The following is a 57,671-nucleotide window of genomic DNA, read 5'->3' on the forward strand; positions in this document are numbered from 1 at the left end:
TCTGGAAACGGTGAAGGGGGAAATCGAACAGGCGGGAAGCGATTTTGGAAAAGTCCAGGAACTGTACAACCGCCAAGAAGAGCTGGAAGCCGGTTTGGAACAGGCAATGGAACGATGGGAAGAATTGTCGATTTTAGTGGAAGAAATCGATCAGCAATAACCGGTACGCTTTCCGAGGGCAGGGCCGCCTTTGTAGAAGCAAAAAAAACGCTTCTTCAGGTGAGAGGCCACTGAAAAACTGAAGTTGTTTGAAAAGTAGAATTTAAAAAAGCGGTCTGTATGGAATTTAATTTCCATACAGATCGCTTTTATCTAATTTCAATGATTTGTGCCCCAAACGGGCATCAGGATCTTGAGACTCTTGTAATTCCAGTTGGTCATCTGTAATCGTCTCTTTCAGTAAGTTCAGAGGTTCTTTGATTTTGGGGATAAAAACGAGCTTTGGTTCCTTTTCAATGACTTCGACAAGACGTTCTGAATAGTCCAGCTCAGCTTCAAGCGTATCTTCGGTTGGTTTCAGGAAATTTTTTTCTTCATGGATTCATCGAGAGAATAAATCATTTTACGGACGTTCTTGGAACGGCTACGCAATACTTCTTGAGGGGATGTTTGATTGTATCGAGCCTTTGTGTGTGTCGCATCAAGGATGAGAGACTTCGATTGGATCACGCCTTTCTCAAGCGCGACCTCTACGGTTTTTCCAATCAGGAAATCTAAAAGGTTTGGATCTTTCAGACGTTTACGACGGAAGTAAGCTAATAAGCTGGGATCAATGACGTCATCTTCCGGTGCCATTTACCCTCTGTTGATTCCACGATGAGCGTGCGGTGGTGACGCCTGCGGGAACAGCGCGAGCCGAAGATCCACTTGCTTAAGTGATCTTCTTGACCAAGTTAGCTGAGGCCGTGCCCGCGGCAAGCATCCACCGATAAGCGGTTGGTGAGAATCAACAACAAACTTTAAAATCTCTTCTGAATTAGAAAGGACTTTTTCTGTGGCCTCCTTCAGGCAGGCTTTGCTTTTTTGTTATCTCTGCAGGACAAAGCATACGTCGAAAGGGAAGAATTAGCTTTTACTATCTGTATCAATCCCAAAGGAACAAGGCCGGGAATAATAAGAAAATTTTGTTAGTTTTCGTATTTTGTGAAATAATAGAGAAGTAAAGAAAACAGACTGACAGGTCGATTTTGGAGGGAAAAGTATGGCAGAGTTAAAAAACTTGGAAAAATATGCCGAGCTGGCATTGAAAACGGGTGTCAACCTGCAAAAAAACCAGACGTTGATGATTAATGCGCCAATAGAAGGAGCAGATTTTACCCGGATCGTCGTCCGGAAGGCTTACGAGCTTGGAGCCAAGAATGTACATATCAATTGGTCGGATGACGAAATCTCTTTGCTTAAATATGAAAATGCACCAGAAGAGGTGTTGACGGATGTTCCTCAATGGCACGTAGATAAGTTTGTGTCATTTGCCAAAGAGGGAGCGGCGGTGTTATCCATCCGTTCGACGAACCCGGATCTTTTAAAGGATATCGATGCCGGCAAAGTAGCAAGAGCTTCCAAAGCAAATGCAGAAGCGATGAAGGAATTCCGTCAGTACACAATGAATGATCGCATTCCTTGGACGATCATTTCGATTCCTACTGGTGATTGGGCCCAAAAAATTTTCCCGGATCAATCGAAAGAGGAAGCGATGGAAAGTCTTTGGGAACAAATCTTCAGCATTGTACGAGTGGACAAGGAAGATCCTGTTGCAGCATGGGATAAACACAATGCAACCTTGCGGAAAGCACGTGAGTTTTTAAACAAAAAACAATACAAGAAATTGGTGTACAAAGCACCAGGTACTGATATCGAGCTGGAGCTTCCGGAAGGACACATTTGGAAGGGTGGTTCCGCCAAAACAGAGGACGGAACAGACTTCAATCCGAATATGCCGACGGAAGAAGTCTTCACTTTGCCTCATAAATATGGGGTGAATGGCAAGGTTTCCAGTACAAAACCACTTAACTATGGTGGCAATCTGATCGACAATTTCAGCTTGACCTTCAAGGATGGGAAAGTGGTTGATTTTCAGGCAGAGCAAGGCTACGAAACGCTGAAGCATCTGCTGGATACTGATGAAGGAGCCCGGCGTTTAGGCGAAATCGCATTAGTACCCCACGAGTCTCCGATTTCTCAATCCGGTCTCATATTCTATAACACGCTTTATGATGAGAATGCATCCTGTCATATTGCCTTGGGAAAAGCCTATCCAACCAGTCTTGAAGGTGGCTCGCAAATGGATGACGATCAACTTGATAAGCACGGGGTCAATGACAGTTTGACCCATGTGGATTTCATGATCGGTTCAGCTGAACTGGATATTGACGGCATAACAGCAGACGGCAATAGCGAACCCGTCTTCCGCAAAGGAAGCTGGGCCCTAGATTTCGATGCTTAATCCGTTTTAGTTTGATGCTCGTCATTCGAGGGTAATATCTTGTTAAGATTCGGTGTTTTTCTATAACAACCGGAAGGAGAGTTTACCATGGTAAGACGAAATGAAGGCGAGCTAATCGGTTTTCAGTCAAATGCAAATGAGTTCCATAAATGCTCGAGCTGCGGCAGGCTCTTGTCAAGCAGGCAAGAGGAAGAAGTTAAGCTATGCAAAGATTGCCAGGAACGGCATAATCAAAATACAAATACCGGGATTTGAAAAGTTCCTAACAGAAAAAAGCACGCGGAGAGATTTTTTTCCGCGTGCTTTTCTGTTTCGTGCAGTTTGTGCGTCTTCTATCTGGTTTCGAGACCCTGCCTTCCTAAAGCAAAAGAAGGCTATCGGTTCAGGAGGATGCCATGTTTGATTAGCACCGCTTTGATAGCCGTATAACTGATATCGGATGCTATTGCTTCTTTAATGGGTTTAAGCTTCGGTTCCTCCATGCCCTCTCTGACGGAAAGCACTTCTTGTTCTTCTGTTTTTGAGAAAAGCCTGTCCCAATCAAGTGGATAAGCTTCTGCGTATGCTTTGAATAGATGATTCGCCACTGTCTGTTCGGTAATCTCCCTGGAAGTTGCAATCTCGGTGAGCGAAGAGCCGTCGGAAAATAGCTGATAGCTTACGAGATGGCTCGGTGTTTGATCATCTTGCTCCCGCTTTTCCAATATAGACTGATTCAAGGAGACAGCAGTTTTTTCCGTACGTTTTTTATCTGCTTTATCCGCCCACGGAGCAATCGTTTGAAGAAAGGGTTCACCATATTGGTCGAACTTTTTCTCACCTACTCCTTTCACGCGGAGCATCTCTTCTCTTGTTTGTGGGAAATGACGTGCCATCTCTTTTAATGTTGCATCAGAAAACAAAACATAAGGCGGCACTTTTTCTTCGATGGCAATATGCTTGCGCAGCTGCCGGAGCTCTTCGAATAATGCTTCATGGTAGTCGGCTTTGTCAGTACTTCTGGCGAACCCGGTTTGTACCCATACTTGTTTACGACCTTGCAGCACTTCTTTTGCCTGTTTGGTCAGCTTTAAAATTGGATAACGGTCATCACCAGTAGATAGAATGTTTTCTGCTACAAGAAAGTGAATGAAGTTAGTTAATTCCTTTTCGGTATATTGGGACATCAGTCCGTAAGTTGAAAGCTGATCGAATTGAAATTCCTTAACCTTTTTATCTCTCGAGCCTTTCAGCACCTTGGCCGTTAACCCGGCACCAAATCTTTCCCCCATCCGTTTGACACAGGATAATACCATCTGGGCTTCACGCGTCATGTCTTCCCTATTTTCGCTGTTAAGACAGTTACTGCATTTACCGCAGTCTTTTGCCGCTGAATAATCATTGAAGTAGTGCAGGATATAGGTTTGCAGACAACTATGGGTATGACAATAATTGACCATTGCCTGCAGTTTTTTATATTCTTTCGTTTTCTTGTCTTCATCCATCAGGGATTGCTCGATTAGGAATTTTTGCAGTTGGATGTCCTGCCCGGAGAAAAGCAGAATACAATCACTTGGTTCCCCATCCCTGCCGGCACGGCCCGCTTCCTGGTAGTAGGACTCGATATTCATTGGCAGCGCGTAGTGAACCACATAGCGGACATTCGATTTATCGATTCCCATGCCGAATGCGTTTGTAGCGACAATGATTGTTTTTTCATCCTGAATAAAAGCGTTCTGTGCCTGTTTCCGCTCCTGTTCTGAAAGGCCTGCATGATACTTGGCTGCCGCATATCCTTTACTTTCGAGCAGCTGATGGATGTTATCGGTTTGCTTCCTTGTTGAAGTATAAATGATACCAGACTCTGTTGGCCGTTCTTTCACATAATCAAGCAAAAAATCTCGTTTATCCCTGCCTTTGATAATATGAAAAGACAGGTTATCTCGAGCAAAACCGGTATTTATGACATGGTCGTCTTCAATATGTAACAACCTGCGGATATCGTAATTCACCTCGTCGGTAGCCGTAGCAGTCAATGCTACAATTACCGGTAGATTGGGTAGTTTTGCCAATGCAGGTACAATCGATCGATAACTTGGCCGGAAGTCGTGCCCCCACTGAGAGATACAGTGGGCTTCATCGAAAGCAATCAAGGAAAGGTTGATTGCTTTGATGGATTCGATGAATGCTGGTGATTCAAAGCGTTCTGGCGCTGCATAAACGAATTTGTAGCGGCCAGCTCGCAGCTGCTGCATTCGTTCCTGGAATTCTTCCGTACTAAGGGTACTGTTTATATAAGTGGCAGCAATACCAAGTGAGGTCAAAGCATCCACTTGATCTTTCATTAACGATATCAACGGCGAAACCACAATGGCGGTTCCCTCGAGTGCAAGCCCGGGAATTTGATAACAAAGTGATTTTCCACCTCCGGTAGGCATAATGGCCAGAGCATTTTTTTGACTGGTTACATACTCGATGACTGCTCGCTGGCCGGGTCGGAAGCTTGGAAAACCAAAGTATTCTTCAAGTATTTGTTGGGCTTTTTCCATGATCATGGTGGGTGTTCATCCTTTTCTTTAGGTTCCAAATTCAAAAAATCAATACTACTATCCTATCACGATTCTGCCGAAACGAGAATTGTATCCATTTAAGAAATTGGAATCCGGTATGTTTAATTTTGCCAATATCAGGGGAGAGTTAGGGAAAACCTTTTGAAAAGGATTGAAAGAATAGAATAATCTTACGAACAGGAAAAATACCAGCAATGCGTCAGGAATATCATTCTGAAGGTGAAATTAGAAGGAATTCAAATCCTGACTAAAGCAGGGGATGGAATACTCACCGTTAAGGATAACAAAGGAAGGGCTGTCCTTTAGATGGGCAGCCCTGCTTACACGATAGATGTAGTGAAAATGTTTTAGGAAGGCTGATGCGAAGCCTATCCTGTATCAAATTACTTGGCATAGCCAAGTTTTCTTATTTTTTCCTGACGATCATTTTTAATCTTTACCGGTGGTCGATAAACCCGCCGATAGATGCTCCGATAACTGCAGGGAGCAGCCATCCAAGCCCGACACCGTAAAGTGGCAGCTGTTCGATTATCGGCTGGAGGGCCGTCATTTGCAGGCCGAATTCTGTCAACCCTTGGTAGACGCTGACAATAGCAGTCAACAATATAGCTCCGCGGTACACGCGTTTCGATCCCTCGAACCATTTGTTAAGGAAGGTGAGCAATACTAACACAATGGCAATGGGATAAATAGCGACCAGTACGGGGACAGAGATAGCAATAATCTGATTTAACCCAAGGTTAGCGATCAAAAAGCTGGCACCACTAACCACAGCGGCGATTTGCTTATACGAATAACGGGTAACTCGGCTAAAATACTGTGCGCAAGCCACTGTTAAACCGATGGATGTCGTGAAACAAGCCAACGCTACAATGAGTCCCAGCAGCAGCAGGCCGAAATTTCCATAGACCAATTGGGTGGCACTGGACAATATCTGACCGCCATTTTCAAAGTCACCCTTCACTGCCATTTTGGCCCCGATCCATCCGAGCGATCCGTAGACAAGGGTCAGTGCAGCTCCAGAAACGAGTCCGGCCTTTAAGGTGGAGGATACAAGTGCTGACTTGCTTTGAATTCCGTTTTCCTTAAAGGCAGATATGACAATGATACCGAAGGCCAGAGCAGCAATGGCATCCATGGTTAAATATCCTTCTATAAAGCCGCTGAAAAACGGGGCTGAATGATATTTTTCGCTTGGTGTACTGGAAGGCGCCTGCAGCATAAAAAAACTGCCGATACAAAGCGCTGCTACAGCGACCAATAAAGCAGGAGTAAGCCATTGACCGATCCGATCGACCAGCTTGGATGGATTCAGGCTGAACCAATAGACCAAACAGAAGAAAACAATCGTATAGAGGAGAAGTAACAAGGTGTGATCTCCCCCTGCAGATACAAAGGGAAGGACACCCATTTCAAAAGCTACGTTTGCTGCTCTTGGAATACCGAAAAATGGCCCGATTGCCAGGTAAATGACTGACGTGAACACCAAACCGAAAAGAGGGTGTACCTTATTTCCCAGTTGCGCCTCCTGATCACTGATTAAGGCAATGGCGACTATGGCGAGGATAGGCAAGCCGACCCCGGTTAAGATAAAACCGATCATTGCCGGCCAAAAGGAAGTACCTGCCTCCAATCCTAAGGTAGGCGGATAGATTAAGTTTCCTGCCCCGAAAAATAGGGCAAATAGCATAAAACCAATTAAAAAAGTCTGTTTTACCAAGCTAATTCCTCCGTACGCAGGCTCTTACCAAATGAAAAAGCTGTATCATTCATAAAAACGTTGCATTTTTTTGAAATATTAAAAAGCAGAACTATACTATCAACGGCATAGTCATTTGTCAATGATAGTCGAAATTTGAAAATAAAAAGTGGGTGTACCCAATAATATTTTGCTTTTTGATCCATACCCAGCAACGGCGTAGAAAAACAAACCGATTTACATGGAAAACAAGCCGCTTTACACTATGTTATATCTTTTTTCCACACACGATTTTAATGCAGAAAGGGGTAAAAGTGAAATGAGCGATTCCCTTTTATTAGAGATAATGATGATCGGCGCGCTAGGTGTCGGTTCGCAATGGTTTTCCTGGCGTTTTCGTCTGCCTGCCATCGTGGTAATGTCGATCGCCGGGTTAATGGTTGGTCCTGTTTTTGGCTGGATCAATCCTAATGAAGATTTTGGAGACCTTTATCGGCCGATAATATCTGTCGCCGTAGCAATTATTTTGTTTGAAGGCAGTTTGAACCTTCGCTTTCAAGATATCAGAGGATTGGGAAGGCCTGTCTTCCGAATTGTCACGTTTGGTGCCTTTTTAGCTTGGATATTGGGTTCTTTGACAGCACACTATGTTGGCGGTTTCTCCTGGGCTGTATCGTTTGTCATCGGTGGAGTGTTCATTGTCACAGGCCCCACCGTCATACTTCCGTTATTGCGGCAGTCAAAACTGAAACCGAGACCTGCTAAAATTTTGAAATGGGAAGGGATTATCGTCGATCCGATCGGTCCGCTTCTGGCGATCTTAGCTTTGGAGGTCATTCTGGTTCTTACTAATACAGGGCATAGTCTGTTATCGTTACTATTTTTCTTCCTGGCATCGCTGTTTGCCGTCATTCTCGGCTGGGCATTCGGTAGAGGAATCGGTTGGATGTTTGAGACGGGACATGTCCCGGAGTACTTAAAATCTCCTCTCGTTTTTGCTGCTGTCATCGCTTGTTTCACGATTGCCGATGATATAGAGCATGAGACAGGATTGCTCGCTGTCACAGCCATGGGGATGACACTGGCTAACATTCGTATTTCGTCCATCCAGGATATGCGACACTTTAAAGAAAACATCTCGATTTTGTTAATTTCAACCATTTTCATCATGTTGACCGCCTCCCTGACAAGAGAGACGCTCTTACAGATTTTTCGACCAGAAATCATTGGCTATGTGTTATTGATGCTGTTTATTGTCCGGCCGCTTTCCATTTTCTTATCGACGGTTAAGACCGATTTATCAAAATCGGAAAAACTGCTTGTCGGCTGGATAGCACCGAGGGGGATCGTCGCGCTTACGGTTTCTGGTTACTTTGCCTCGATTTTATATGACGAAGGATACGAGGATGCCGCAATGGTAACCTCCCTTACGTTTGCGCTGGTGTTTTCCACCGTTGTCGCTCATGGGTTTTCTATTGGGTGGCTGGCTGGAAAACTAAATCTGTCGGCAGAAGGGCGTCCCGGGACATTGATTGTCGGAAGCAACAGTTTTACCGTTGCCTTGTCCAAAATCCTGAAGGAGATGGATATACCGGTCATTGTGTCTGATTCTTCCTGGCAACGACTTGCCAAAGCAAGAAATACCGGAGTCTCTTTCCATCACGGGGAAATCCTTTCCGAGCAGACTGAATACCGGCTTGACATGACCCCATATGATTATTTGATTTCAGCGACGGAATTCGATTCTTATAATGCTTTGGTTGCCACGACGTTTGTTCCGGCTTTCGGCCGCAATAATGTTTTCAAATTGAGCATTCAAACGGCAAGAGGTGATCACGTAGAAGATTTGGATCCAACCATAGCAGGCCGGGTGTTATTTTCGGGTGAAATATCATTGGCAGGGTTGTGCAACAAGGTAGAAGACGGATATGTGATGAGAAAAACGAACATCACCGATCAGTACACCTATCCTGATTATTTGGAGGATCGCGACCAAGGTACCATTTTGTTGTTTGTCCTGCGGGCGACTGGGAATGTGGAGTACTATACGGATGAAATTAAATTAAAAGCAGAATCAGGAGATGTAGTGGTGAGTCTGACACCTCCGAGCAAAGAAGTCAACAAGATCAAAGCCAGACTCGAACAGCAGCAAGAACAAAATAACCAGTGAGAAGGGGCGGCCACTGCACAGAAGGCTACATCTATTGCAGAGGTTTCCATCTTTCCACCCAAAAAAAAACCCACGGCATCTTGTGCAGCATGCCGTGGTTTTTCGTTTGAATAAGGCGCTGATAATTGCTCGTTTTATTCCATCGCATCAAGTTGCTTATTCAAGTCTGCCAGTTCTTGTTCCATATCGGCCAATTGCCGTTCGGCGTTGGCTGTATTGCCTCCGACTGAGTCGAGTTTTTCCAAATCGGCTTGAATACGCATATAATCTGACTTTAGTTCGCGGATCCGGTTTTCGATTTCTTTCTTTGTCATGGTTACCACTCCCTTGATTAAACTGTATGTCAGCAGAGGGGCTTCGTCAATCAGCATGCTTTCAAAATAAATAGTAGTCTGAACAGGGTTAATCAGTTAAACTACTAGAAAAGATAAAAGGGGGAACCAGGGATGGAAGTTTTGCAAATTGAAGACCCTACAGTGTTTTATCAACAGGCGGCATCCTTGTTGTTAGAAAAAGAGGCCTGTAACAACCTTGGTCTGGGGATACTTAACAGGCTTATAAAGAATGGAAGGGTGCAAAAATCTGCCCCGCCATATTTGGGGATGGTAAAAGAGGCAGGGAAACCAGTATACGTTTTTCTGCAAACACCGCCCCACAATTTGATTTTGCCTGATATCGAAACAAGTAGTACGGATGTAGTTGAACGTATCGCCAAACACCTTTACCAGCAGGGCATCCAAATTCCAGGGGTCGTCGGTCCTGTAGAGGAAGTGCAGGTCTTTGCTGAAAAGTGGGAGAGATTGACTGGAAACGAATCCAGGAAAGAAATGGAACAACTTATCTATCGACTTGACGAGGTGGTTGCGACAGGGGAAGTGAGCGGTCATCTCCTTACTGCTAGTGAAGAAGATGATGAGTTGATTAAAGGATGGCTGATTGGCTATGCAAGAGAGGCAAAGGTATCGATGGATGAAGAGCGGGCTGCAGAAATGGCGCGTGATTTTATCGACTCTGGTTCTGTTTATCTATGGATGGTGAATGACCGCCCTGTTTCGATGGCCAATCAATCAAGAAAGACCGAAAATGGCGTCACGGTCAATGCAGTGTACACACCGGACGATTACAAGCGGAATGGCTATGCCACGGCGCTTGTCGCTGCTCTTTCCCAAAAACTCCTTGATGAGGGTAATCTGTTTTGCAGCTTGTACACGGATCAGGAAAACCCAACTTCCAATAGCATTTATAAAAAAATTGGTTATCGGGTTGTCGGAGAGTCTGTTATGTATAGCTTTAGATAGTCCTTGAGGCCACTGGAAAAACGGAAGCGCTATGATAGGCAGTACTTTAAAAAGCGATCTGTATGGAATTAAATTCTTCTACAGATTGCTTTTCGTTTCTTTTCAAAAAGTTTGTGCCCTCTGTTCCTTTATTTGTTCAACGATCATTTGCAATGAAGAGCCGTATTGGGGATATTCCTATGGGGATCAAGTTGCGTGATTGTCCGCCGCTACAGAAATTTCCTACGCTTTCCGCGGGCGGGTTGGTGAGCTTCCTCGAGCTAAAGCTCTGCGGGACCTCACCGAGGCCTTTCCTCCCGCCGGAGTCTTCGGTTATTTCCTCCGCTAAGTACCGTTTCCTAATTATCAGGGAGGAAACTAGCAACGTTCTCTTGTTTCACATCGTATGGTGAAAAAAATATATTTTTAGAAAAAATAGGGAGAAATCCGAACCTCCTGTTTGTTTCGTAATACGTATAGCCAGGTGGAAGGATATCTATTCTATTCCTAGCACAAGCAGCATACAGCGGGATCAGCACGTGTCCGAAGGCCCTGTAAGAAGCGAAGTATGCTACCGCAGCGGTTGGTTAGCACTTTAGTTTATGCAGAAGGAAAGTAGTTTGAGGTTGCTGTCTGTATCTTTCGTAAACAGCCTTTTCGTTTCGTCTTTGGAGGCAGCCGGTACACGGTGCTATGTCTGGAGTCCTATCTTCTCCATGCTCTATGCCATTTTCCTACGTTCTGACTTTTTGCCGCCAGTCTCTCATTTTCTGTAAGTTAGAATATAAAAGCATTTACTATCTTAATCTAGCAAATATAAACATCTTAGAGATATAACCGGGTCATTTAGTTATACGCCACTCGATTCTATTTTTTCAGAATATTCGCTGATTGAAGAACATAAATATTAGGTATAAAGTTATATATATGCCTGTAGGCACTCCAAGCAATTCTCCGAATTTATGCTCCATTTTTCTTTTATCCGCAGTGGAGGTGGTTCTGCTCACGTGGTATTCAGCTGAAGGTAAAAACCGCAGGATAACAGTACTTCATACTTATTAATGAGCATCTGCTTAAGTGCACAGCAAATGCTTTTTTACTCAAGAAACTCAGGGAGGTTTAATTAGTTAATGAAAAAATACTTATCAGGTTTAGTGCTAGGGATCGTATTGATTTTTACACTGGCGGCATGCGGCTCAAGTGATAGCGATGCAAGTGGCGACGGAGGAAAATTGGCCGAGCTTAAGGAAGCAGGGAAAGTGACCATCGGTTTTGCTAATGAAAAACCTTATGCCTATGAGGAAGATGGAGAATTGAAAGGGGAAGCTGTAGCCATTGCTAAAGAGGTATTTAAAAACCTCGGTATCGAAGAAGTAGAAGGACAGCTTGCGGATTTCAGTCAATTGATTCCAGGTTTGCAGGCAGGTAAGTTCGATGTAGCGACTGCAGGGATGGCAATCACGCCAGAGCGTTGCGAAAACGCGGATTTCGGTGAGCCGGAAATCAAATACGGGGAAGGTCTTATCGTTGAAAAAGGCAATCCGCACAATATTAACAGCTACAAAGACATAGCTGACAATCCAGACATCACGGTTTCTGTTATGTCGGGTGCTACGGAAATTGACTTCCTGCAGCAGGAAGGGGTAAGCGAGGATCAGATTTCTGAGGCTCCGGACATCCCGGCAACTTTCTCAGCTGTAGAGTCTGGACGTGCTCAGGCAACAACTGGTACGGAAATGACCATCAAAATGGCGCTGGAATCCTCCGACACGGATGCGCTTGAATTTGTTGAGGGCTTCGAACAGCCTGATATCGAAGGTGTACCTAGCTATGGTGCAGCAGTCTTTCATCCCGACAATGATGATTTAAGAGAAGCTTACAACGAAGAATTACAAAAATTAAAAGATAATGGTGAAATCGCCGGCTTGATTGAACCATTTGGTTTTTCTGAGGAAAGCAATGTCATCACAGAAGACATTACGACCGAAGATCTTTGCCAAGGATAAAAGGGGATAAAATAATGAAAAGCAGGCCCCCTCATGTCAGGGGGCCTGCTTTTCCCGGTAAAGAAAGGGTGAATCCGTATTAGTGATCTTACTGAAATATTTTCCGTCTTAATAAAAGGGATCAACATAACGATAACTGTATTGATCGCTTCGGCGATTCTATCATACTTAATCGCCTTTATTGCTGGATTTGGAAGATTATCAAATAACATCTTTTTAAGGAAATTCACCGGTTTCTATGTAGAAATTTTTCGGGGGACATCCTTGATTGTCCAGTTGTTTTGGTTTTATTATGCCTTGCCAGGATTGTTCGATATTCATCTGGCCACCGACTTTTGGGCGGCAGTGATCGCTATCTCAATGAATTACGGGGCTTACATGTCCGAAATAGTCCGAGGTTCCATTCTTGCTGTTGCGAAAGGGCAGAGAGAAGCTGCTACGGCCTTGAATATGTCCCGGTTTCAGCGGATGCGGCTTGTCATTTTGCCGCAGGCGGTCCGGATGATGCTTCCTGAATTCGGTAACTATTTGATACAGATGTTAAAAGCCACTTCTTTGGTATCTCTGGTTGGGTTGACAGATATTCTTTATCACGGCGATATATTCAGGAGTACGAACCTGTCATTGGCTCCTACAGTATATATCATGATATTGATTTTTTACTTCATTTTAGCGCTTCCTTTGATTTGGCTTACTCGTTGGGCAGAAAAACAATCATCGAAGGGAGTGGCTACTGAATGACTTGGAATTGGGATTATGTAGTGGAATCATTTCCGGCTATCTTTCAGGGGATGTGGATTACGCTTGGATTAACCATTGCCTGTTATCTGTTTGCCATGCTGTTTGGATTTGTTTGGACGTTCGTGCGAAGAATCCCCTTACGGCCGCTCCAGGTGACAATAGCATTTATCATGGAGTTCATTCGTTCAACACCGCCGCTCGTCCAATTATTTTTCCTTTACTATGCGTGGCCGGTGGTTCCGTATGTCGGCTTGACTTTGGACCCGATTACCGTGGCGATCGTCGGTCTAGGTGTTCACTTCAGTACGTATATAGCGGAGATATACCGCTCCGGAATCGAGTCCATCGACAAGGGGCAATGGGAAGCAGCTACGGCGTTAAACTTGTCTTTAAAGGATAAATGGACAAAAATCATTTTACCTCAAGCGATACCGCCAACCATCCCGATGCTTGGTAATTACTTGATCATCATGTTCAAAGAGGTTCCGCTGACTTCAACGATCGGTGTTGCCGGAATGCTTCATATGGCAAACAACTTTGGCTCGAAAAACTTTGCCTATTTAGAACCATTAACCTTAGTGGCGGCATTCTTCCTGTTAATGAGTTATCCGACAGCGGTGCTTTTCCGCAAGCTTGAACAGAGGATGAATCGCCGATTTGATAAGCGGAATCCGACAGGCAAAATAGATAAAGGAGTTGTCACGTGATGGTACAACCCATTGCAGTATACAATGATGTCCACAAATCGTTTGGTGATGTGGAAGTTTTAAAAGGTATTGATTTAGAAATTGCTCCGGCAGAAAAGGTAGCTTTAATCGGACCGAGTGGTTCCGGGAAAACCACCATCATCCGTATGCTGATGACATTGGAACAGCCCACATCTGGCACAATCCTTGTGGATGGTCAGCACTTGTGGCATATGGAAAAGCATGGGGAGCTTGTTCCAGCCAACGAAAAGCATCTACGACAGGTTCGTGGAGATATCGGTATGGTTTTTCAACATTTCAATCTGTTTCCACACATGACCATCCTGGAAAACTGCATGGTCGCTCCAGTAAATGTGAAAGGGATCCCTAAGAAAGAAGCCAGGCAGCGCTCCGTGGAAATGTTGGAAAAAGTAGGACTCGGAGACAAGCTTGATGTTTATCCGAGCCAGCTTTCCGGTGGTCAGAAACAGCGGGTGGCAATGGCACGTGCCTTGGTAATGCGTCCGAAAATCATGCTGTTTGACGAGGTGACATCTGCACTCGATCCGGAGCTTGTAGGCGAAGTACTGGAAGTGATTCGTGATATCGCTGTGGAAGGCGAAATGGCCATGGTACTTGTAACACATGAGATGGACTTTGCGCGTGATATTGCCGACCGGGTTGTGTTTCTGGATGAAGGCAGAATCGCTGAGCAGGGGACACCTGAGCAAGTATTGGAAAATTCGACGAGTGAACGGTTAAATTCTTTTCTCAGTCGTTTCCGCTCCTGATAAAAAAGGCATGGTTCCGATCAACTGTCGGAACCATGCCCTTTTTTGTTGGAATTAATTGTTTACATCTTTGGTTTTCGCTGGTCGTTACAGCAATCCGTGAGATAAAAACCGAAATCATCGATCGTTAAGTCACGGGTTATGTTTAGAGTTTCGATTACCTTCCAAGAAGGGAAGGCGAGTTCCACTTAAAAAATTTTCTGGTCTTCCTCAGGCTGTCTTTTCAGCCACTCATGATAAAAGTGGGAAATGATTGTTTTTACAACCGCATAGGCAGGGATGACGAACAATAGCCCAACGAAGCCGGCAATGCTTCCTGCTGCCAAAATCAACGTAATGATCGTCAACGGATGAAGCGATAGTACTTTGCCCATGACGTTCGGTGAAATCAGGTTACTTTCAATTTGCTGCGCAATCACCATAACTAGTATGGCCCAGACAGCCATCATCGGGTCTTGGAAAAAGGCAACCAGTACGGCAGGGACAGCTGACAGAAACGGACCTACAAACGGAATGAAATTCATAACCAGGCCAAACAACGCCAGTGTCAGCGAATATGGCAGGTTGATGATTAAATATCCGATATAGAGCATGATCCCGACGCAAATACTGACGATGAATTGTCCCTGGATGAAAGAGGCCAGCGTATGGTTGATGTTGTCGGCCAACCTGCGGAAGCTATCAGCTTTGCTTTTGCTTAAAAATTGTGAAATGAACGGTACAAACTTATGACCGTCTTTCAGCATAAAAAACAGGAAAAACGGAATTAGTACAAAAGCGAAAAGAAAACCGAATAACTGCCCGATAAAGTCTATCAGGAATCCTACCACGTTTTGGGCATAATCGTTTAAATTATTGGTGATATTTTCAATCGTACTGTCCATTTGGCTCGGAATCATATCTTGATTATCACGCCAATTATCTATTAACTTCTCACCGCTATCTACCATTTTCGGAATATTGTCAGTCAGTCTGGTAAATTGTTCCTGAACAATCGGCGCAATAAAGTTGGAGGTGAAGTAAATGATGCCGATAATGAGAAGGAAAACAATGATAATCGACAGGATTCTATTGATCCGCATTTGCTCAAGCCTGCGTACTAATGGCATCGTAATGTAGTAAAGCAGACCAGCGCCGATAATCGGCACAGCAATCGAGAGCAAATACGCTCCGACCGGTGCAAAAATAAATTTTGTGATAGAAATCAAGTAGACAAGCATGAAAATCAGGATAGCTACAATTAAACCTTGAACCCATTTCTTCTGAAAAATTGACAAGTGCGACCACAACCTTAACAATAAAGTGTTTTCTCTATTATATAATAAATGGTTGGAAGAAGAGAGGAAACTACAAAACTTTACTAGACTTATTTAAAAAGTCTGCAAGGGAAGATAGATCCTTCCTGCCCATTATTTAACAGGTTTTCCAGAAGAAAGAGTGAATAAACCTCCTGGAAACAGGGTATGTATTTTCCGTAGATAAATAGAGGAATTCTAGGTTTTATGGTAAGCTTTCTTATAGTATAGGAACTATCGAACATTCTGGATGTTGAATGAGGGGATACCATTCCAGGTCCGGTTTTGTTAATTATTTGGTAATGTAACCTTGAAGGAGGATGTTTTATGTCTTGGAAAACTACATATAAGAAATGGTCTGATTTTCCTGAGCTTGATCCGGCTTTGAAAGAACAACTGGAGGAAATGCAGGGTTCAGACAAAGAGCTGGAGGATGCTTTTTATAAGGAGTTAACCTTTGGAACTGGCGGCATGCGTGGAATGCTGGGACCAGGTACGAACCGGATGAATATTTATACGATTCGCAAGGCTGTGGAAGGGCTGGCCAACTATATAAAACACAATGTGAAGGATTATGCGGAACGCGGGGTGGCCGTGGCTTATGATTCACGCTACAAGTCGAAGGATTTTGCGGTCGAATCTGCCAGGGTACTTGGCGCGCATGGCATTAAAGCACACGTATATGAATCATTGCGTCCAACTCCAGTATTATCCTTTGCTGTCCGGCATTTACAGGCAGCAGCTGGTATCATGATTACCGCCAGCCACAATCCGCCAGAATATAACGGCTTTAAAGTGTACAACGAAGACGGAGGACAGATGCCTCCGGCAGAAGCAGCGGAAGTAATCGCCAATGTACAGAAAGTCGACAACGAGCTTGAAATCCCAGTAGCGAGTCAGGAGGAGATCGAGCAGCAGGGATTATTGAACTGGATTGGCGAAGAGGTAGATGCTGCATATCTGAAACAGTTGAAATCTATCTCACGCGTCGAGAAAGAGGAACTTCACGGCGAGGAGCCGTTGAAAATCGTGTTTACGCCGCTTCATGGAACAGCCCATGATATGGTGCTGAACGGCTTCCGACAATTGGGCTTTGATGAGATCCAAGTTGTAGAAAAACAGGCGAAGCCCGATCCGGAATTTTCCACTGTTGATTCGCCAAACCCAGAAGAACACCAGGCGTTCACATTAGCTATTCAGCAAGGGAAACAGTGGGATGCCGACATCCTTGTCGGTACTGATCCGGATGCCGACAGACTTGGCGTAGCCGTCAAAGATGGGAATGGCTCTTATCAAGTGCTCACCGGAAACCAGCTGGGTACCTTGATGCTTGATTACCTGCTTTCCCATACAAGCGAAGCGGACAAGCAAAATGGCAAACTGATTAAAACGATTGTTACCACAGAGCTCGGCAGGACGGTTGCCAAGCATTATGGAGTAGAAACGATCGATACATTGACAGGTTTCAAATATATTGGCGAAAAAATAAAGGAATTCGAATCGACGGATGAATCCTTTTTGTTCGGCTATGAAGAAAGCTATGGCTACTTGATCGGCGATTTCGTTCGCGACAAAGACGCAGTGCAATCGACGATGATGGCCTGCGAGATGGCCAGCTATTGGAAACAACAAGGGAAAACCTTGTTGGAGGCGCTAGAGGGACTGTATGAGCAGCACGGTTTCTATTTTGAGGATATGTCCTCATTGACGCTGAAAGGTAAGGATGGCGCAGAACAAATTGCAAAGATTATGGAAGATATCAGAGAAAACCCGATGTCGGAAATCGGAGGATTGAGCGTCGTAGCGACGGAAGACTATCAAATATCGGAAAGGCGTTATGTCAAAACAGATGAAACCGAACAGATCGACCTGCCGGTTGAGAATGTCGTGAAGTACTTGCTGGATAAAGACGGCTGGGTATGTCTTCGTCCTTCCGGAACCGAACCGAAAATCAAATGCTACTTCGGTGTTTCCAGTTCAAGCAGGGAGGAAAGTGAACAGCTCCTGGAGAAGCTGAAACAGCAAATGAGAGAACGAATCGACTCGGTAATACAGGCTTGATTATATGTATAAGGCCTGCAATTCCAGGCAACGATAAACGTGTGTCCTGGGGATCGTTTCGTCATAGTCTGCCAATTTAGTGATAAATCGGTTGACTTTGTGGGTGGGAATGTTTATGATATAACCATCTAAAGGGGAGTAGCTGCACAATTTAAGTCGTCATTTCGAGAGACAATCTCCGGCTTAATTGGCAACCAACGTTGTTAGCGAGACCTTTACCACCAGGGTAAAGGTCTCTTTTTATGGTCTTTACCGGGACACGGTGGAGGCCGTTTTTTATTTGGCCAATAAGCAAACATAGGAGGAGCTGTTTTAACATTGGATATTCAATTATTGATTGAATATGGTTGGGTACTTATTGTATTAGTAGGATTGGAAGGTATTTTAGCAGCAGATAATGCGCTTGTCCTGGCCATCATGGTCCGGCATTTGCCGGAGGAGCAACGGAAAAAGGCGTTGTTTTACGGTTTGGCCGGCGCTTTCGTCCTTCGCTTTGGTTCACTGTTTATCATTTCGTTCCTGGTAGACGTATGGCAAGTACAAGCGATCGGCGCTGCTTACTTGTTATTTATTTCCATCAAGCATTTATATGATAAGTTATCAAAGCGGGGAAACGAAGAGGAGGAAGTGGAAGCAGAGACCAAAGGAAGCGGTTTTTGGACTACCGTTCTAAAGGTGGAAATCGCCGATCTGGCTTTCGCAGTAGACTCGATTCTGGCAGCGGTGGCATTAGCTGTAGCACTGCCTTCTACCGGACTGCCTAATATCGGAAGTCTGGATGGAGCTCAGTTTGCGGTCGTATTCGCTGGTGGAATGATTGGATTGATTATCATGCGGTTTGCCGCTAATTTATTTGTCAAACTCCTACATGACCGTCCAGGTTTGGAAATCGCCGCATTTGTGATTGTCGGTTGGGTGGGTGTAAAGCTGTTGGTTACTGTGCTTGCGCATGAAGCTATCCACATCCTGCCACATGACTTTGCCCACTCTACAGCCTGGAAATTGATATTTTATGGCGTGCTTGTAGTCATTGCTTTGGCTGGCTGGTTTTTATCCAGCAACAAGAATACTGAAAAGCAGGCATAAACAAGGTAGGAAAGACAGTTGTTTCTTGAAAGGACAGCTGTCTTTTTGATTTGGATTTTTAACCTTTTCCGGGTGGATGCTATGCTATTTCGCAGGCATTTTATTTCCACTCCTTGTGTGCGGCGCATTACAATAAGGAAAGACTTAACGATAGAAAGGAAGATGGTTATGGCAAAGCACTCTTTTCACTTGAAGGCGGACTGGCCGGGAGGAAGAAACACAGTCGGCCGTATTGAAGCGGGGAACCTGAAAACAGAGATATCGATTCCGCCCGAAATGGACGGCCCAGGAGTGGGCACCAACCCGGATGAAATGCTGCTGGGTGCTGCAGCGACTTGTTACATTATTACTCTTGGTGCTATGTTCGAGCGTGCAAGCCTGCCGGTCGAGAGCATGGACTTACATTCAGAAGGAATCGTTGACGTGACAAACGGGGTATTTACTTATCAAAAGATCATCCATCGTCCTACCGTTGTCCTGAAGGAGGGCAGCTCGGAAACTGACTTAGCCAAAGCCAAAAAATTAGTGGAGAAAGCGGAGCAGTCTTGTATGATTTCCCGAGCCGTCATGGGAAACGTGGAACTGTCACTGGAACCGGATGTGTCCATCATTGCTTAATGTTACAAAATAAAAAAGGTTCGTTGAATGGCTGTTCAAGCTTCTATGGGCTTGGACAGTTTTTTGGTCATTTTTTTATACGTGCTACCCATGTCCTGCTTTATTCGTTCCAAATCGGGTCAAAACGACTTTTTTATTTATGGAATGGAATAGCCTGTTGCGATATTTGCAAAAGTTACGGGTTTAAAACGAAATCATTCTTATTTACAAAACGTAATCGTTACGATATAATTCTTCCTGGTATCATTTCACTTTTGGGAGGGGAGTAAGACGATGAAGAAAAAAATCATATACGGCATGTTGTTTTTCGTTCTGCTTCTGACAGGCTGTGGAACTTCTTCTGTTCAGCAGGAGGAAGATGGACAGGATAAACTGACGATTTACACAACGCTATACCCACTGCAGGACTTTACCGAAAAAATTGGCGGGGAATACGTGGAAGTAGAATCTATCCTGCCGCCTGGAGCAGATGCCCACACGTTTGAACCGACATCCAATACATTGGTCGATATTGCCGAGTCTGACGCCTTTATCTACATAGGCGCAGGAATGGAACAATATGCAGACACTATTGCTGAAGCAGTAAAAGAAGAGGATGTAGCCCTGTTCGAAGCAGTAGATGGCGTATCCTTGCTCGGTTCAAATCATGACCATCTCAGGGAAGAAGCCGAGGATGAGCATCATGAGCATGATGGAGAAGAGGAAGCTGCCCATGAACGGGAAGAAGAGAAAGGACAAGAGGAATCCCACCACGAGCATGGGGATTTTGATCCTCATATCTGGCTCGATCCAATTCGCTCGATTGGATTGGCTGAAAATATAAAAAACAACCTGGTGGAACTAATGCCGGAACACCAGCAAGCATTTGAGGATAACTTTGCAGACTTGGAAGAAAGGCTCCGCGATTTAGACCAATCCTTCCATGAGACGGTGGAAAACGGGGAGAAACCGGAGATATTGGTTTCGCACGCTGCTTTTGGTTATTGGGAAGATGCATACGGACTAGAACAGATTGCTGTCTCCGGGTTATCGACTTCTCAGGAGCCGTCTCAAAAACAATTGGAATCCATAATCGAAGAGTCAAAAGAACATGACTTGCATTACATTCTCTTCGAGCAAAATGTAACACCACGAGTAGCGGAAGTCGTCCAAAAGGAAATAGGGGCAGAAGCACTGCGAATCCACAATTTATCTGTGTTGACGGAAGAAGACGTGGAAAATCAAGAAGATTATTTCAGTTTGATGGAAAACAACCTGGAAACGATAAAAACTGCCATACAATAACTTTTTTATCCGTAAAAGCCTGCCATTACTCACGAATGCCAGGCTTTTTCGCTTTTATTGTCCTTTTACCAAAATTTATATATCGTGATACGTACCCATATTGGTTGGGAAAACGCGAACACCGAACAACCTTATCCGGAATGCACAGGGGGAATATACCATCCCTTTTCATTCAGGGATAGTTCTTCTGCATGGTCCGAGCTTGATATTTGTGTATGTACTATCTCCTGCATATGTGAAGGCAAATTACCTCTACAAGCCGCTAGGAACAATCATCTCACCGAAAGCGATTGAATTTTTCCAATTATCTACTATCTTTGCTTCGAGATTTATGAAATAATGGTAGAAAAACCGAAGGGAAGTTTTACGGATGGTGAATCATGCAGACGCAATGAAAAGGTATGCCAAATTGGTGATTGAGACAGGCGTCAATCTGCAGGAAGGACAAGGCTTGATCATCAATTCCCCTGTAGAAGCTGCTGAATTTACAAGGATGGTTGTAAAAGAAGCGTATCAAGCAGGTGCTAAAAATGTCCATATCGAATGGAATGACGAAACACTTACCTACTTGAAAATGAAAAATGCTCCGATGGAAGTGCTGGAAAATTATCCAAAATGGAAAGCCCAGGGGCTGGAGGAAATGGTCAAGGACGGATATGCCCTGCTTACCATGTATGGAGAAAATCCAGATTTGTTAAAAGATATCGACGGGAAACGGATAGCAGCGATTAATAAGGCAGGCGGAGAGGCGCTCAGCACTTATCGCGATTATATTATGAATGATAAGGTATGTTGGTCCCTTGTTGGATACCCGACCGTATCCTGGTCGAAAAAAGTTTTTCCGGAATTACCTGCGGAAGAAGCGCAGGCAACGTTATGGGAGAAGATTTTCAGTATTACCCGGGTGGACCAAGATGATCCGGCCAAGGCTTGGGCCGACCATAATGAAACCTTGCGTCAAGCACGTGAGTATTTGAATGGTAAACAATACAAACAGCTTATCTATCGGGCGGAAGGAACAGATTTGACCATCGACCTTCCCGAAAATCACATTTGGCATGGAGGATCGGGAGTGTCTGCAGGAGGCATTGTATTCAATCCTAACATGCCTACCGAGGAAGTTTTCACCATGCCGCACAAGTACGGGGTGAACGGAACCGTTAAAAGCACCAAACCATTGAGCTACAGCGGCAATTTGATCGAGAATTTCTCTTTGACCTTTGAAGATGGAAAGGTCGTTTCGTTTTCTGCAGAAAAAGGGGAAGAAACCTTGCAACGTTTACTCGATACCGATGAAGGTTCTCGCCGATTGGGAGAAGTGGCATTGGTTCCTCATGAATCGCCGATTTCCCAGTCCAAGATCATTTTTTTCAACACGCTGTTTGATGAAAACGCATCATGCCACTTGGCGCTGGGCAAAGCATATCCAACCAATATTGAAAACGGCCCGGAAATGGATAAGCAGCAACTGGACGAGCATGGGGTCAACGATAGTCTCAATCATGAAGATTTCATGATGGGTTCAGCTGAGCTTGACATTGACGGGGTTAAAAAGGACGGCAGTATCGAACCGATATTCCGTAATGGCAGCTGGGCTATTTCGTTCTCATAACAGGTACTTAATTGCTGTTTTTAATAAATTGTATTAACAGTTCAAGCTTTTGGCTGTCTCGAGCCTGGTCATACCCGGCAAAGGGGCAGCCTTTTGCTTGTACTCGTTCTATCGTGTTTTCCAATGTGAAGTGGGCTGGAGACAGTCGCTCGGTTACTTCCTCCCAAAATAATGGTGCGGATACCGTTGCTAAATCGTTTTTTCGCGGTGAATAAGGAGCAATCAACGTCTTATCTCTTCCATGCTGTACATAATCTACATAAAGCTTGTTACCGCGATTCTTTTTCAGACGTTCGATTGTGAACAAATCACTATGCTGTTTGACCAGAAGCATAGCAAGCGCTTGTGTAAATGTGGCAGTATCCTGATAGGTAAGACTGTTTTCCGGAATAGGGACATAAACTTGAATGCCTTTATTGCCCGAGGTTTTTACAAACGATAATAGCTGGAGCTGATCAAGCATCTTCTTTAACAGCTGTGCTGCAAAGACAGCAAGTCGAAACTCCTTGATCGATGGAGGGTCTAAATCAAAAACAATTTCAATGGGGTCAGTCCCTCTCATATACTGAAATGGTACGTGATATTCCAGTGCGCCGTGGTTTCCCAGCCAAACAAGTCCTTCTTCGGTACCGCAATGGAGCAGGATGTCCTCGCCGCTTTTGGAGCCTGCCAGGAAATCTGGTGCATAATCGGGTAAATGCTTTTGAAAGAAGGATTCGCCATCGACGCCTTCCGGACACCTGATCACCGTCAACGCTTTGTTTTTTAAAAATGGCAGCATATATGGGCTAATTTCCCGCAAGTAATGTACCAAGTCACCTTTCACTAGCTTTTTTTCAGGATAAAATATCTTTTCCTGATTGCTTAAAGAAATAGTCGGAGGCAGCATAGCCAAGCTTTGTTTTGCCTGGCGCCATGTACACTGGTCGGGCTGCAAATCTACACGGAAGCCTCGGAAAACGGGTTCCCGCAGCTCCCCGTCTTGAATGTCAAGGCAATTGATGTCCACACAGATGGCTGGAGGCAGCTTAATATCGCTTTTCTGTTTTTCCCCCTTGGACTGAACCAGTTGTTTTAACATCGCTAATGATTCTCCTTCAAGCCCATGCTTGAATTTTCCGATTGATACAAGTACCCCGTCACGATAAATTCCTAGATTAAAATACCCGTTGGAAGGGGAGTAACCGGTAATAATACAGCTAACTACTCGCCAGTTTTTTACTTTAAGCCAGTCCCGGTGATTCTTTCCCGTGGCATAACGACTGTCCCTTCGTTTTGTGACCATGCCCTCTCCTCTATGTTCTTCGATTTTCTTCCAAAGGACTGTCCAGTCATGATAGCCCTTGATGTAACCAAGCCGTTTATCCCAGTCAATCGGCCGTTTGATTTCCAACTGCGTAAACAAATGAGATAGTTGTTCTTTACGCTCGTAATACTTCCATCCACTTAAATCCTTTCCTGCAAGAGACAGAAGGTCAAAACAAAGCAAGTGGGCCGGTCGGGCTTTTGCTGCTTTTTCTATTTTTTCTACGGTCTTAAAGCGGCCGCGCTGCTGGATTTGCTGGAAATTCGCCTGATACAGCGTGTTGAGAATCACAATTTCTCCGTCCAGAGACAACGGAAGGAGGTCTGCTATTTGCGGCTGCTTCTCCCGGCAAAATGCCAGGATTTCTGGGAAATTACTGCTTAAATCCTTTCCATTTCGGCTGATCAAGTTTATGCTGTCTTTTTTCCAGTGAAGAACCGCCCGAAATCCATCATATTTGGTTTCAAACACCCATTCTTTCCCTTCTGGAATCGAATCGTTGGCAATTGGCTGCATCAGCTTCATCGTTGTAATCTTCCTTTGTCCAGTAATGTTATGGTAAATAGTATTTTCCTTTTCCCTATGTACTTAGTCATAAATACCGCTCGTTTCGACAAAATAAAAGTACGTCTTCAAACTAAAGATGGTGGAAGGAAAGAAAGGAGGAATGAGCATGCATACTATGTGGAAAGGAACGATCAGCTTCGGATTGGTCAATATACCGGTAAAGCTGCATGCCGCTACGGAAAACAAAGATGTCAAATTACGCCAGCTGCATAAGGAGTGCCAGTCACCGATTAGATATCAAAAGGTATGTCCGATATGTGAAAGGGAAGTCGAATCGGAGGAAATCGTCAAAGCCTTCGAATATGCCAAAAACAAATTTGTTGTCCTGACCGACGAGGAAATGGCAGAACTTCAAGACGAGCACACAGATAAAGCGGTTGAAATCGTGGATTTTGTTAAGCTGGAAGAAATCGATCCGATTTATTTTGAAAAAAGCTACTATTTATCGCCGAATGAAGGAGGCGGGAAAGCCTATACGTTATTAAGACAGGCGTTGGCAGATAGTGAAAAAATCGGTGTGGCCAAGATGGTCATCCGTTCCAAGGAACAATTGGCAGCTATTAGGGTTTATGAGAACACACTCGTCGTGGAAACAATCCATTATCCAGATGAAGTAAGAGACGTGAAAGAAGTTCCAAACGTTCCTGAGGCTGCCGAAGCCGATCCAAAAGAACTCGATACAGCAAAAATGCTGATCGATCAGTTGACTACTAAATTCGATCCGGAAAAATACAAAGATAATTACCGGACAGCCTTGCTGGACTTAATCGAAGAAAAGAAAAATGCAGATGAAACTGCAACAGCCAAGGATAAACCGGCCCCTGACAACGTCCATAACTTGATGGAAGCACTCGAAGCCTCACTGGACAGAGCCAAGAACGATAAACCAGCCGCAAAGAAAAAAACCACCACCCCGAAAAAGCCAAAGAAGAAAATGAAGAAAAATGCATAGGAGGGTCAGTCCCCTACCCTGTTACTACTGTAACAGGGTAAAGTTTTTTACTGGAGATGTCGGTTTTTTACAAACTATTTAAGATACATAACAATTTGATAACAACCTATTTAAATTGTTCATTGGGCAGCGAAAGTTTGTTTAGAATGGGTATTAAATAAACAGAAACCATTTCGAAGATGAATTTTCGCGGAGGAATGCGCAATGAAGAGAGAAGCTTTTTTTGACAATGCCAAGTTCCTGCTGATTTTCCTGGTTGTTTTCGGCCACTTGATCCAACCGTTAAAAACCGATTCGGCAGCAATCAATATATTGTATCATTGGATCTATCTATTTCACATGCCGGCATTTATCCTGCTATCAGGCTTTTTTGCCAAAGGTTCGGGAAGTAAAGGTTATATCGCCAAGCTTTCGAAAAAACTGTTGCTTCCCTATATGATTTTCCAAGTTTTCTATACCATTTACTACTTCTTTATCGGAAAAGGCGACTGGATGACAGCTCCTTTTTATCCACACTGGTCGCTGTGGTTCTTATTCAGTTTGTTCTGCTGGCACCTGATGTTGATCGTATTCAGCAAATTGTCGATGTTCAAAGGGCTTACTGCAGCTGTAATGTTAGGACTGCTGGTCGGTTACTTCGATAACATCGGCCATTCATTCAGTTTATCCAGAACATTCGTGTTTTTCCCGTTTTTCCTGCTCGGGTACTGGTTGACGAAGGAGCAAGTAATGTTGGTCAAAACCAAGCTGGTAAAATCAGTGTCACTGGTCATTATGACTGCCGCGGTTTTGGTCATTAGTATTTTCCCTGACTTTTCGACAGACTGGCTACTCGGATCCAAGTCATACGCCGCTATGGATGCGTCCACTTTAGGTGGGTTTTCCAGATTGGCAGTCTATGCTTCTGCGCTGATAATGACATTCAGCGTATTGGCTTGGGTACCGCGAGCCGCCGGAATTTGGACAGAATTCGGAAAGCGGACATTGTATGTTTATTTGCTGCACGGATTTTTCATTCAATATATCCGCCAGGAAGACTTGCTGTTTTACAACCATCCGGTCGATATTATCGGCTTTGCAGCTGTTACGATGGCGATTGTTTTGTTACTGTCCAATAAAACCATGCTTACCATATGGCAGCCGTTCATTGAAGGGAATGCATCCCTAATGAAGGAAAAATGGTTTACCAACCGAAAACATCGGTGATGAAATAGATAAATGGGGACAAAAGCATGTTCACCAAAGCAAAAACGAACGAATCCTAGACGCCAATGGATTCGTTCGTTTTTTATTTGTATGTTACTTAGATAGATTTCTTTTTATCCTGTTTTTTGATACGTGCTTCAAATCGCTACGACAAGATACTACGCTTTCCTCGGGCACGGCTTCAACTTCCTCAGTAAGCAAAAGACGCTTACTTGTGGGATTTTCAGCTCGTGCTGTTCCCGTAGGAGTCTCCGTATCTTGCCTTCGCTACGTTTTCGTGTTCTAATTTCTGCAGAGCAAGACTAGATGAATAGAACCGTATTCTTTTCTTCCATTGTCTGAGAGGTATCTAAACAATGACGAAGACGAAAAATCAACATATTGGCCCCTTTATTTTTCGGAATTTGGAGGGGGACCAACAGCACAAAAGGAAAAATAAGGACTCCTGGTTTGCTTGCAGATTGGCTTTCTACCATAACGGCAACAGATAGGGAAAACGGAATCCCATGAAAATTGAAAGTAGCTGCATTTAACGGAGGCAAGGTGCGCAGACTCCAGCGGGATGAGCGCGAGCTGAAGATCCACTTGGGAAAGCGGTATTCTTTGCCAAGTTAGCTAAAGCCGTGCCCGCGGAAAGCGAAGTACCTTGCAGGAGTGGAACGCTGCTCTTTTTAAAAGCAAATGTTAGAACGCGGTTTTTTTTTTTAAGCAAAAATCCGAACGAATTGGATTCGTTCGGATTTTATATTGGTCACAATGCTTTTGTTCCAGTCCATTTTCAGTATTAAAAAATGATATGAGCGACGAGGACGATGATCGGCAAGGTGATAAGCGTCCGCTCGAGAAAAATCAGTACTAATTCATAGAATTTTACTGGTACCTTCGATCCCAGTAGAAGACCACCGACTTCTGACATATAAACCAACTGGGTAACCGAAAGGGCAGCAATCACAAATCTGGTAAGCTCACTCTCGATAGAGCTTCCGATAATAGCCGGAAGGAACATGTCTGCAAAACCGACTAAAATCGTTTGAGATGCTTCTGTTGCGTTTGGAAGCTGCATCAATTCCAACAACGGAATAAACGGAACACCAAGCCATTGGAAAATCGGTGTGTACTCTGCAAGAATCAAGGCAATCAAACCGAACGCCATGACTACAGGAGCAACACCCATCCACATATCAAGGGTATTCTGGGCTCCTTGTTTGAAAAATTTCAGCACACTTGTTTCCTGGCCGCCCCGGTTAATAGCCTGCTTGTATCCCCAACTAAAGACATTCTGGTTTTCCGGAATGCTTTCGTCCTTTGGTGTACTGGTATCATCCACAAACGTGTCAGCTTTGCGCGAAAGCGGTGGAATCCGCGGCATGATCAGAGCAGCCACAAAGCCTGCTAACAGAACCGTCGTATAGAAAGGCAGGAACATATCCATCAAGCCTACTTCTGAAATAACTACGAGCGTAAAGGTAATCGAGACAATTGAGAAAGTCGTACCGATAACGGCAGCTTCCCGTTTCGTATAATAACCTTCTTCGTACTGTTTACTGGTAAGCAAGACACCAATCGTCCCGTCACCAAGCCACGAGGCAAGCGAGTCAATGGATGCCCGGCCAGGCAGCTTGAACAAAGGACGCATTACTTTTGAAAGAAGGGTGCCGAATAATTCCAGCAGTCCATAATTCAATAACAGTGGAAGGAACAAACCGGCAAACAGAAACACACTGAATAAAACGTGCAGCAAGTCCCCAAGGATAAAGGCGCCGGTATCGGCCGAGTAAATAGCCTCATGGCCTAATTCAAAATAAACCATGATGGCGAAAACCATCGCAGCGACTCGGGTTATCAGCCAGAACCAGCTGACATCGAATAGTTGTTGAAAAAAAGGATACCGGTCAAGCACTTGCTTTCCGGCAAACTTGACTAGCAAACTGGCAATAGCCGTGATGGAAATAATAATCGTCATAATGATGGAAAGCTGATTGGCTAATACATCCTGCAGCCAGTTGGACAAGATGGCAATTGTTATGGTCACTTCCCCATTGACAGAAATGGGAATCATAAACAAAAAGATCCCGATTAACGATGGTATGATAAATTTAAGGTGATCAGACAATGTATATTTTTTGTTTTCCATTGGGTCCTCCCCCTGAAGAGACGATATAGGACTCTTCAATGTTCTATTAATAGTATAAAAATACAGCAATATTCATTTTAATGCATAAACAAAAATTAGCCAACCGTTTTTTGAAAAAAACTTTATACAACTTTTTACATTATCCTATATATTTGCTTAAAATGCGGTCTACAGAGTGTCCGTATGCTTCCCCAAACATGTTGAGATGAACCAATAAGTAATAGAGCTGGTACAAAGGTTTTACTTCTGGATAGTAATCAGGCAGCGGGGATAGCTCTTCGTAAGCATTGTAAAAATCATCCGGGAATCCGCCGAATACTTCGGTGAAAGCCAGTTCAAAAAGCCGGTCGCCATATAATACTGATGGGTCGATTAAAAAAGGTTCTCCTTCAGGACCGGGCAGCCAATTTCCGCCCCATAAGTCGCCGTGCAAAAGGGAAGCAGGGATAGTCGATGGAATCCAGTCATCCAGCCGGTCGAGGAGAGCTGCCATTTGTTTTCGTCGAGTTTCCGGCATCCTTCCATTTGTAACGGCCGTATGAAACTGTGGCTGAAGCCGATGCTCCCTGTAGTAAGTCAGCCAACTGTCAAATAGTCCATTCGGCTGTGGCAGTGCCCCGATAAACGTTTCGTCTTCAAAACCGTGCTGGGTGTTTTGATGGCCATGCATCGCTGCAACTTTTCTGCCAAGCTGTTCAGTCGTCGTTTGAGATGGACTTCCTGAAATCCAGTCCATGACAAGCAGCCCCACTTCACCGTTTTCCGGCTCATCATAATCAAGCACATCCGGAACGGGGACTGTCTTTGTTTCTTTTATGTACAGCAGTCCTTTTGCCTCGACTCGGAAAAAGTGTGGGGGAACGTTTTGATTTCCTTTAATAAAATATTCCCGCTCTTCCGTACGTACATAGTAAGTCTTGTTAATATCACCTCCGCTTACCTGACGTAAAGCTTGAACATTCGATGAGTCTCCGATGAGCTCTAGCTTCTTTCTAATCTGTTGTTCCACAACAATCTCCTTTCTTTCGATTTTGACGATGAAAAGCGTTATGGTAATTTATATCCTAAATAAATTGCTGTATAACCTCAGATTTGCTTTACATGCCGATCACGGAACTCGCGGGGGGTAACGCCTTCGTATAGTTTAAACTGGGCAGAGAAATAACTTTGGTTGCAGAATTTGAATAGCAAGGCAATTTCCGAGATCGAATTGGTTGTATGGAGAAGGTAATACTTCGCTTCGGTAATTCGTTTTTTATTGATGTATTTGACAATCGATATGCCGACTTCTTTTTTGAACAAATGAGACAAGTAGCTGGGATGGACAAAGCAGAATTTGCTGATGATATCTAAGTTTAAATCTTGGAGAATGTGGTATTGGATATAAGTGATCGCCCGGTTGACAACCTTCCCATACGGCTGTTTTTTTTCTTCGTTTACAATTTGAATGAAGTGCGACAGCATTACATATTCCAGTTGGTCGAGTGCTTCGAGCTGATCCAGTCGTTCGATTTCCAGAATATATACATCGCTGAGTGTGAAGGCGGTTTCCGGATCCACACCGCCATTGATGACTGCTCTGGTTAGTAAGGTACAGGAACAGATCAACGAATTTTTCATGGAACGCAGAGTGGTATGGGCAAGTTTTGGGCGCTGATCTTTATTGATGCTTTGCATTATGCTGGTGGCTTTTTCGATATCTCCCTGGGCGACAGCTGTAAGCAGCTGACCCTCCAGTAGAAAGGAAGGGTGATAGTATTCATTGTTCCGGTTTTCCAGTTTCATCGTCAGGAAACTGGAAACGACGGGGTTATGGGCCGATTGATCCATGTCCTTCTCTCCATTTCTATCAAAAAAATTAATAACAATATAAAAAATTTAGTATTCAATGAAAGCGTTCTCGTTATACAATCAATTATAGTTAAATATATAAAAATAACAAGGAGGTCAATCAACATGAAAAAGTGGCTGTCATTATTATTTGCTATTGCTTTCATGACGTTTGTTCTGGCTGCATGTGGGGGAGATGAAGAATCCAGTCAGGAAAGCGGAGAGGAAACAACCGGTGAAACAGAGGGTTCCGATAGCGAACCAAGCGGAGACGTGACAACGATCACGTTTGCTGCACAAAGTGATGATACACCGGCGACCAAAGCCGCTATTGAAGAATTTAACAATAGTCAGGATCAATATAAAGTGGAATGGACGCAGATGACCAATGATTCTGCGCAAATGCACGATCAGTTGCTGACTTCTTTGTCCAGTCAGGCAGGAGAATATGACATCCTCTCGCTCGATGTGGTTTGGGCTGGAGAATTTGCCGGGGCTGGATACTTGGAGCCAATCGATATGATGATGGATGAGGCTGGAGTGAATCCGGATGATTATAACGCCGGGTCGATGACATCCGGTAATTACAAAGGGAAACAATATACGCTTCCATACTTCCCGGATGTTGGGTTATTGTTTTTCCGGAGTGATATTGTTTCGGACGATGACGCTCAGAGATTGATTTCGGGCGATTATACGTATGAAGAACTTGGGGAGATGGCTGAGCGTTATCAATCGGAGAGTGACATCAAAAACGGATTTGTTTATCAGTCAAAGCAATATGAAGGACTGACTGTAAATGCCAACGAATTTACCAACCAATTCGAAGATGTTGAATCAGGATTGCAAACGATGTATGACTTCACCACGTCCAATTGGACGCCGGATGATATTCTTAATTATACCGAAGGGGAAGCGGCAACTGCTTTTGAAAACGGCAATGCCGTATTTGAACGAAATTGGCCGTATATCTATGGCCGCCTGAAAAATCCGGAAGAAAGTGGAGCAACGGTTGATGTGGAAAACGTCGAGGCAGCACCACTTCCGAATGGCGGATCAGTTGGCGGATGGCTTCTTGGTATCAATGCGAACTCTGATGTGAAGGAAGGAGCCTGGGAGTTCATTCAATTCCTGGCTGGTCCGGAAGGTCAGAAAATCCTGTCTACAGAAGGAAGCTATTTGCCAGGATATAATCCATTGCTTGAAGATCAGGAAGTGCTTGATTCCAATGAGTTGCTGAACATGGAAGGATTCCAAAATGCACTTCAGAGCACCATTGCGCGACCGGTATCAGCGGATTACTCCGAAATTTCGAACGAGATTCAGGTTGCTGTTCACAAGTATCTGAGCTCCGGAGAAGGCTTGGACAATGCCGTACAAACAATCGAGGATGCCACTAGCGAAGAAGAATGAGGAGCATAAGAATACAGGTGGAATAAAAGGGCTCTTTCGCAAGGGCCCTTTTCCACTTTCATTGCTACAACCAGAAATGACCGCTTTATCACAAGAGTCGGGAGGGACACAGCCTTATGAGAAAAATGGGTTTTCGTGAATTTTTATTTATTGTTCCTATTCTATTGCTAATCGGTATCTTTTCCTTGTGGCCAGTAGTCCAGTCCTTTACGTACAGTTTCTTCGACTATCAGTTGAATGACCGTACCAAATCAGGACTTTACTTAAATGAACGGTTTAATGTCGATTTATATAAGGAAACATCCTTATATGTCGATCGCTTTATTTCTCAGGATATGGATGCCATCACAGATGAAGAAGATAAGGCTAGCGCACAGGGAGTTATCGACCAATTGAATAGTCTTGATGAGGAATTCGATAACGAAGAAGGCGTCATAACCATTAGCGGTGAGCAGAAGGAACAAATAGAGGCTGCTTATGAAAATGCCGATGCAACTGTCCAGACATTGAGCGATAATTATGAGCTGCAGCAGGAGGAGAATTTGCCACTGCTCGTAGAAGATATCAAGAACAGTATGATTGAATCCAATTTTATCGGCCTTCAGGGTTATAAGCGGGCCTTACAGGATCATTTTGTATTAGACGCGCTCTGGCATACGCTTGTTTTCACTTTTGTCAGTGTAGCATTGGAATTGGTTCTTGGACTCGGGATGGCCATGGTGATGAATCAGGGGATTCGTGGAAAAGGGTTCATCCGGACAACTTCCCTGATTCCTTGGGCAATTCCGACTGCGGTTGCTGCCTTGATGTGGAGCTATCTCTATGATGGCAGTGCAGGTGTGGTGGCCGAAATTTTTTCCAACATCGGGTTGCTTGATGAACCGACGGATTTAATGCAGACAGGAGCAGGAGCAATGACTGCAGCAATCTTGGCCGATGTATGGAAAACCACTCCTTATATGGCGATATTGCTTTTAGCTGGCCTGCAAAATATCCCGAATTCTTTGTATGAAGCATCATCGATCGACGGAGCGGGCAGAGTCCAAAATTTTTTCCGTATCACTTTGCCGTTACTGAAGCCATCAATTCTCGTCGCTTTATTATTCCGGACGCTGGATGCATTCCGTATTTTCGATTTGATTTACGTGTTGACCGGTGGCGGTCCGGGCGGGTCTACCGAAACCTTGTCGGTGTACTCGTATAAAGTGATGTTCGGCCAGACCAATTTTGGATATGGATCTGTCGTCGTCATGATTATGTTTGTGTGCGTCGCAATCATTTCCACTATTTATGTCAAATTTCTTGGTGCGAACATCATGGATAGAAATTAAAGGAGGGAAGCTTGATGGCAAATAATGCAGGTGCAAAGAATAAAGGCTTTGGCTGGCCGTTTTGGATTATGCTTATTTTTTACTTAGTAATTATCGTTTTCCCGTTTATTTGGATATTGATCACCTCCTTTAAACAGACGGGTGAGATTTATGGAAACAATCCGTTTTCCATCATTCCGGAAAATCCGACCATGCAACATTATGCGAATGTCATTATGGAAAAGGGGATTTTGCGGGCAATCGGAAACAGTTTGATTGTATCCGGGGTTACAACCATTTATATCGTGATTGTGGCAACTTTTGCCGCGTATGCGATATCCCGCTTTGATTTTAGGGGGAAAAATCTGTTGTTGGGTATCGTACTGGCCGTTTCGATGTTTCCGCAAATGATTGTAATCGGACCGATTTATAATTTATTCATCGATTTGGGATGGACGAATAGTTACTGGATCACACTGCCATACTCTTCGATCACGTTACCGATGGCTGTCTGGATCCTGGTCACCCATTTCAATCAAATACCGCTGGCACTCGAAGAGTCTGCACGGATTGATGGGGCCACGGCCTTCCAGACACTCTATAAGATCGTTTTTCCGCTGGCAGCTCCAGGAGTATTTACAGTAGCTATCATTACGTTTATCACTGCTTGGAATGAATTTGTTCTGGCGATTACCATCAACTCGAATTCTGAATATCACACGGTTCCGGTAGCCATTTCATTCTTACGTACCCAGTTTGAAATCTTGTGGGGACAAGTGGCTGCAGCGACAATATTAGTTACCATACCGACTTTGGTAATTGTGCTCTTGTTCCAGCGGCAAATTGTCAATGGATTGACACAGGGCGGGGTCAAAGAATAAACAAGTAGCTATCGAGCGGCGATTTCTAATCTTGATCACTAATAAACAATTCGACTGAATTTTAAAAGGAGGAATAGGCCAACTATGACATGGAAAATATACAGTCACTCCTTGCGTGACACCGATCTTTTAAACGAGGAAAGCCTATTCTTTTTGGGAAATGGCTATCTGGGTGTAAGAGGTAGTTTCGAAGAAGGCTATGGCCCATCATTCGAGTCGATACGTGGCACTTATTTGAATGCTTTTCATGATACGATCAACATTTCGTACGGTGAAAAGCTTTATGGTTTTCCTGCTACACAACAAAAGATGCTTAATGTAATAGATGCTCAAACCATTGATATCTATATTGGAGATGATAAAGAAAAATTCGCGATAACCGAAGGGGAAATTATTGATTATACGCGGACCCTGCATATGGATAAAGGGTATTCTGAAAGAAGCATCCACTGGTTATCCCCGAGCGGTAAGGAAGTCAAGCTCACGTTTCAGCGCATGGTCTCGTTTATTCACCGGGAATTATTCATTAGCAAGGTAATAATCGATCCAGTCAATTTCAATGATAAAGTAACGGTGGTATCAACCGTCGATGGGGATATTTCCAACTATATCAGTATGGATGATCCCCGGCTTGCGGCTGGTCACTCCAAGAGCCTGAATGTAAAGGAAATCGATGTCCATAATGAAACGGGCTATATTATGTGTCAAACGGAAACTTCGGGTCTGCAGGTCGGCTGTCATACAAGCCACATCCTGCCTAATAACAGCGACATTGAACCTAATATTGAACATGATGAACAAAAAATCTATTTTTCTTATACATTTGATAAAAAGAAAACCGATGCGGTAGAAATCATCAAGCAAAATATTTATGTAGATACATTGCGGCATGGCGAAGATTTAAAAGAAAGGGCGAAAAGTATCTATTATCGGCTGCTTGATGTTGAATTCGACACACTTCTGCGATCACAGCAGGATTATTTGAAGCTCTTCTGGGATAGAAGTGATGTAGAAATTCAAGGGGAGGCGAAATTGCAGGAAGGAATCAGGTTTAATCTGTTCCATCTGCTACAATCCTCCGGACGGGATAAATTCAGTAACATTTCGGCCAAAGGACTGTCCGGTGAGGGATATGAAGGCCATTATTTCTGGGACACGGAAATATACCTATTTCCCGTGTTCCTGATGACTAATCCGGAATTGGCCAAACAGTTGTTGATCTATCGATATTCTATTCTGGAACAGGCAAAAAAATGGGCACGTACACTTGGACATAAGCAGGGCGCTCTGTTTCCGTGGCGGACGATAACGGGGGAAGAATGCTCTTCTTACTTTCCTTCGGGGTCAGCCCAATATCACATCAGTGCAGATATAGCTTATAGTTATATACAGTATTACTTTGCTACCCACGATGAGCAGTTCATGCTTGATTATGGAGCAGAATTATTGATTGAAACGGCGAGGTTATGGATGGATACCGGTCACTTTAGAAGAGATGGTAGCTTTGCAATTGATGAGGTAACCGGACCGGACGAATATACTTGTCTCGTAAACAATAACTATTACACCAATGTGATGGCGAAGCACAATTTGCTATGGGCTGCCAAGATTGTGGAACGACTGCCTAAATGGGATGAGCGAATTGCGGATCAATTGTTTGATCATATAGGGTTTGAAACACATGAAATTGAGGACTGGAAACGGGCAGCCGAGAATATGTATCTCCCTTATGATCCTGAAATGGACATCAACCCGCAAGATGACTCGTTCCTTCATAAAAAGAAGTGGAATCTTGCTGAAACACCGGATGAAGAAAAACCGCTGCTGCTGCATTATCATCCATTGACCCTATACAGATACCAGGTATGCAAACAGGCGGATACGATTCTGGCCCACTTTTTGCTGGAGGATGAACAGCAGTATAGTACGTTAGTGAACACGTATGATTATTATGAAGACATCACGACCCATGATTCTTCGCTGTCTTCCTGTGTTTTCAGTATCATGGCTTCCAAGCTGGGATACAAGGAAAAGGCTTATAATTATTTTATTGAAACAGCACGTCTTGATTTGGATAATACGAAAGGAAACACAAAGGATGGCCTCCACATGGCCAACATGGGAGGTACATGGATGGCAATCGTGTTTGGATTTGCCGGATTGCGGATCAAAGAAGACGGTTTGCATATGGAGCCACGGCTGCCGGATGAATGGGAACGCTATTCCTTTCACGTACAGTATAATCATCAAGTAATAAAAGTGGATAGAGAAGTAAATAAACTCGTCCTTCACTTACTAGAAGGACCCGATCTGCCAATATGCGCTTACGGTGAAAAGTACACCCTAAGAGCCGAAAAAGACCTCGTCCTCGATCCTAACCCAAAAGCGGAAGCGACCGAATAGCGACGAAAAAAGCGTGCCCCCGCATCGGGGGTGGTTCGACGTTGCCGTGCAACACGGCGGGTTTAGTTCGAACATCCGATATTCCCGCAGGAGATGTAGAAAATGAGAGAGATGGTAATCCGACGCTGCGGAAAAACACTCCCTTTCCGCGGCCACCGCCTCAGCTTCCTCACAAGCAAACATCGCTTGCTGCGGGATCTTCAGCTGGTGCTGTTCCCGCAGGAGTGTCGCATTTTTCCGCAGCTGGGATTTGCGTCCAAGCAACTTGTTAATGATTCTCCTGGGGAGATAGCACAGAGCAGCCCGAATACACGGAGACTCCTGCGGGAACAGTGGCCTATGTAAGATCCCGCAGAACGGAGTTCGAGGAGGCTTACGGGTCACCCGCGGAAAGCGAAGTGTATTCGAGCTGCTGACTACATAAAAGCCGCTATTTTTGAGGAATTCCTGTTATACCCTATATGAGCATATTTCTACCCCTGGAAACAGGAAAAAAGCAGAACCGTTCTTGGCTAAGCCAAGGGCGGTTCTGCTTTATGGTAGAGGGGAGCACACTACATACATTGTTTAAAAGGCTTACCTTTACTTTTTTGGACCTTTATCTTTTAACTCAATACTATATTCAAATGGAACTGGTTCGTTACTACCTTCTGGTGCAGCATACCAAGTAGTCATGTAGTTGGTTCCTTTCTTGAACAAATTACGCAGGTTGAGAGCATCTTCCTCGGTAACATTGAAAGGATCTACATGATATACCTTGAATTTACCGTGCTTATCTTCGTTAACAAAGGTAACAGAATACTGGACGTATTGCTTTAGCAATTCCTCTTTTGATTGCAGTCCATCAAGGGAGGACCCGTCATACGCCAAGCCGATTTCCGGAATGGTAATGTTATCGACAAACCAACCTGAATCGGTTGTACCCCAGTCCGTCAAGTAACGGAAGGAGACATGCACCTTTTGTCCGGCATAATCAGATAAATCAAAAGTTTCATGCTGCCAGTCATCGGAGTAGCCGGTAAATCCAGGAACGTTTTCTTTGATTTTTGGATATCCTTCGTCGACGACATCCGATCTCGTGTTTTCATTTTCCAGGCTGGTCCAAGTCTTGCCTTCATCTGTAGAAACCTGGACGACGCCGAAGTCCCACTGCTCCTCAATATCGACATAATGATCGAATTGAAGGGAAGCTTCTGATACATCTGTCAAATCGGCCTCGAAGATAAGGCTATTATCTGCTTCATCTCCATCATTACCCCAATAAACCTGATCGCCAGACCCTAATGGATCAGCAACGGTTTGCCATGGGCTTGATAGAAAGTCAACGCCGTCAAAGCTGATGTTATCGATTTTTCCATCAAAGTCCAGTAGCTTGTAATCTGCTCCCCAAGCAGGTACACCGTCTTTTTCATACAAGGAGGCCTCTTCAAAATTAACCGTAGTGCCTCTCACTTTTCCATCTTCTACCGGGATTTCGCGCAGGTCGATTGAATCAAAACCGTAGATTCCTTTTTCGCCCTTCACATTTTTGTTTTCATCGATTAACAAAGCTGTGACGAATTTTTCGAAGACGCTTTGAAAATCTTCTTGAATTCCAAAGTCTTTGTACGCTTGGTTATAGCTTTCAATGCCATGGAGCGGACTAGTGGCAACTTCACGGATAAACTCCTGTCCGAATTGTTCGTAGTTGTACAAGGTGAACAAATAAACAAGTCCATAATCTGCAATCGTTTCTGGTCCTGTATCCGCTCGGACATGCTCATCCCAATTCACTAGTGAATTTTCCGGATGATCTAGCAGGAAGTTGATCGAACCATAATCGTGGCCGTAACCCCCAAGATATTCGGAGAATGTAGACATTCCTTCGTTTAGCCAGGTAGTTTCTGCACTGTCGTTATCGTTATGGATCAAATGCTGGAACTCGTGCATTGTAGTGGCAAAGAAAGTATTCTCCAGACGCTCCTCCCAGTTGTTTGTATCAATCGTGATAATGTTACGGTCGATATAGCTTTCCAAAGTCCCCCAGAAAAATCCTGCCACAAAGAATGGATAATCCGGGTTATAGTAGTTATCATCTTTAATATTGTCGACGAGCATGATTGTTTTGTCACTGCCATCCTCTGACTGGTAGTATCCTTCTGGAAGCCCGACCATGCCTGGAAGCGGTGAGTTGCTTCCGTCGAGAGAATCAGGAGTTCCAAAGAAGGCTGTTGTTTTAGGGTAAATATTCGTATCGAATTCATCGGCTAGCTTGTCCACTTGTTCCTGGGTTACTACCTGTGGATCCCTAGGATCCCCCTCAGGGAAGCTAAGATCTTCAGCCACCCAGATCTCTACATTTTCCCCAACACTACGCAGGGTGAATTCTTTAAAGGCTAAGTCACGATCAAGGAACAGCTTGGTCCCGCCGTCATAGGTGAATCCATCGTCTTGCGTTTCATTGTCAGACGCCTCAACTTCATTAAAGTTCACTTTTGCCGCTGACTCTTTGATCAGCTTTTTTGCTTCTTTCTGAAACTCCTCATCTTTCGACTTTTCGTTTAACTCTGCGGTGATGTCGAGTTCATCCCCATATCGTTCAGTGTTCCATGCTTCGCTGCTCTCTGCTGCCTCTGTCTGATAGGAAGCAGAAGGAGCAAATAAAGAAAAAGACAATACACTAGTAGAAATGATTGCGGTCAGTTTTTTCTTCAAATAACATTCCCTCCCCGTAATTATAAATGAATAGATGTGCCCCGCCACTTACCATTATAGTTAATTTTTCACAATATTATGAATAGTAGAAAAGTATGATTTCTGCGACAGCATTCTCTAGTCGGTTAGGTGAAAAGAACTGGTTTAACGGTTGAATTGATAAATGCTGACAAGCTTCCCGCCATTTAGCTCGTTTTTTCTGTAATGGATAAGGGTATCTATTACTAATAATCAGGCGCGGCATTGAATAAGCGTTGTAAAAATGGATGGTGGTTTTAAATGAAATACAATACGTTCTATCGCATATTCAGCATCGTTTTCATGACAATCAAATTTCTCCTTCAAATTTACAGCTTCCATTTTATCCACCGTGTCTGGGACAGGGAAACAAGTAAGAAGTGGGAGAGGCTGCTTGCTGGACAAGCGAGGGAGTACCGTAAAAAGGCACTGGAGTTAGGCGGTCTGTTAATCAAATTCGGTCAATTTTTAAGCACACGTGCAGATTTGCTTCCTGCTGCTTTCATAAAAGAACTACAAGGCCTGACAGACCAAGTTAAGTCGGTTCCATTTAGATATTCCCGGGAGATAATGGAGGAGGAGTGGCAGACTGACCTTGAGGATCACCTTGCCGATATTGATCGTCAACCAATCGCTTCTGCTTCCATAGGAGAGGTGTACAAGGCAAGGCTGCATGATGGCACAACTGTAGCGGTGAAAGTAAGAAGACACCGGGTGGAAGAGGTATTTCACAAGGATTTTCGCGCACTTCGGATTGTATTTTGGCTGTTGTCCCGATTCACGGTTTACGGGGAAAAAGCTGATTTGCAAAAACTATACAAAGAAATTGTCTCGGTCATGAGTCAAGAACTCGACTTTGAGCAGGAATTAAAATATGCCAATTATTTCAAAAGTCGTTATAAGGATAATGAATACATTCATATTCCGGAATACTTCGATGAATTATGTACTGCAAGGGTTTTGGTCATGGAGTGGGCCGAAGGGGTAAAAATCGATAATCTTTCGTTTATGCAGGAAAATGGAATCGAACGAAAACAAGTTGCCAAGCGGTTGTTTGATTTTTATGTCGATCAATTCATCAATCCCGGCTTCTTCCATGCCGACCCGCATGTAGGCAATATCCTTATACGGCGGGATGGAACACTTGTCATCCTTGACTATGGCATGGCAGGAGAAATTCGAAAAGAAGACACGAAGCAACTGCGTAATATCGTTCAAGGGGTTATTCTGGATGACTATGATCGGGTCATTCGTGCTCTGCTGGAAATGGACTTTTTGCTGGAAAACTACGATACGGAAAAAATCAAAAAATTATTAAAGAAAACCATGGACCTTTACCAAGAGGAAGCTGGGCAACGGATGCAGAGCGAATTGATGGAACAAGTAATGGAGGACCTCCAAGTATTTGTCAAAGAGCAACCGATCCAACTGCCGGCGGATTATGCGTTTCTTGGAAGAGCCGCTTCCATTTTGCTTGGTGTATTGCTATCGATTTATCCAGAAATGGACGTCGTTAAATGGGCGCGACCAGTCGTAAAACAATGGGCATCCGGGGAAAATGGCAAAGGATCCATTTATACAGAAGTCTTGAAAGAGTCGACCCGACCGCTCTTGTCGTTGCCACGGGAACTGATTGATTGGATGAATGATGGGGAAAGGGACCGTGAGTGGGAAAAAAACAAGCAGCGTTATAAATTCATGCATCAATATTACCTGTTTTATGCAATTATCTGTTTTTTCTTGCTTACTGTAGGAGCTGCTGTCTTAACTGCCGGCTGGTTTTTGGACTCCCAGCTGCTTTTGAAAAGCGGTGCCTTTTCGGGTGGACTGTTTCTGATATTGCTTGCTGCTTTGGCTAGAAAGCATTATAAAATGATTCATTCCTTAAAACATAAGAGGAGGTTTTGGTAAATGAGTGATTTATTGAAAAAAGGATTTTTGCTGGGTTTGGGAGCTGCGGTTCTGGGAAAGGAAAGTATGAAAAGAAAATTGGATGAAATGGTGGCCAACGATGAATTGACGGTGAAACAAGCGAGAGAGATGCTGCGAAAATTTACCGAAAAAGGAGAATCCAAAGCCGCTGAATGGAATGAGCAGCAGACGGAACAGAAAAATAAAATCATCGATGAGCTTGGAATTGCAACGAAGCAGGAGCTTAAGGAACTGGAAGTAAGACTTCAACGACTGGAAAACATTCATTCCGATAGTGTGGAATAATAGACGAGCCAGGCTTTCCCGTTAGCGTTTTCCTTTTATACGGGAAAGCCGTCATGATCGAAATATGTAACTGGATGGACAGAATTAGTTCTGCTGACGATGAAGCATTTCAACTGCCTGCTTCAAATGGGATTTGGCAATGACCCCTTTATCCTTGAACATCCCTAATTTCATTGCCCTTATACTCATTTCCGGTTGAATACCGGTGAGAATCGGTGAAATTCCCAGAAGACTTAACAGATCGAGGAGTTTATATAAATAACTGACAAACAAATCGTTTACTGTGACAACACCAGAAAGATCAATAACCAGCCAGTCGATTGACAGTTTGCTCGCTTTTTGGATTGTTTCCTCCAACAGGATTTCTGCCCGCTTTTCATCGATTTCTCCAATAATGGGCAGGATTGCCACATGCTCCATAATCGGAACAATCGGCGTAGAGGTTTTTAAATATTTTTCTTCGAAGCTGCTGATCTTTCGTTCTTCTTCTTCCTTGAGGGTAATGCTCACCCCATGGATAATATGATTATATAATTCGTCGATTCTTGTCATCGTTTCAATAGCTTCATGTGATTGGTCCTCGGCTGCGACTTGTTCGACGAAAGACCAGAGAACGCGTTTATGTACAGTCAATTTTGCCAGCGAATCGGATAAATTATTGTTTCGCTCTACTAACAACCGGCCGACTTTTCGGCCCCATTTCACCGCTTCCTGGTTAGAAGCTTCCTGTTCCGGTAACAGGCTTGCGAGTGTGGAAATTAATTCACGGACTAATCCGTGAGATGTCTCATAGTCCTGCTCCGAGTGATTCTCGTATGCTTCAGGAAAGCTTTCAAACAACTTTTGGAGCAGTGTATCGGTTAGTTGCTGAACATTTTTCTCCAGGTGATTCTGAAAAAAGGCAAGCTGTCGGGTTTGTTCCATCGTTCCACCTCTCCATATGATTGTTTGTTTACATTATAACGGGAAACCATGGTTTTTGCTATAAAGATACTCTACTTAGTTGAACCATCATAGCTGAGATTGGGCTACTTTAACAAGAGATCCATACTAAATCCTATTCCAATCACAACCAATATACAACAGGAGATACATGCAAACAGAAAAGCTTTTCTTTTAGGATATTGCGGCTTATGTGGTTGTATAACTTGTCATTTTCACAAGTTAAGTTTATAATGTAAGCGCATACACAATTGGTATTACGATGTTCTAATGTTTTTTTGATATGTGAGACATAAAAGACGATGAATTTCAATTAATTTGTCTAAAAATTTCAAAAAAACTTTAAAATAATATTGAATATTTATTGTATTAAAAGTACAATAAACTGTAAACAATTAGCGTTCAGGCACCTGTGGGGGGATGCCAACTTTTTCGGATGGGGAGGATAAACTCTGAATGATTGACTACACTGTCTTTGTGAGCAATATTGAAAAAGAGTTAAAACGAGAGCTCTATAGCGAAGAATTGGAATTCGTCCTGTGGATGTATGAAAGGTATATAGAGGATCAGGAGCAAATGAACTTTGTCATTTAAAAATAAATAGAAGAGACAAAAGCCTTGGAGCGGAGTAAATAGCTTCAAGGCTTTTTAATTATGGTGGAATGGGAACGGGTACACGAATTTTCCTAACCTAGTTTTGTTTGTTTTTTTCGCCAGGAAATAGTTTTGCTAATCCGTACAATAGACTGAAGGCGAGAAAGGCTGTCATCACTAGCTGGATATAATATTGAATCCCGCTCCCAAAATGGCCGAGCAAGGTATCAGCTGCAGGTCTTGTAAGATACAAGTAGTTAGCGCCTGACATTGGGTTGATTAGCAGTCCGACTATTAATGCATAGATTACCAGAAACAAAAATGCCTGCAACATGGATGAACGTGTGATGCGGGTGTTGGTAGAAAGAACGACAAAAATTCCGGACCAGGAAATGACTATATGGTGGAGGAAAAATTTCCAAAACCGGAAGTGTTCGGGACCATAGGGTAAATCTGGTGTAATCAAAGCAAGCATGGCAGGAACGACAGCAAAAAAGTACGCAAACCTTATAAATGATTTTCGCTGAAAAATCAAAGCAAGCATTGCAACGATTGATGCGATGCCGCAAAGGTGAAGGGGAAGGTGAACCTGAGAACTCCAAATTCCGTGGGAAACGGCCCACCATTGATACGATAATTCGAATGAAAACAGCAGAAGGAATAACAACCACCGAATGACTGTGCGAACCTGCTCCTTCTGCAGCTTTCGTTGAAGTAAAAACAATCCCGCAACTCCGACGACATAAATAACCAGCATTAGTAAATGACTGGTTGAAAATGGGTGAAACAAATCGGTTGATGACACTCCGAACCATTCCCTCATCTGGAATCTCCTTCCTGCTACAGTGCGACGCGTTATCAAACTAGCATCATTTACCAATATCAGCCTAGGATAATCCTGTTGAAAAACTAGTTTTCCCCGCGTTATTGTATTAAGAAACATTTTTTATTATGATAGGAAAGTATGTTTTCAAAAACGTAATTACTCGGCGTAAAAAACGCCTGCTAGGGTCGATGATCCAGCTTGTAATAAATCAAGATTTGGAAAGGAGTTGGAGTATGAATTCCACAAGAGAAAGGTGGGCATCGAAACTCGGTTTCATGCTTGCAGCAATGGGTTCTGCTGTCGGACTGGGCAATATTTGGAGGTTCTCTTATGTAGCCGGCGAAAATGGCGGTGGAGCCTTTTTGATTTTGTATCTAGCAAGCATTCTGATTGTCGGGATCCCATTATTGCTTGTTGAAGTAAGTATCGGCAGGAAGGCGAAAAGTGATGTGGTAGGATCCTTTCAGACACTCGCACCCAAAAAGCCCTGGTATTTAGCAGGCTTTCTTGGGGTCTTTGGGGCTTTATTGATATTAGGGTTTTACAGTGTAATAGCGGGTTGGTCTATGTACTATTTTTGGAATTATCTAACAGGTCAATTTTTCACTGTACCCGAGCAAGGGTATGGCGCTGCCTTTGAGATTTTCACCACTTCCACTGCGCAGCCGCTGATGTGGCATGCCATATTTATGGTGCTGACCATTACGATTGTATTGACTGGGGTTAAAAAAGGCATCGAACTGGCAAACAAAATATTTATGCCTGCTTTGGCCGTGCTGTTAATAATCCTGACCGTCTTCAGTCTGTCGCTGGATGGCGCAATGGAAGGGATGCGTTTTTTGTTCCAGCCTGACTGGAGCGTGCTTGGCAATCCTTCTGTTTACATTGCTGCCCTGGGACAGGCGTTTTTCTCCTTAAGTCTGGGGGTGGGAGCCATGATGACATATGGAAGCTATCTTTCCGATCACCACAAACTGCCGGGAGCAACAGTCGGCATCGGATTGATGGACACCTTTTTTGCTGTCATTTCCGGAATTGTCATTTTTCCAGCGGTGTTTGCATTTGGAATCGAACCGGATTCCGGCCCTGTCCTTGTATTTATTACACTTCCGGATATATTCAGCCAAATGCCATTTGGCGGGTTTGTAGGAATACTGTTCTTCTTATCGCTAACCCTTGCAGCTGTTTCTTCGTCGGTCTCCTTGTTGGAGGTGCCGGTAGCCTACTTGATGCGTGTCGCAAAGTGGAGCCGGAAACGGGCTTCGATCTTTACAGGCATGGTTATTTTTATCCTGGGAATTGGCGCTTCCCTTGGAATGGGAGCGTGGGCTGGTTTCACACCGATTGGCCAGCATAATATCATGGATTCGATGGATTATATCGCTTCCAATGTTTTTCTTCCACTCGTCGGTCTTGTAATGGCTTTGTTCGCCGGTTGGCATTTTAGCAAAAAAGAAGCGCTGACTGCCGCTGATCTTGGACATCATCCGGTGGGCAATTGGTGGTATATCTTAGTGAAATATTTTGCGCCGGTCATTATTGTGATAATTTTCCTGAATACACTTGGGATTTTATAGTTTTTCACACGGAAGGAGGAAAGTGAGCCATTGCCTCCTTCCGTGTTATACTTAGAAGGATAATCATTCCATGAAGAAGGGATGCAGTCATTTCTTAAATGGCTGTCCAGTTTGGAAAAATAGAAGGAGGGATTCCATGGCAATTTCCAATCAAACCGTTTTGGCTAAAATGATGAGTGAATTGCAGGAAGCTCTGGTGAAGAAGGATAAAACTGCCGCTGTAAGGGAGCATGTCCGGGCTGTTCGCCTGCTGTGCGACTTGGTGCTTGAGGAAGATAGCGCTTCGGCATCGGACCAGGAAATGGCAAAAATGATGGGCGATATGGCTACAGGCAGGACTGCCGGTAAACCGGAAGTTAAATCCGTCGGTAAGCAAGCAGTTGATCATGAAGAAGCAAATGGCAATTCGATTTTTGACTTTTAATAGAGGTGAATACGAATGAAAGTGTTTCTCGTTCTAGGTATTATCAATGGGTTTCTCGCTGTTGCACTAGGAGCCTTTGGAGCTCACGGACTAGAGGGAAAGATATCGGAAAAAGCATTGGCCACTTGGGAAAAGGCGGTAAATTATCAAATGTTTCATACGATGGCACTACTAGTGACCGGGCTTCTGGCCAGCCGTTTTCAGGCCGCAAGTCTGACAACAGCCGGATGGTTGTTCTTTGTCGGAATCCTCCTGTTCTCCGGGAGCCTGTATATATATGCTACGACAAGCATCAAGTTTTTTGCGATGGTAACACCGCTGGGAGGATTGGCCTTTCTGGCAGGATGGATTGCCCTCGGATATGCAACCATTAAATTAGTATGATAGCCAAATAAGTGATGAGTACGATGATGAAAAATGCTCTGGCTGTTTGTTGAGCGAACGGCAATTTATGCTGTTTTTTGTACTCGGACAGTCCTTCGAAGATGAAACTGAAAGCCAGAAAGTAAAACGCAGCTACAATCATGACCAGGCTTGCTTTGAGCAATGCGATGACACCTAGAAGCAAAGCAAGCCCCATCATAAGCAATTGGATTTGGAAAAATTTTTTATAGGGATGTTTCATCGATTCCTACCTTCCTTTCTTTGCGCTATCCAACCGACTAACGATTTGCTGGCTTTTCTGTCAGTAGAAGAAACCCTTGCATGCTTGTAACCTGCAAGGGTTTTATAATAGAGGAAAAAGAATAACCGCGATTTCCGATACTCATTAGCAAGCAAGGCAATTGGTTGCACTTCGTTTATCGGCGCGGGGGATACGTAACTGTCTGGCCGGCTCCTCCTCCGATAGGATACGAATAATTGATTTCTTCCGGGAACGTAATATAATCCAGATACACCATCAGCAGCAAATAGCGACGGTTTGTTTCAGGATCGCTGAGAATAAGGTGATCCCTGCCGGCAGCTTCGATAATTCCTTTAAATATCATGGCGTTCCAGCGTTCATTATTCTCGAAGGTCATATAAACAGTCGCCCGTTTCCCCCGGTTTAGGCGCAATATATTTTCTATATAGGATTGTTCGGTTGGCAGCATGCCTGGAATATCGCTTGCTCCGGCTGTTTGCTGTTGGGAAGGCGCCGGCTGTTGCATTTGCTGCTGAGGCATTCCCTGCATTCCTTGCATACCTGGATAATATCCTTGCTGTGCACCCTGCATCATCTGCTGTGGGTAATAGTAGCCGGGTGTCTGTCCGTATCCATAAGCTTGCTGTCCTTGTGATGGAATACCGGAACTACTGCTTCCTTGTGGTGCGGAAGGCATCTGTCTTTTATCTTTACTCATCTTGCTACCCTCTCCCTTCATGATCCACTCGATATTTATTCAGGCATATGCCTGTAGAAAACATTCGAACCCTCTTTGGCGAACTGCCAAAATACCTGCCTCCAGCCCGACACAGTCGAGCAGGATTATAAAGCTGTGTTTCTTCTATCTCCCTGTATCCCTTGGACACCACTAGGAGAAGGAGCTGCTTTATTCCAGTTGCAACAGCACTACCAGCGGGGTTCATCCCTGCATAAATCGTGCAAATGAGTCTGCGTCTTTCTCGTTAAACGGTATGATGGCTATAGGATGTCACCTCTTTCTTGATGCAAGCGAGAGAATCTCTGTTTTGCCAACGCTCTCTAATAGTTATACGTATGCGGGCCGCATAGGCTCTATGACCAAAAAAGAAAGGAAAGATAAATAGGAGGGGGAGGAGAGGCATTCTTAGCTGTCCAATAAAAAACCGCCCAATGGACGGTTTTTCGATTTCTTCTTATATTTGCAGAAAAGATGGGACTTGTTCAGGAGTTAAAATGCTGCCGACGTAGAAGGCGCCGAATTCGCCATAGCGGGCACTTACTTCGTCAAAACGCATTTCATAGACGAGCTTTTTGATTTCCAGGGAATCGTGCGCGAACAAGGTAACGCCCCACTCCCAGTCATCCAATCCCATGGAACCGGTGATGATCTGCCGGATTTTTCCTGCATATTTTCTGCCTGTTTTACTGTGCTCGTACATCAGCTTGCCTCGGTCTTCGAACGGTAGCATGTACCAGTTGTCGTCACCTTGGCGACGCTTGTCCATTGGATAGAAGCAAATATATTGCCATTTCGGAAGCGTCGGCTTTAGACGTGCTTGTGTTTCCGGTTTTTGCTCCGGATCCTCTCCGTCTTTGCTTGGTCTGTATTTTGAAAGCTCGACAACCGATACATAAGAATAAGCAGGCTTCGTAAATTCAGCGAGCTTGCTTTTATTGAATTCCGTCTCGATTTGGTTCAACTCTTCCAAGGTCGGGCGTAATAGCATCAGCAAAAAATCCGCTTTTTGGCCGACAATGGTATATAAGGCATGGCTGCCATTGCGATCTTGTTCGACTTGCTCCCACTTTTCTAGGAGCTGCTGAAATTCATCTATAGCAGCTTGCCGTTCTTCGCTAGTAGCAAGTTTCCAGGAAGTCCAGTCGATGGTGCGTAAGTCATGTAAACAATACCAGCCATCCATTGTTTCAACTGCTTCTGGCATAGTAGGTCACTCCTTCAAGGTTAAGTATGTTTTTAATATAACATAATTAGGGAAAGATAATCATTAACGGAAACTGGGCATCTGTAGGCCGCTTCCATCAGAGGAACGCTGGTTTATCAATGGTTCAGCTGTTCGATGGGGAAAAATGGAAGGGATGACAGGAAGTAAGTGTCATCATTTGGACAAAAACGGAAACATGATAAGGCTTCCAGTACAAATTTCCAAACAGAGGACTTTCATTTATACAGGAAAAAGCGTATCATGTATAACAGAATGAATGTTGGAGGGTTTCTAATGAGTGATTTATTCGTAGGATTAAAGGATAAAGTGAAAACAGACAGTAAGCGAATTGTATTCCCTGAAGGGTTAGATGAGCGTATCCTGACTGCTGCCAGCCAGCTGGGAGCTGAAGGGATTTTAACACCTGTATTAATCGGTAGTGAAGAAAAAATAGTACAGAAAGCGCAGGAGCTTCAAGTCGATGTTTCGGCTTCTGATATAATCGACCCGCAAAAATATGCAGGTTTTGATGACATGGTGGCTAGCTTTGTGGAACGACGCAAAGGAAAAAACACCGAAGAACAAGCGAGAAAAATGCTGCTTGATGAAAACTATTTCGGTACCATGCTCGTATATATGGGAAAAGCTGATGGATTGGTAAGCGGAGCTGCTCATTCAACTGCGGACACTGTTCGTCCTGCTCTGCAGATCATCAAAACGAAGCCTGGGATCAAGAAAACCTCTGGTGTGTTTATCATGGTAAAAGAAGAAGAAAAGTATATTTTTGCCGACTGTGCCATCAATATTGCACCGGACAGCCAGGACTTGGCGGAAGTCGCAGCAGCCAGCGCGGAAACCGCTAAGCTGTTCGATATCGATCCGAAAGTTGCGATGCTTAGCTTTTCTACAAAAGGTTCAGCTAAATCGGAAGAGACCGAAAAGGTGGCAGAGGCTGTCAAAATCGCGAAGGAACAAAACCCTGGTTTGCCATTGGATGGTGAATTTCAGTTTGATGCAGCCTTTGTTCCGGCGGTAGCCGAGAAGAAGGCCCCTGATTCAGAGCTGAAAGGGGACGCAAACGTATTTGTTTTCCCTGGATTGGAAGCCGGTAACATTGGTTACAAAATTGCACAGCGCTTAGGGAATTTCGATGCTGTCGGACCGATTTTGCAAGGTTTGAATCAGCCGGTTAACGACTTGTCACGCGGTTGTGTAGCAGACGATGTTTACAAACTTGCAATCATTACAGCTGCCCAAGCTTTATAAAGGGATAAATTAAAAGCAAAGAAGGAGCTTGCAGAGAAACCACAGGTTTTTCTGCAAGCTTTTCTTATACAGCCAAGCGAAACAAATCCGGCCACTCATCGGGGTGAATAGTTCTACGGGGAATACGTCGTTAGACAAAGCGGCTGCAAAGTATTACGATAAATTCCACCAGGTAAATATCCAACGCTTTTCAGGGAAGAGGAGGAATTTGAATGGGAATGACCCCTTTTTATATAGAAAAAGTTATTTTGCACCGTCTCGTCATGGACTTGAAAAATCCTTTCGAAACCAGTTTCGGCACCTTTAAGAAAAAGGATTTTTTTATTATAGAAGCCGTCGACGGTGACGGAAATCACGGTTTTGGCGAATCGGTTGCTTTTCCAATTCCGTGGTACACAGAGGAAACCGTAGCAACTACAGAGCATGTAATCAAAGACTTTTTACTGCCTTTGCTGTTTGAAAAAGCTATCCAGCATCCAGATGAGATAAGCAAACGGTTTGCGGTGGTTCGCCGAAATAATATGGCAAAAGCTGCAGTGGAAGGGGCGGTTTGGGATTTATACGCTAAAAGGCAAGGAGTACCCCTTGCCGTGGCATTGGGCGGGGAGCGGGATCGGATAGAATCCGGTGTCAGTATCGGAATTCAATCGTCTGTATCGGATTTGCTCAAGATTATGGAAGGGCATCTTGAAGAAGGGTACAAGCGGATAAAACTGAAGATAAAACCTGGAATGGATGTGGATGTTATTCGCGAAGTGCGGCATCATTTTCCAGAGATACAGCTCATGGCCGATGCGAATTCTGCCTATACGCTTAAAGATACCGATACATTGAAACAGTTGGATGCGTTTGGCTTGATGATGATCGAACAGCCGCTCGGCCATGATGATATTTACGAGCATTCTTTACTACAAAGCAAATTGGATACCCCGATATGTCTGGATGAAAGCATCAATTCACTGACTGATGCTCGGGCTGCAGTCGAGCTTGGCAGTTGCAGAGTCATTAACCTTAAAATCGGCCGGGTCGGGGGTATCAGTGAAACGAAGAGAATCCATGATTTTTGCCGGGGAAAGGGCGTGCCGGTTTGGTGTGGCGGTATGCTGGAGTCTGGCGTCGGCCGAGCCCATAACATTGCTGTCGCAAGTCTGCCACAGTTTGTGTATCCTGGTGATATTTCCGCTTCCGATCGGTATTGGGAGCGGGATATTATCAAACCGCCGGTTACGTTGCAAAATGGAGAAATAATTGTGAAAAGCACACCCGGAATAGGATATGACATCGATTGGCAGGCTCTGGAAGCCAACAGGGTAGAGTGTCACGTTCATCACAGGTAAAAGAAAGCACTGGAAATTATTTTCCCAGTGCTTTGATATTTCGATCCTTCATTTGCTCCAACCTTTTTTTGAACCCTTGCTGTTCTGAGGTGTCAAGCGAATGTTCCGTAATGGACATGCTCACACCCTCTAGTGCTTGATAGATACGATTGCATACATCATCTACTGTTAACGGCATGGAGAGCAGTTCATTTAGTGAGGCCATTGTCTCTGGCTTTACCACTGGATATTCAAATTTGTTCGGCTCCCCTTGCATACCAATTCGATAAAATTCACGAACCAACTCGGCCCGTTCACGGCCGCTTCCTTCCACGCAAAGATAAATTTGAACAGCAGATCCGTTTTTAACACGACGCTGGGAAATTCCGGCGAATTTTCTGCCTCCAATACTCAGATCATATTCCCCGGGGCAATAGGAGCCTGTTACTTCAAAGGCTTTTATGTCAGAGGTGACATCCTGGAATAAATCCTGGATAAATGAAACCATCAATTGATACCCCTCGTGAATACTGGTTTGTTTGGCATTGGGTAAAATAAATGACAGGTTCAAAACACCTGAATCAAGTACAACGGCGAGTCCTCCGGAATTCCGGACGACCGTTTGATATCCTTGCTCTTCTAACCATTGGATGCCTTCATTCACATTTGGCAGTTTTGCATCGGGAATGCCAAGAATAATCGTTTTTTCGTGAACCCAAAGTCTTGCTGTCGGAGGAGAATCCTCATTTCCGACAGAAATGGCCAATGCGTCATCATAAGCAAAGGAAGCGATCGCGTCATCTCTGGCCGACTTACCTCGCTGGTCGATATAGCGTACTGTTTCACTAAACAGTTGTTTCCAATCTTTCATAAAAATTTCTCCTTTAATGTCCGCCAGTTGTCTGGTCGGGCCGCCGCAGTTTATCTAACTGCCGCCAATACATTATAGCAAATTACAAGATCTGCTGATAATCACAAAAAATCCATTTCGTGCAAAAAAACCATTTTTGTGTCGGCTTTTCTATTATATAATGATATTAAATTGTCTATTAGTCGACATGCAATATAATAGGAGAAAAGGGTGGATCGAAAAAATCGACGACAGCTGCTGCTCAGCACTGACGTCACTGTCCACGCCTTTTTATTTCACATGGAATATTCCGCGTGGAAGCAGGGTACAGGGAAGATGGAAAGACAAGGTGAACCGGATAGAAAACAGTCGGTTCCCGTTATGGCCAACTTCAAATGAAAAAAGAACGGAATATCATTCTAATTTGATCGTTCACCGTTTAATGGATGATACAAAGCGGCAATCTATGAAGAAACTGCCTTGATATTAATGGAAGGGATCTGGACATGGCATATAAAGATGAGCAGTTAAATGAGGAAAAGGTGTTTAAAGACCCGGTACATAGGTATATCCACGTCAAAGATCAAGTGATTTGGGATTTGATCGGCACAAGGGAATTTCAAAGGCTGCGAAGGATCAAACAACTTGGAACCTCGTTTTTGACATTCCACGGCGCGGAACACAGCAGGTTTAATCATTCGCTTGGCGTGTACGAAATCGTCCGCCGGATATTATTCAATTTTGAGAACCGTCCGAACTGGAATAACGATGAGCGACTGTTGTGCCTGTGCGCTGCCTTGCTGCATGATTTGGGACATGGTCCATTTTCCCATTCCTTCGAAAAGGTTTTTAAGCTGGATCACGAGGATTTCACCAAAAAAATCATTCTTGGAGATACAGAAATCAATAAAATTCTGAAACGTGTGGGCGAAGGGTTTGCACAGAATGTGGCGGATGTTATTAATAAAACATATGAAAACAAGCTGGTCGTCAGTCTGATATCCAGTCAAATCGATGCTGATCGAATGGACTATCTTCAGCGCGACGCTTATTTCACCGGTGTGAGCTACGGACATTTCGATATGGAAAGAATTTTGCGGGTCATGCGTCCGATGGAAGATCAAGTCGTTATTAAGCAGACCGGAATGCATGCAGTAGAAGATTACATTATGAGCCGTTATCAAATGTATTGGCAGGTTTATTTTCATCCTGTGACCAGAAGTGCAGAAGTGATTTTGTCGAAGATCCTTCACCGGGCCAAATATTTATACGAGCAGAATTACCAATTTAAGCTGAAGCCGATACACTTTTTATCGTTTTTTGCCGAAGATGTCGATTTGGAGGATTATCTGCGACTGGATGAATCGATTGTCTTGTACTACTTTCAAGCATGGATCGAGGAAAAAGATGCTGTATTGAGTGATCTGTGCGAGCGGTTTATCAACAGGCGTCTGTTTAAATATATCGAGTTCAATCCGAACCAGCAAATGACGGAATGGATGGAATTGTACAAGTTGTTCCAAGCCATCGACATTGACCCGGAATACTATTTGGTTGTCGATTCCTCCTCCGATTTACCGTATGACTTTTATCGTCCAGGAGAGGAAGAAGAACGACTGCCGATCCATTTATTACAACCGAAAAAGGATGAACTGAAGGAGCTGTCGCGTCAGTCGGACATTGTCGAAGCAATTTCCGGCAAAAAACGCACAGACCACAAACTGTATTTCCCATTGGATGTGCTGGAACAGCTCCCGGCAGACAAACCCGAAAAAACGCGGATTTTTGAGATATTGTTCGGATAAGTAAAATTCAGATTGGCCGATCGGCCGGAATAGGAGTTGGTGAGTATGTTAGAAAATCACGCCAGGATCATGAAGTTTTTCTCGACCGCAGAGGAAGTTGTCGGCAGAAAAAAACTGCAAAAAATGATTTACATACTAAAAAAGTGCGATATTCCATTCGAGGAAAAATACGAGTTTCACTTCTACGGGCCATATTCAGAGGAGCTGACGCTTCGAGTTGAAGAGCTATGCAATCTTGGATTCATTTCCGAGGTAAAGGAAGATAAGAGCAATTATTATCAATATCGTTATCGTGTCACAGAACAAGGGGAAGCGTTTTTGAACCATTCAAAGGTCGACCTGCCGCCGCTTGAGATAATGATTAACAGCATGAAAGAAAAAAGCTCTCGATTTCTGGAACTCGTCTCTACCATGCTATATTTCGACGACTTATCCAAACAGGAAGTAGAAGAAAAGGTCCTTACCGTCAAAAAAACGCAAAACTACCAAACTGCGGAGATTGCAGAAGCCTGGGAGTTCATCGACAATCTTCGCCAGCAACCATCCCACTGAAATGTCGTAGCCTGTGGAATCAACAGTCGCCTATTTAAAAAGAGTGCCTTTCTTTGATTTTATAAAAAGAAAGGCACTCTTTTTGCGGCGGCTCTATACTGAATGTGGTGGTGTCCCTGCAGTGTGCAAAAAAAATACACTCATTCCCTCTCTCTTTGTTACCCTAAAGTTGCTGACACCAGCTGGAAGAATGTTTGCTTCAAACATAGAGGCATTTCGCCATGTAAGAAAAACGTTCATGCGTTGGAACAAGAGATTTTACAGTCCATGTATCCATTTCATAATGGGTATATCAAGGGAATAAACAATACGATAAAGGTTTTAAAACGAGATTCCTTTGGAATCAAAGACGTTGAACGATTAAAGCATAAAATTTTATGGCAGCAAGCGGTTAAAAAGGCTCTGTAGAGCGAAATAGCGTAGCAGAGGAAATAAGCGAGACTCCTGCGGAAAAACGGGCGGCCGAGACCCCACAGCGGGCCTTGCGAGGAGGCTCGGGCGTTCGTCCGCGGAAAGCGAGTTTATTTCCTCTGCGGTCTGAGTAAAATAGCTGTTTTAGAATGAGCCTTTCGATAAAGAGAGGATGGAAGAAAAATCGCACCACCACATTTGACAGAGAACTCTTTTTGCTCGATAGAGCGAAATAGCGTAACAGAGGAGATAAGCGAGAATCCTGGAGAAAAATGGGCAGTAGCGGGCTCTGCGCCTATGAAGGCTTTGATCAGGAATTCCAAAAAGCTAATAGTCGTTAACCCCGTTTCATGTACCCGTTCCCTTTCAACGTGCATTGTGAATTTTTAGAAAATTGATTACAATAGAGGATGTAGATGTAAAAAAGTGGGGATGGGGGAAGTTGCATGTGAAATTTATAAAATTCTTTGGGTATTATGTACTTGGCCTTCTCGGCATCGTTGCATTAAGCTCTGCTCCAAGTCTGTTACAAGGTGAGGGCATTGTCGATATCGGCCTCTATTTTGAGAACACATGGAATCTTGCCAAAGAACTGGTGCAGCCAGACAAGTGGGTTTATCAGTTCAGGCAGGAACAACTAAATGTGTTTTCCTTTTTATGGGATCCTTACTTTTATTCCATGCGCATCCTGGGGGCTGCCCTGTTGCTTGGCTTTGGTCTGGCATTTATCCTGGCGCTGCTTACCCAGCTGCTGCCTAAAGGGATTATCCGCATAGTGAAACGGATACTGGTTCTTATGGAGGCAATCCCGGACCTGCTGGTTGCATTCTTTTTTCAGATGTTCATCGTATTTATCTACAAGCAGTCAGGTCTTCAATTGATGAAGTTTGTGACACTTGGAGATGAACGAATCTTCATAGCACCGATATCTGTCCTGGCCATTTTGCCGATGATTTCTCTTTTTCGTGTGATTTTACTACTGATGGAGGAAGAATTGACAAAGGATTATGTGGATTTCGCTCTTAGTAAAGGGATCAAGGATAATGCAATTATCGCTGTCCACGTTTTGCGCAATATTCTCAAAAGCACTTTCTACCATTCCAAAATCATATTATGGGGAACGCTTTCGAGTTTGTTTGTGATCGAGTACATTTTCAACATTCGCGGTCTTTTCAGCTTCATGATGGAGGATTTTCGCCCGATGGTGATTGCCGCTGCATTGATGATGGTGTTTACGCCGTTTTACATCCTTTATCAGGGTGTCGAAATCTTCATGGAAAAAGAAGCCTTGCAGCTGAGCGACAAAAGATTTATCCATTCCTTCTCCGCGACTCCTAGCATGCCTTGGAAACAGCGATTAGGTGATTATGCCAAAGGCCTGGCTGCCCATTTCAAACATCCTAAGTTCCTTGTGGGCTTTGCAATAATCTTCACTGTATTGACTATCAGCGTGGTTCATACTGTGATACATGAAGAGCCGGTCAAAAACTTCACCTTGATTTATGATGATGAAGGCAATCTGGTTAGCAGCAAGCCACACCCTCCTTCGGAATATGTGTTGCTGGGAACAGACCGGAACGGTTACAGCATACTTGATCAGTTATTGACCGGTGCCAAGTATACGATTCTTTTTGCCGGTGCCATTGCCTTGATGCGGATGCTGTTTGGTTTTTTGCTGGCGGTTCCTTATGCGTTGTTTATCAAGGAGAGATGGAAGCGCAGAATAGAGCGATTTATCGATAGCTTTCATTTTTTGCCTTTAAGTGTTATAGCTGTGATTCTTCTTTCCCCTGTCTTGCTGGGAACGACATCTGGTTTTGCTTATTCTTTTACCGAACGGATATTGATCGAAGCTGGTGTGTTGATTTTGCTTATCGTACCGTTGACCACCGTGTTGATCGGCAATGAAATCAGGCTCATAATCAAGAATGAATACATAGACGGAGCCCGTGTGTTGGGTGGGAATTCCCGCCATATATTGTTTCGTCATATTATGCCGCATCTCCATTCAAAATTGGGTATCATTTTTGGACAGCAATTTATTCAAGTATTGCTGATCCTGATACACCTTGGCTTGTTCAATATATTCTTAGGCGGAACCAGTATCATGCTGAATGAATCCTATAAAGCCTGGCCGTATTCGGTCACCTTTGAATGGTCGGGGTTGATCAGCGGTTCGCGAAATGCCTTTATGAGCGGACAGTATTGGATTGTCGTCCCTGTATTTGCGGCCTTTGTTTTATTGATTCTGGCCATGCAGTTAATTATCGAAGGCATTCAGGAAGTTCAGCAGAGACGGGTGGGGGTACGAACGGAGAAACAGCGCTGGAACGGTGTGCGTAAAATGAAGCCAGCAGAGCAAGCAATCGAAAGAGATCCTTCGCCAGGTCAGTTTGTATTTATCGGCGAAGAAGAGGTTCCGAGAAGGGAAAAACAAGGATAAAAGAGGCAGCGGAACTCCACAGGAATTCCGCTGCCTATCTTATAAGTCCTTTTATTCGTCGCTAAGCCGTTTACCGGCAACTGCATAATCGCTTTTGCTCATTTCCTCAATAAATACGACGACCTTGTCCTTGGAAGCACCAGTCGTATCGACGACTGCATCCGTCACTTTTTCTACAAGTGCTTTCTTTTGTTCGTCACTTCGGCCTTCCAGCATTTTCACTGTTACATATGGCATGTTTGTCTACCTCCTCTGTTAATATTCATTCACCATTTCGATACAACCGAACGAAAATCCTTGTTGGAGTAAATACTTGATAGATGAAATCCATTTTTCCCCTATGCTACAATAAAAAAAGCATATCATACTAACATAAAGACTGCGAATCTAAGCAGTTCTAATAGAAGAAGGAGGAGCTACAGTTGAGTGAAGAGCAACCTTCCAAAAAGAAAAAGAATCAATTCACGATCATGAAGGATGATTCTACAGACGGGCACGGGGGCTATGGTGTAGGCTCAATCAGTTTAGAAAATATTTCTCCTGTTATCATCGATCCTGCCGAAAACAGGGCGTTTGTCGATATGGGAGCCATGCATGCCCGTAGTGAAGTGGAGCGGAGAGTCAAATTTTTACCTGATAAAGATGCGGTTCCAAATGGCAAATTGTACTGGATTGTCTGGGTGACAGTCGATAAAAAAGAATCGGGCTCTTTTTATCATGGTGTGGCAGGCAGTGAGATACGTGTAGATCGTTCCATTAAGCGAGCTTATAAGTCGATGCCGGAACATGTCAATCATATGGATAAATCGTTAAAAGGCAAGGTAATAGTTGAACATATGGATGAGCAC

Annotated in this window: 52 protein-coding genes (1 of these 52 only partly in view); 34 read left to right on the plus strand and 18 right to left on the minus strand. The window is 43.9% G+C overall.

Annotation, left to right across the window (positions count from 1 at the left end):
* Positions 1-10: 10 nt before the first annotated feature.
* The gene (locus BN1067_RS06120; RefSeq protein ID WP_234400675.1) at positions 11-160 is read left to right on the plus strand and encodes an ABC transporter C-terminal domain-containing protein; all 150 of its coding nucleotides are present in this window, start codon (positions 11-13) and stop codon (positions 158-160) included.
* A 356-nt stretch (positions 161-516) separates the two neighbouring features.
* Here BN1067_RS06120 and BN1067_RS06125 read toward each other — a convergent pair whose 3' ends face one another.
* Positions 517-795, minus strand: coding sequence for a hypothetical protein (locus tag BN1067_RS06125; RefSeq protein WP_053218009.1), 279 nt, complete (start codon positions 793-795; stop codon positions 517-519).
* 406 nt (positions 796-1,201) lie between these two features.
* On the opposite strand from BN1067_RS06125, the gene BN1067_RS06130 reads away from it, so the two are divergent.
* Together BN1067_RS06130 and BN1067_RS19795 are read left to right on the plus strand one after the other, a co-directional pair.
* Positions 1,202-2,443: an aminopeptidase gene (locus BN1067_RS06130; protein ID WP_053218015.1), complete on the plus strand. Its 1,242-nt coding sequence runs from the start codon at positions 1,202-1,204 to the stop codon at positions 2,441-2,443.
* Between the two features lie 87 nt (positions 2,444-2,530).
* Positions 2,531-2,698, plus strand: a complete 168-nt coding sequence (locus BN1067_RS19795; RefSeq protein ID WP_199868478.1) for a hypothetical protein — start codon at positions 2,531-2,533, stop codon at positions 2,696-2,698.
* Positions 2,699-2,817: 119 nt separating this feature from the next.
* Here BN1067_RS19795 and recQ read toward each other — a convergent pair whose 3' ends face one another.
* Both recQ and brnQ read right to left on the minus strand, forming a co-directional pair.
* On the minus strand, positions 2,818-4,977 hold the full coding sequence (gene recQ, locus BN1067_RS06135; RefSeq protein WP_324777840.1) for a DNA helicase RecQ: 2,160 nt from the start codon (positions 4,975-4,977) through the stop codon (positions 2,818-2,820).
* A 451-nt stretch (positions 4,978-5,428) separates the two neighbouring features.
* Positions 5,429-6,712: a branched-chain amino acid transport system II carrier protein gene (gene brnQ, locus BN1067_RS06140; RefSeq protein WP_110943342.1), complete on the minus strand. Its 1,284-nt coding sequence runs from the start codon at positions 6,710-6,712 to the stop codon at positions 5,429-5,431.
* Positions 6,713-7,010: 298 nt separating this feature from the next.
* Here brnQ and BN1067_RS06145 point away from each other — a divergent pair, with 298 nt between their 5' ends.
* Positions 7,011-8,861, plus strand: a complete 1,851-nt coding sequence (locus BN1067_RS06145; protein WP_053218016.1) for a cation:proton antiporter — start codon at positions 7,011-7,013, stop codon at positions 8,859-8,861.
* 134 nt (positions 8,862-8,995) lie between these two features.
* On the opposite strand, the gene BN1067_RS06150 is transcribed toward BN1067_RS06145, so the two are convergent.
* Positions 8,996-9,175, minus strand: a complete 180-nt coding sequence (locus BN1067_RS06150) for an SE1832 family protein (protein WP_053218017.1) — start codon at positions 9,173-9,175, stop codon at positions 8,996-8,998.
* A gap of 132 nt (positions 9,176-9,307) precedes the next feature.
* On the opposite strand from BN1067_RS06150, the gene BN1067_RS06155 reads away from it, so the two are divergent.
* The 5 genes from BN1067_RS06155 to ehuA all read left to right on the plus strand — a co-directional run bounded on the left by BN1067_RS06155 (position 9,308) and on the right by ehuA (position 14,362).
* A complete protein-coding gene (locus tag BN1067_RS06155; RefSeq protein WP_053218018.1) occupies positions 9,308-10,159 on the plus strand; it encodes a GNAT family N-acetyltransferase in 852 nt (283 codons plus the stop codon).
* 1,109 nt (positions 10,160-11,268) lie between these two features.
* Positions 11,269-12,144, plus strand: a complete 876-nt coding sequence (gene ehuB, locus BN1067_RS06160; protein ID WP_053218019.1) for an ectoine/hydroxyectoine ABC transporter substrate-binding protein EhuB — start codon at positions 11,269-11,271, stop codon at positions 12,142-12,144.
* A gap of 78 nt (positions 12,145-12,222) precedes the next feature.
* Complete coding sequence (gene ehuC / locus BN1067_RS06165) at positions 12,223-12,885, plus strand: ectoine/hydroxyectoine ABC transporter permease subunit EhuC (RefSeq protein WP_199868511.1); 663 nt, start codon at positions 12,223-12,225, stop codon at positions 12,883-12,885.
* Entirely contained in the window at positions 12,882-13,592 is a 711-nt protein-coding gene (ehuD, locus tag BN1067_RS06170) for an ectoine/hydroxyectoine ABC transporter permease subunit EhuD (protein WP_053218021.1), read from the plus strand. The genes ehuC and ehuD overlap by 4 nt, the downstream gene beginning before the upstream one ends.
* Entirely contained in the window at positions 13,592-14,362 is a 771-nt protein-coding gene (gene ehuA, locus BN1067_RS06175) for an ectoine/hydroxyectoine ABC transporter ATP-binding protein EhuA (RefSeq protein ID WP_053218022.1), read from the plus strand. Before ehuD ends, ehuA begins: the two co-directional genes overlap by 1 nt.
* 188 nt (positions 14,363-14,550) lie before the next feature.
* On the opposite strand, the gene BN1067_RS06180 is transcribed toward ehuA, so the two are convergent.
* A complete protein-coding gene (locus tag BN1067_RS06180) occupies positions 14,551-15,639 on the minus strand; it encodes an AI-2E family transporter (RefSeq protein WP_324777842.1) in 1,089 nt (362 codons plus the stop codon).
* Between the two features lie 345 nt (positions 15,640-15,984).
* Between BN1067_RS06180 and BN1067_RS06185 the strand changes: the two genes are divergently transcribed.
* From BN1067_RS06185 to BN1067_RS06205, 5 genes are all read left to right on the plus strand, one after another.
* Positions 15,985-17,718, plus strand: a complete 1,734-nt coding sequence (locus tag BN1067_RS06185; RefSeq protein WP_053218023.1) for a phospho-sugar mutase — start codon at positions 15,985-15,987, stop codon at positions 17,716-17,718.
* Positions 17,719-18,036: 318 nt separating this feature from the next.
* On the plus strand, positions 18,037-18,804 hold the full coding sequence (locus BN1067_RS06190) for a TerC family protein (protein WP_053218024.1): 768 nt from the start codon (positions 18,037-18,039) through the stop codon (positions 18,802-18,804).
* 168 nt (positions 18,805-18,972) lie between these two features.
* Complete coding sequence (locus BN1067_RS06195; RefSeq protein ID WP_053218025.1) at positions 18,973-19,422, plus strand: OsmC family protein; 450 nt, start codon at positions 18,973-18,975, stop codon at positions 19,420-19,422.
* A 273-nt stretch (positions 19,423-19,695) separates the two neighbouring features.
* Positions 19,696-20,706 carry a metal ABC transporter solute-binding protein, Zn/Mn family gene (locus BN1067_RS06200; protein WP_053218026.1) on the plus strand — a complete coding sequence of 337 codons (1,011 nt, stop codon included), beginning with the start codon at positions 19,696-19,698 and terminating at the stop codon, positions 20,704-20,706.
* A gap of 370 nt (positions 20,707-21,076) precedes the next feature.
* Positions 21,077-22,318: an aminopeptidase gene (locus BN1067_RS06205; protein WP_053218027.1), complete on the plus strand. Its 1,242-nt coding sequence runs from the start codon at positions 21,077-21,079 to the stop codon at positions 22,316-22,318.
* A 7-nt stretch (positions 22,319-22,325) separates the two neighbouring features.
* Here BN1067_RS06205 and BN1067_RS06210 read toward each other — a convergent pair whose 3' ends face one another.
* Positions 22,326-24,149 (minus strand): DNA ligase D, encoded by a 1,824-nt coding sequence (locus BN1067_RS06210; protein ID WP_053218028.1) that lies wholly within the window; start codon positions 24,147-24,149, stop codon positions 22,326-22,328.
* Positions 24,150-24,297: 148 nt separating this feature from the next.
* Between BN1067_RS06210 and ku the strand changes: the two genes are divergently transcribed.
* Together ku and BN1067_RS06220 are read left to right on the plus strand one after the other, a co-directional pair.
* A complete protein-coding gene (ku, locus tag BN1067_RS06215) occupies positions 24,298-25,143 on the plus strand; it encodes a non-homologous end joining protein Ku (RefSeq protein ID WP_053218029.1) in 846 nt (281 codons plus the stop codon).
* A 204-nt stretch (positions 25,144-25,347) separates the two neighbouring features.
* Entirely contained in the window at positions 25,348-26,349 is a 1,002-nt protein-coding gene (locus tag BN1067_RS06220; protein ID WP_053218030.1) for an acyltransferase family protein, read from the plus strand.
* Positions 26,350-26,651: 302 nt separating this feature from the next.
* Here BN1067_RS06220 and BN1067_RS20105 read toward each other — a convergent pair whose 3' ends face one another.
* The 4 genes from BN1067_RS20105 to BN1067_RS06240 all read right to left on the minus strand — a co-directional run bounded on the left by BN1067_RS20105 (position 26,652) and on the right by BN1067_RS06240 (position 30,313).
* Positions 26,652-26,891: a hypothetical protein gene (locus BN1067_RS20105; protein WP_053218031.1), complete on the minus strand. Its 240-nt coding sequence runs from the start codon at positions 26,889-26,891 to the stop codon at positions 26,652-26,654.
* Between the two features lie 242 nt (positions 26,892-27,133).
* On the minus strand, positions 27,134-28,483 hold the full coding sequence (locus BN1067_RS06230) for a YjiH family protein (RefSeq protein ID WP_053218032.1): 1,350 nt from the start codon (positions 28,481-28,483) through the stop codon (positions 27,134-27,136).
* Between the two features lie 139 nt (positions 28,484-28,622).
* Positions 28,623-29,492, minus strand: coding sequence for a fructosamine kinase family protein (locus BN1067_RS06235; RefSeq protein ID WP_053218033.1), 870 nt, complete (start codon positions 29,490-29,492; stop codon positions 28,623-28,625).
* A gap of 77 nt (positions 29,493-29,569) precedes the next feature.
* On the minus strand, positions 29,570-30,313 hold the full coding sequence (locus BN1067_RS06240; protein WP_053218034.1) for a helix-turn-helix domain-containing protein: 744 nt from the start codon (positions 30,311-30,313) through the stop codon (positions 29,570-29,572).
* Between the two features lie 126 nt (positions 30,314-30,439).
* Between BN1067_RS06240 and BN1067_RS06245 the strand changes: the two genes are divergently transcribed.
* From BN1067_RS06245 to BN1067_RS06260, 4 genes are all read left to right on the plus strand, one after another.
* Positions 30,440-31,726, plus strand: a complete 1,287-nt coding sequence (locus tag BN1067_RS06245; RefSeq protein ID WP_053218035.1) for an extracellular solute-binding protein — start codon at positions 30,440-30,442, stop codon at positions 31,724-31,726.
* Positions 31,727-31,842: 116 nt separating this feature from the next.
* On the plus strand, positions 31,843-33,057 hold the full coding sequence (locus tag BN1067_RS06250) for a carbohydrate ABC transporter permease (protein WP_053218036.1): 1,215 nt from the start codon (positions 31,843-31,845) through the stop codon (positions 33,055-33,057).
* Between the two features lie 68 nt (positions 33,058-33,125).
* Entirely contained in the window at positions 33,126-33,917 is a 792-nt protein-coding gene (locus tag BN1067_RS06255; RefSeq protein WP_053218117.1) for a carbohydrate ABC transporter permease, read from the plus strand.
* A gap of 84 nt (positions 33,918-34,001) precedes the next feature.
* Positions 34,002-36,320 carry a glycoside hydrolase family 65 protein gene (locus BN1067_RS06260; RefSeq protein WP_053218037.1) on the plus strand — a complete coding sequence of 773 codons (2,319 nt, stop codon included), beginning with the start codon at positions 34,002-34,004 and terminating at the stop codon, positions 36,318-36,320.
* A 582-nt stretch (positions 36,321-36,902) separates the two neighbouring features.
* Here the strand turns inward: BN1067_RS06260 and BN1067_RS06270 are convergent.
* Positions 36,903-39,014 carry a choice-of-anchor J domain-containing protein gene (locus BN1067_RS06270; RefSeq protein WP_053218039.1) on the minus strand — a complete coding sequence of 704 codons (2,112 nt, stop codon included), beginning with the start codon at positions 39,012-39,014 and terminating at the stop codon, positions 36,903-36,905.
* 279 nt (positions 39,015-39,293) lie between these two features.
* Between BN1067_RS06270 and BN1067_RS06275 the strand changes: the two genes are divergently transcribed.
* Together BN1067_RS06275 and BN1067_RS06280 are read left to right on the plus strand one after the other, a co-directional pair.
* The gene (locus tag BN1067_RS06275; protein ID WP_053218040.1) at positions 39,294-40,943 is read left to right on the plus strand and encodes an ABC1 kinase family protein; all 1,650 of its coding nucleotides are present in this window, start codon (positions 39,294-39,296) and stop codon (positions 40,941-40,943) included.
* Positions 40,944-41,249, plus strand: a complete 306-nt coding sequence (locus tag BN1067_RS06280; RefSeq protein WP_053218041.1) for a hypothetical protein — start codon at positions 40,944-40,946, stop codon at positions 41,247-41,249.
* Positions 41,250-41,333: 84 nt separating this feature from the next.
* On the opposite strand, the gene BN1067_RS06285 is transcribed toward BN1067_RS06280, so the two are convergent.
* On the minus strand, positions 41,334-42,173 hold the full coding sequence (locus BN1067_RS06285) for an STAS domain-containing protein (RefSeq protein WP_053218042.1): 840 nt from the start codon (positions 42,171-42,173) through the stop codon (positions 41,334-41,336).
* A 474-nt stretch (positions 42,174-42,647) separates the two neighbouring features.
* Between BN1067_RS06285 and BN1067_RS19800 the strand changes: the two genes are divergently transcribed.
* The gene (locus BN1067_RS19800; RefSeq protein WP_199868480.1) at positions 42,648-42,785 is read left to right on the plus strand and encodes a hypothetical protein; all 138 of its coding nucleotides are present in this window, start codon (positions 42,648-42,650) and stop codon (positions 42,783-42,785) included.
* A 97-nt stretch (positions 42,786-42,882) separates the two neighbouring features.
* Here BN1067_RS19800 and BN1067_RS06290 read toward each other — a convergent pair whose 3' ends face one another.
* Positions 42,883-43,608 carry a YwaF family protein gene (locus BN1067_RS06290; protein WP_053218043.1) on the minus strand — a complete coding sequence of 242 codons (726 nt, stop codon included), beginning with the start codon at positions 43,606-43,608 and terminating at the stop codon, positions 42,883-42,885.
* A gap of 236 nt (positions 43,609-43,844) precedes the next feature.
* On the opposite strand from BN1067_RS06290, the gene BN1067_RS06295 reads away from it, so the two are divergent.
* The 3 genes from BN1067_RS06295 (at position 43,845) to BN1067_RS06305 (ending at position 45,996) form a co-directional block, all read left to right on the plus strand.
* On the plus strand, positions 43,845-45,188 hold the full coding sequence (locus BN1067_RS06295; RefSeq protein ID WP_053218044.1) for a sodium-dependent transporter: 1,344 nt from the start codon (positions 43,845-43,847) through the stop codon (positions 45,186-45,188).
* A 136-nt stretch (positions 45,189-45,324) separates the two neighbouring features.
* The gene (locus tag BN1067_RS06300; protein ID WP_053218045.1) at positions 45,325-45,612 is read left to right on the plus strand and encodes a YwdI family protein; all 288 of its coding nucleotides are present in this window, start codon (positions 45,325-45,327) and stop codon (positions 45,610-45,612) included.
* A 15-nt stretch (positions 45,613-45,627) separates the two neighbouring features.
* Positions 45,628-45,996 carry a DUF423 domain-containing protein gene (locus BN1067_RS06305; protein WP_053218046.1) on the plus strand — a complete coding sequence of 123 codons (369 nt, stop codon included), beginning with the start codon at positions 45,628-45,630 and terminating at the stop codon, positions 45,994-45,996.
* On the opposite strand, the gene BN1067_RS06310 is transcribed toward BN1067_RS06305, so the two are convergent.
* The 3 genes from BN1067_RS06310 to hemQ form a co-directional block, all read right to left on the minus strand.
* Positions 45,983-46,237 carry a hypothetical protein gene (locus BN1067_RS06310; RefSeq protein ID WP_053218047.1) on the minus strand — a complete coding sequence of 85 codons (255 nt, stop codon included), beginning with the start codon at positions 46,235-46,237 and terminating at the stop codon, positions 45,983-45,985. The genes BN1067_RS06305 and BN1067_RS06310 overlap by 14 nt on opposite strands.
* Positions 46,238-46,412: 175 nt before the next feature.
* Positions 46,413-46,955 carry a spore coat protein GerQ gene (gene gerQ, locus BN1067_RS06315; protein ID WP_407701351.1) on the minus strand — a complete coding sequence of 181 codons (543 nt, stop codon included), beginning with the start codon at positions 46,953-46,955 and terminating at the stop codon, positions 46,413-46,415.
* A 475-nt stretch (positions 46,956-47,430) separates the two neighbouring features.
* Positions 47,431-48,180 (minus strand): hydrogen peroxide-dependent heme synthase, encoded by a 750-nt coding sequence (gene hemQ / locus BN1067_RS06320; protein ID WP_053218048.1) that lies wholly within the window; start codon positions 48,178-48,180, stop codon positions 47,431-47,433.
* A 294-nt stretch (positions 48,181-48,474) separates the two neighbouring features.
* Here hemQ and pta point away from each other — a divergent pair, with 294 nt between their 5' ends.
* Both pta and menC read left to right on the plus strand, forming a co-directional pair.
* The gene (gene pta, locus BN1067_RS06325; RefSeq protein WP_053218049.1) at positions 48,475-49,446 is read left to right on the plus strand and encodes a phosphate acetyltransferase; all 972 of its coding nucleotides are present in this window, start codon (positions 48,475-48,477) and stop codon (positions 49,444-49,446) included.
* 212 nt (positions 49,447-49,658) lie between these two features.
* On the plus strand, positions 49,659-50,783 hold the full coding sequence (menC, locus tag BN1067_RS06330; RefSeq protein WP_407701352.1) for an o-succinylbenzoate synthase: 1,125 nt from the start codon (positions 49,659-49,661) through the stop codon (positions 50,781-50,783).
* A 16-nt stretch (positions 50,784-50,799) separates the two neighbouring features.
* Here menC and BN1067_RS06335 read toward each other — a convergent pair whose 3' ends face one another.
* Positions 50,800-51,633 (minus strand): lipoate--protein ligase family protein, encoded by an 834-nt coding sequence (locus tag BN1067_RS06335; protein ID WP_053218050.1) that lies wholly within the window; start codon positions 51,631-51,633, stop codon positions 50,800-50,802.
* 210 nt (positions 51,634-51,843) lie between these two features.
* On the opposite strand from BN1067_RS06335, the gene BN1067_RS19805 reads away from it, so the two are divergent.
* From BN1067_RS19805 to BN1067_RS06355, 5 genes are all read left to right on the plus strand, one after another.
* Positions 51,844-52,011: a hypothetical protein gene (locus BN1067_RS19805; RefSeq protein ID WP_199868481.1), complete on the plus strand. Its 168-nt coding sequence runs from the start codon at positions 51,844-51,846 to the stop codon at positions 52,009-52,011.
* Positions 52,012-52,118: 107 nt separating this feature from the next.
* Positions 52,119-53,417 carry an HD domain-containing protein gene (locus tag BN1067_RS06340; protein WP_053218051.1) on the plus strand — a complete coding sequence of 433 codons (1,299 nt, stop codon included), beginning with the start codon at positions 52,119-52,121 and terminating at the stop codon, positions 53,415-53,417.
* A gap of 45 nt (positions 53,418-53,462) precedes the next feature.
* Positions 53,463-53,969 carry a YwgA family protein gene (locus BN1067_RS06345; protein ID WP_053218052.1) on the plus strand — a complete coding sequence of 169 codons (507 nt, stop codon included), beginning with the start codon at positions 53,463-53,465 and terminating at the stop codon, positions 53,967-53,969.
* A gap of 102 nt (positions 53,970-54,071) precedes the next feature.
* Positions 54,072-54,377: a transposase gene (locus BN1067_RS20605; RefSeq protein ID WP_110943345.1), complete on the plus strand. Its 306-nt coding sequence runs from the start codon at positions 54,072-54,074 to the stop codon at positions 54,375-54,377.
* 451 nt (positions 54,378-54,828) lie between these two features.
* Complete coding sequence (locus tag BN1067_RS06355) at positions 54,829-56,823, plus strand: ABC transporter permease subunit (RefSeq protein ID WP_053218054.1); 1,995 nt, start codon at positions 54,829-54,831, stop codon at positions 56,821-56,823.
* Between the two features lie 51 nt (positions 56,824-56,874).
* On the opposite strand, the gene BN1067_RS06360 is transcribed toward BN1067_RS06355, so the two are convergent.
* Positions 56,875-57,060 (minus strand): 2-hydroxymuconate tautomerase, encoded by a 186-nt coding sequence (locus BN1067_RS06360; protein WP_053218055.1) that lies wholly within the window; start codon positions 57,058-57,060, stop codon positions 56,875-56,877.
* Between the two features lie 185 nt (positions 57,061-57,245).
* Between BN1067_RS06360 and BN1067_RS06365 the strand changes: the two genes are divergently transcribed.
* A protein-coding gene (locus tag BN1067_RS06365; protein ID WP_053218056.1) for a YwhD family protein crosses the window boundary here: on the plus strand, positions 57,246-57,671 show its 5' portion. Its footprint extends 93 nt past the window's final position; the window shows 426 of its 519 coding nt (coding positions 1-426); its start codon is at positions 57,246-57,248; the stop codon falls past the right edge of the window.

The organism is Virgibacillus senegalensis (assembly GCF_000821245.2).
Classification (GTDB): Bacteria; Bacillota; Bacilli; order Bacillales; family Amphibacillaceae; genus Sediminibacillus; species Sediminibacillus senegalensis.

Bases quoted from the DNA above. Each gene is read 5' to 3' on its own strand.
- BN1067_RS06335 (WP_053218050.1), bottom strand. From the start codon at position 51,633: ATGAAAGATTGGAAACAACTGTTTAGTGAAACAGTACGCTATATCGAC.
- BN1067_RS06125 (WP_053218009.1), bottom strand. From the start codon at position 795: ATGGCACCGGAAGATGACGTCATTGATCCCAGCTTATTAGCTTACTTC.
- BN1067_RS06130 (WP_053218015.1), top strand. From the start codon at position 1,202: ATGGCAGAGTTAAAAAACTTGGAAAAATATGCCGAGCTGGCATTGAAA.
- BN1067_RS06260 (WP_053218037.1), top strand. From the start codon at position 34,002: ATGACATGGAAAATATACAGTCACTCCTTGCGTGACACCGATCTTTTA.
- BN1067_RS06205 (WP_053218027.1), top strand. From the start codon at position 21,077: ATGGTGAATCATGCAGACGCAATGAAAAGGTATGCCAAATTGGTGATT.
- BN1067_RS06220 (WP_053218030.1), top strand. From the start codon at position 25,348: ATGAAGAGAGAAGCTTTTTTTGACAATGCCAAGTTCCTGCTGATTTTC.
- BN1067_RS06340 (WP_053218051.1), top strand. From the start codon at position 52,119: ATGGCATATAAAGATGAGCAGTTAAATGAGGAAAAGGTGTTTAAAGAC.
- BN1067_RS19800 (WP_199868480.1), top strand. From the start codon at position 42,648: ATGATTGACTACACTGTCTTTGTGAGCAATATTGAAAAAGAGTTAAAA.
- BN1067_RS06275 (WP_053218040.1), top strand. From the start codon at position 39,294: ATGAAATACAATACGTTCTATCGCATATTCAGCATCGTTTTCATGACA.
- BN1067_RS06345 (WP_053218052.1), top strand. From the start codon at position 53,463: ATGTTAGAAAATCACGCCAGGATCATGAAGTTTTTCTCGACCGCAGAG.
- menC (WP_407701352.1), top strand. From the start codon at position 49,659: ATGGGAATGACCCCTTTTTATATAGAAAAAGTTATTTTGCACCGTCTC.
- BN1067_RS06280 (WP_053218041.1), top strand. From the start codon at position 40,944: ATGAGTGATTTATTGAAAAAAGGATTTTTGCTGGGTTTGGGAGCTGCG.
- BN1067_RS06155 (WP_053218018.1), top strand. From the start codon at position 9,308: ATGGAAGTTTTGCAAATTGAAGACCCTACAGTGTTTTATCAACAGGCG.
- ehuD (WP_053218021.1), top strand. From the start codon at position 12,882: ATGACTTGGAATTGGGATTATGTAGTGGAATCATTTCCGGCTATCTTT.
- BN1067_RS19795 (WP_199868478.1), top strand. From the start codon at position 2,531: ATGGTAAGACGAAATGAAGGCGAGCTAATCGGTTTTCAGTCAAATGCA.
- BN1067_RS06145 (WP_053218016.1), top strand. From the start codon at position 7,011: ATGAGCGATTCCCTTTTATTAGAGATAATGATGATCGGCGCGCTAGGT.
- BN1067_RS06295 (WP_053218044.1), top strand. From the start codon at position 43,845: ATGAATTCCACAAGAGAAAGGTGGGCATCGAAACTCGGTTTCATGCTT.
- ku (WP_053218029.1), top strand. From the start codon at position 24,298: ATGCATACTATGTGGAAAGGAACGATCAGCTTCGGATTGGTCAATATA.
- BN1067_RS06305 (WP_053218046.1), top strand. From the start codon at position 45,628: ATGAAAGTGTTTCTCGTTCTAGGTATTATCAATGGGTTTCTCGCTGTT.
- BN1067_RS06240 (WP_053218034.1), bottom strand. From the start codon at position 30,313: ATGGATCAATCGGCCCATAACCCCGTCGTTTCCAGTTTCCTGACGATG.
- ehuA (WP_053218022.1), top strand. From the start codon at position 13,592: ATGGTACAACCCATTGCAGTATACAATGATGTCCACAAATCGTTTGGT.
- BN1067_RS20605 (WP_110943345.1), top strand. From the start codon at position 54,072: ATGTGGTGGTGTCCCTGCAGTGTGCAAAAAAAATACACTCATTCCCTC.
- BN1067_RS06290 (WP_053218043.1), bottom strand. From the start codon at position 43,608: ATGAGGGAATGGTTCGGAGTGTCATCAACCGATTTGTTTCACCCATTT.
- ehuB (WP_053218019.1), top strand. From the start codon at position 11,269: ATGAAAAAATACTTATCAGGTTTAGTGCTAGGGATCGTATTGATTTTT.
- BN1067_RS06185 (WP_053218023.1), top strand. From the start codon at position 15,985: ATGTCTTGGAAAACTACATATAAGAAATGGTCTGATTTTCCTGAGCTT.
- gerQ (WP_407701351.1), bottom strand. From the start codon at position 46,955: ATGAGTAAAGATAAAAGACAGATGCCTTCCGCACCACAAGGAAGCAGT.
- BN1067_RS06360 (WP_053218055.1), bottom strand. From the start codon at position 57,060: ATGCCATATGTAACAGTGAAAATGCTGGAAGGCCGAAGTGACGAACAA.
- recQ (WP_324777840.1), bottom strand. From the start codon at position 4,977: ATGATCATGGAAAAAGCCCAACAAATACTTGAAGAATACTTTGGTTTT.
- BN1067_RS06250 (WP_053218036.1), top strand. From the start codon at position 31,843: ATGAGAAAAATGGGTTTTCGTGAATTTTTATTTATTGTTCCTATTCTA.
- BN1067_RS06255 (WP_053218117.1), top strand. From the start codon at position 33,126: ATGCTTATTTTTTACTTAGTAATTATCGTTTTCCCGTTTATTTGGATA.
- BN1067_RS06200 (WP_053218026.1), top strand. From the start codon at position 19,696: ATGAAGAAAAAAATCATATACGGCATGTTGTTTTTCGTTCTGCTTCTG.
- BN1067_RS06150 (WP_053218017.1), bottom strand. From the start codon at position 9,175: ATGACAAAGAAAGAAATCGAAAACCGGATCCGCGAACTAAAGTCAGAT.
- BN1067_RS06210 (WP_053218028.1), bottom strand. From the start codon at position 24,149: ATGAAGCTGATGCAGCCAATTGCCAACGATTCGATTCCAGAAGGGAAA.
- BN1067_RS06195 (WP_053218025.1), top strand. From the start codon at position 18,973: ATGGCAAAGCACTCTTTTCACTTGAAGGCGGACTGGCCGGGAGGAAGA.
- BN1067_RS06300 (WP_053218045.1), top strand. From the start codon at position 45,325: ATGGCAATTTCCAATCAAACCGTTTTGGCTAAAATGATGAGTGAATTG.
- hemQ (WP_053218048.1), bottom strand. From the start codon at position 48,180: ATGCCAGAAGCAGTTGAAACAATGGATGGCTGGTATTGTTTACATGAC.
- pta (WP_053218049.1), top strand. From the start codon at position 48,475: ATGAGTGATTTATTCGTAGGATTAAAGGATAAAGTGAAAACAGACAGT.
- BN1067_RS06245 (WP_053218035.1), top strand. From the start codon at position 30,440: ATGAAAAAGTGGCTGTCATTATTATTTGCTATTGCTTTCATGACGTTT.
- BN1067_RS06310 (WP_053218047.1), bottom strand. From the start codon at position 46,237: ATGAAACATCCCTATAAAAAATTTTTCCAAATCCAATTGCTTATGATG.
- BN1067_RS06285 (WP_053218042.1), bottom strand. From the start codon at position 42,173: ATGGAACAAACCCGACAGCTTGCCTTTTTTCAGAATCACCTGGAGAAA.
- BN1067_RS06230 (WP_053218032.1), bottom strand. From the start codon at position 28,483: ATGGAAAACAAAAAATATACATTGTCTGATCACCTTAAATTTATCATA.